Origin of the sequence: Lysinibacillus antri (assembly GCF_003977595.1) — a bacterium.
GTDB lineage: Bacteria > Bacillota > Bacilli > Bacillales_A > Planococcaceae > Ureibacillus > Ureibacillus antri.
Genome location: NZ_RYYR01000001.1, coordinates 115,343 through 173,013, shown reverse-complemented (window position 1 = coordinate 173,013; position 57,671 = coordinate 115,343). Strand labels below are relative to the sequence as shown.

Sequence of the window (57,671 nt, the reverse complement as noted above, 5' to 3'; positions counted from 1 at the left end):
CAATGGAAATGATTAACGAAAAACTCCCAGGTTGCACGATTGAATCGCATAAATTTGAGATTTATGGAAAATGTGCAAACTGCCAATAATTCCTTCAAAATGTAATGAAAAAACTAGGAACCCTAAAATTGATACCATTCTTTTTTGGAGTATGTTACATTTTTATTAAGTGAATAAGCTTGCAGGAAAAAGATGCTCATTGTAGCTTTTGGGGAATTCGGTGTGAGGCCGAAGCTGTATCCGCAACTGTATGTGCTAGTAAAAGGACAATGGACCATTAAATTGTTCGATATTAGCATAAGCCAGGTAACCAGTCTTTTTCTGTTCGTCACAAACCTCTTCGGAAATAAAGAGAATGTACGGCAAAATTGTTGTGAATATATATAGTATGTAAATATTCTTTTGACTACTGCCATCCATTCTAGGGTGGCTTTTTCTTTTGGCAAAAATACACGCGAAAGGAGTTGTGTATGGGAAAGGTTGTTTTTATTACTGGCGGTGTAAGAAGTGGCAAAAGTGCATTTGCAGAGCGGTATGCAATAGAACATATGTCAAGCACACGAAATTCATTAGTATATATTGCATCAGGTGTTGCTTTCGATCAAGAAATGGAACAAAGGATACAACGTCATCAACAAGATCGTTTAAGTTCCCCATATCAATGGAAAACCATTGAAGTTCGTGATGACTTTCATCCACAACTTATGACATTTACAGAAATGGATATTGTCTTATGGGATTGTATTACGACTTGGTTAAACAATGTATTGTTTAAGACGGAAAAATTACACGATGAAGAACGATTAAGTCGGATCAATACGTATATTATGGAGTTAAAAACCTATATAAAAAGATGGAAAGAAAATAAGGTTATTATCATGATCGTATCAAACGAAGTACTAGATGAGCCATCATCAAACTATGTAGAAGTAAATCTCTATCGCAAGTTACTTGGTGAGCTACATCAGTGGATTGTTGCAATGTGTGACGAAGCATATGAAATGGACTATCGTATTTTAAAACGTTGGAAATAGGGGGTGTCACAATGAAAAGTGGGCTAATCGGGTTGTTATTAACGTTCCAATTCTTCACATCCATTCCCGTAAGAAAACAGTTGCCGATGAATCGTCAAACAGTTACGGCAATGTATACGTTAATGCCTGTAATTGGTCTTCTTATGGGATTGACCATTGCATTCATCTTGTTCCTAAATGACCATTATTTCCAATTTTCCACTTTATTTTTAGCGATTATGATTGTAATAGCGAATATTGTGATGACAGGTGGCTTGCATTTAGATGGTTGGATTGATATGGGAGACGCCTATTTTTCCTACCAAGATCAAAAAAGAAGGTTAGAAATACTAGAAGATTCTAGAGTAGGTGCTTTTGGAGCAATTAGTTTAGTTGTTTTGTTGATTCTGAAAATTGCATTTATTTTTGAACTACTTAATAGTGGAAAAAAGGAATTGGTTATATATTTGGTTGTTGTGCCAATTCTTTGTCGCCTAAGTATGTTGCTCTATTTTTTAACGATGGAAAGTGTGAAGCAAAAAGGTTTAGCAGCCTATTTTAAATCTCAAGTAATCCATAAGAAGGTATGGCAAGCGGTTATTATTTATTCGATGATTCTACTAGCTGCACTCCTTTATTTTTCAATGCCGTATCTCTTCATTTTGTTTGGATCGATGGTAGGGATTGTTTTCCTTTATCGTATTTGGACAAAGAACCATTTTGGCGGGATGACAGGCGATTTATTAGGTGCGCTATATGAGGGAATGGAGTTATGTTTATGGGGAATTCTGTTGTTGTTCATTTAATCCGACACGAAAAGACACGAGCAAATTACGAGCGTAAGTATATTGGGTGGACGGATGAATCCATCGTGATGGAGAATAACCAGTTTACGATTCCTTTGCAACCGCAAATCGTTTATGGCAGTGATTTAAAGAGATGCATGGAGACGGCGAAATTATATTTCCCACAGGCAAGTTATCAATCCTATGAACAGCTACGTGAATTAAATTTCGGTGATTTTGAAATGAAAACCTATGATCAATTAAAAAACAACCCCATTTATCGAAAATGGATTGACTTTCCGCAACAAATTACAATTCCGAATGGTGAAAGTTTTCAAGATTTTTCCGATAGAGTATTAGATTGTTTTAAAGTCATCGTAACAAAACCATCTACTTATACATTTGTTGTCCACGGCGGTGTAATTAAAGTGTTATTAGCTACATTTGGTTCTAAAAATCAAGCTTTTCGAGAAACAGTCGCAAATCATCGCATGATCTATACATTAAAATGGTCTGAAGTTTCAAATTTGAAAGGAGGTCTTCCATGCGAATTATTATCGGTGGCGCCTATAATGGTAAAAGAGAATTTGTAAAAAAAATCCTTATCCATATTCCACAAAACCATCTTTACTATTATGAAGGGACACTACCAACGACCCAATTTTCTAAGGATGATTATCTTATTATTGGAAACTTCGAAAATATAATAAAAGCAATGGCACATTTAGATGAAATTGAAATAGCGGAAAGCATTATGGAAAAATTAAAAAGCTTTAATAGCTCAACCAACTTGATTTGCATTTGTACAGATATCGGTCGAGGCATTGTGCCATTAGAAGCAGAGCAAAGAAAAATACGTGATGCTTGTGGGAGGTTATATCAAAGGTTGTTTGAAGAGAGCGAAACGGTGGTACGTATTTGGTACGGAATACCACAATATATAAAGGGGAGTGTTGACAATGACACATTCTAAACTAAAATTAATGACATTAACCGCTTTAATTGCAGCACTTTGTGTAATTGGTAGTTTTATTAAAGTACCAGGGTTTATTACGACTGCTGCACTTGATTCAGCACCTGCATTTTTGAGTGTGGCATTTTTACCACCCATCTTTTCAGGAGTGGCTGGTGCTTTAGGTCATCTTGCCACGGCATTAACATCAGGGTTTCCACTCGGACCATTCCATTTTTTAATTGCTGCAGAAATGTTTATCATTGTATTTTTCTTTAACATTTTACATAAAAATGGTTTCACAATGTTCAAATGGGTATTTTTAGTTGTTGCAAATGGTATTCTTTCGCCATTCCCATTTTATTTTATTATTTCGCCCGCTTTTTATCTTTCCGCATTACCTAGTTTACTCGTCGCAACGATAATTAATGTTATAATAGTGATAGTGGTAATGCCAATGCTAAGTAAGGTATTGAGTAATCGAAAGGTAACACAAATATGAGAAATGCGATAAAAATTGATAAAGATCTTGTTGTCACAATTGATAATTCAGGATGTATCGGAGAAAAGGAACAAGATGTAGTAAAAGTGCCAAATGAATTGGCTGCTTATTACTCTGCTCGTGTGTCGATTTTAGAGCAATGGTGCGCGGGTGCACATCCAACACATTTGTTTTTAGCCAATTTTACGAACCAAGAAGCATGGCAAGACTATGAAAAGGGCTTTCGTAAAGTTTTTGCGGAGCTAGGTGAAAAAATGCCTCCGCTAAATGGTTCAACTGAATCAAACTTTGACTCACTACAATCAGGCCTTAGTTTGACCGTAATTGGAAAAGTTGTTTTTGAAGTAAATGAAGAAAATTGTGATTGGTTTATTGTTGGAAAGCCACTTGTAGGGGAAGAAGTAGTAAATCAACCAGAAGATGTGGCGAAATTAGAGGAATTACTGCTCTTAATAAAAATGAAAGTCATTAAACATGTGTGGCCAGTTGGTTCAAAAGGAATCAAAGCAGAGTGTAAAGAAATTTTTAAAAATAATGAAATTCAATGCAATTTGCCATTGGAAAAATCTGGTGGACCATCAACGTGTGTCATTGTAGCCGTTGATCGGGAACAATTGGATCAATTCCAAGATTCTATTACAGCGCCAATTGAAAAGTTGAAAATTTGCTAATAAAGTGAAACTTCAATGAGTGGGGGTTTTCTTCATCCCCCACCCATTGTTAGTTTAACCAATCGGGCTTTTACGGGCAGTTAATCTCCCACTTATCTTTTTCGCTTCACTAAAATCTTGAAGTGGGAGTCTTACTGCCCGTTAATGCGGGATAAATCTAATTAGGGGAGAGAAAACGATGTACACAGTAACGAATCGAATTAAAATGAAAAAAGGGATGGCACATAAAATGGCGCCAAATTTTACTAAACCAGGGCCATTACAAGAATTTAAAGGGTTTAATAAAGTAGAGGTAAACGTTAGCACGCAATTTGAAGATTATGATGAAATGAGTGTTGTAATGTTTTGGGAGACGTTAGAAGATTTTGCTGTGTGGCGTGAAAGTGATGCTTTTAAGGCAGCTCATAAAAGACCGGCAAATGGCGAACCAAATCCAGATAGCCCAGTAATTAGCAGTCAAATCATTGTAGCAGAAATTGTCTCATCCATATCTAAATAAAATTAGAAGCCATCTCGACTTTGAGATGGCTTCTAATTTTATATGTAGGATTTAAACTTGCTGGTTAACAAAGTTTTCTAAATATAAGAAGTATGCATTTTCACAGCTTTTTTTAATTATCTTAGAAAAAGAATCCGTTTTCAATTCTTGTATCGTCGCTTTAATAAACAATGCTTGATCTTCTAAAAACGACTGAATCTCATCTTCTGTTCGGTATTGAATATTAAAATAGCCCTGTTCTTTATTTTTTTCTGCCATATAGGATATGTTATATGTTTTCATCACATATAAGAACCATTCATTGAGCCCAGTTGCTAAATATAGGGCAGCTAAGAATAATAATTCGGGTGTCGCATCTTTTCGTTGTTTGATGCTTTGAAAATGACTGTCTTGGGTCACAGCTTGATAAATAATAAAGTTTGAACTATAAATAAGACTTTTATCAACCGATTGAATTAAAATATGATTTTTTTCATCCGGTTGCAATAATAACCATGCATTAAAGACAATGGCCCACGCGTCTTCTTTATGTAAAGCAGCTTCCTTCACGATATGATCGTAGCTTTCCATTTGTTCTGCTATTGATAAAAAGGTGTCCAAATGATGTTGTTCTATGTAAAAAAGACTATGATCAACGGAAAGATTTCGATACATCAGTACACACTCCTTTGGTAATAAGTTTATATATTTGTAAGAATTTAGATTCTATTACATAGTTTATCGAAATTAGACGAAGGTTGGCAATCGATATTTACAAAAAGTAGACAAAAGTAATGGTTTAATTATTATTTTTTAGGTTGATAACATTATTTTGATTCTAAAGATTTATAAAAGCCACCACGAGGGCGTGATGGCTTTTAAGAGTCCTTAAGTTCCTTTAAAATAGGATCGTTGTAGATTATTTTCTCCGTAATACGAGAAGTCATAATCCCTGCGATCATGGAACCACTAACGTTAAGTGCTGTGCATCCCATATTAATTAATGGTTCTACGGAAATTAATACTCCTGCAAGAGCGGCTGGTAAATCAACAGGTAAGGGATATCATTATTCCATCTTAAATTATCATGTAAGAATTCTTTTTCTTTCCAACATGTATTTGAAAAATTTTGTTACAATAAGATGACGAATTGTTTTTAGAAAGGAACAAATAATCTATGAAATCACCATATATTTTTAAACATTTACAGCCGGCTATTCAAAATGAAGAAAAAAAGCCAGCCATTTTTTTATTTCACGGATTAGGTAGTAATGAAGAGGACTTACTTCAATTAATTGAACCATTTAGAAGTCAATGTCATATCTTTAGCTTACGTGGGCCAATTACCCATTCACCAGGATATGCCTTTTATACATTTGAAGAAGAGGGAAAACCGACAAGAGAAATATTCGATAAAATGATCGTTCTAACGAAACAATTTATTGAAGAAGCGATCGAGCATTTTCATTTAGATGAAAAGAGACTATTTGTAATTGGCTTTAACCAAGGCGCAGTAGTAGCACAAACACTGGCCGTCGTATTAGCGGAAAAAATTCGTGGTACCGCTGTGTTAAGTGGCTTTTTACCTCAATTTGTGAAGACGGACTATAGAAAAGTGTTGTTAGAATCATCTAGAATCTTTATTTCTCATGGTGAATATGATTATGATTATCCAATTCGCTGGGCAGAAGAGAGTAAAGACTTCTTTATCGAGTTAGGAGCGGAAGTTACGTATAAGACGTATCTGGATGGACATGGCGTAACACCCGAAAACCTTCAAGATTTAATTACCTTTATTACAGAAGATTTAGTTGAGACAATAAACTAAAAAAGCGTTGTCTATAAGTTTTTCTAATGAAAAATGATAAAAATTCGCTTTACTAGTATATACTAATCGAGTTTCGAAAAAGGTTTACCTAGTGAGAGGACTAAGCACACAAGCCGCAAAGCCATGTTGTACATGTCTTTACGACTTGTCTTAGTGCTTTGTGAAAGGTCCTCTCACATATAGTAATGACTACTAAACTCTATGTATTTTTTCGCGGCTTACAGTGGTAGGTCGCGTCTTCCTAATTTAGTTAACTTTACTGGTGTTATTTCCTAATTTAAATTTAGAAACAAAAAATGTACATTTCACTGAAATGTACATTTTTAACTTTTAGGGAAGCTTTTTCTCTTATATAATAATCGAATCTAATAGTTTTTCCGCTTCCTTAATGGGCATAGGTTTGTGGAAATAGTATCCTTGGCCCGTTTTGCAGCCCATTTTTTGTAGCAATAAAAATTGTTCTAACGTTTCAATGCCTTCTGCAACAGCATGCATATTTAAATTTGTGGCAAGCTGGACAATCGTTTGTACGACTGCATGCATACTCGTATCGGATATGCCGTTAATGAAACTACGATCAATCTTAATTTCGGAAAATGGTAGTTGCTGCAAATAGCTTAAACTAGAGAAACCAACGCCGAAGTCATCAATCGAACTTTCATACCCACACTTTTTTAACTCAATTAAAATTTCTTTTGCTTTTTCATAGTCAAATAATTCTACACTTTCGGTTACTTCAATTTTTATATGTTCAGGGTTCACATCAAAAAGATTTACATATGAAATAAAATCGTCCACGAATGATTCCCGGTAAAAGTGGACAGGTGAAATGTTGACTGATATAGGAACTACCTTTAGACCTTTGCTTTTTCGTTCATGTTGAAATTGTAATACTTTTTTTAATACAATATTATCAACAGCACTTATTTTTCCTGTCTGTTCTGCAACGGGGATAAATTCAGCAGGAGAAACAGGTCCTAAAACAGGTGAGTACCATCTAGCGAGTGCTTCAAATCCTTCAATAGTAGCAGTAGATAAATTTACTTTTGGTTGTAAATTTATCGTAAATTCTTCGTTTTGTAATCCGTAGTTTAATTGATTTACGATATCTAACTCACGTTGAATTTGATAATCGGTTTCAACTTCAAAATAAGATAACGAGGTACCTTTTTGATTTCTCGACTTCGTAAGGGCAATATCAGCTCTTCGTACACTTTCATCAATAGAAATCGAGTGATCGAAGTTTGAAATACCAATTTTTAATGAAATAAAGAGCTCTCGATTTGCTATTGCAAAAGGTGTATTTGTAATATTTTGAAGATTTGAAATGAATTTATTTAAATCGTCAGCGGTTAATTGGATCGCAAGAATAAATGTTGAATTTGTAAAACGTCCATAAATCATTTCATTCGTGTCGTAGTTTTTTTCTAAACGATCAATCAGTTGACGGATTAAGTCATCTCCAATTTTCCTTCCGAATAAATCTACAATATTTGAATATTCACTAGGCTGAATTAATAAGATAGAACCCTTAATTTGCTCTTTTTCCCAATCGAATAAATGCGTGTAAAAATAATTGTAGTTTGGGATGCCAGTATTCATATCGTAATAAGCAAGGCGTTTTAACTGTTGCTTTTGTTCGACATATTTAATCGACAAAGCAATAATTGGAGAAAGCTTCTTTAAAAATTCTATATCTGATAAATTTAGTTCGGTTTTATTTTTTATGTATATCGTGAAATAACCAAGTAGACAATTTTCATTATTAAGAATTGGTTTTAGCCAGCAAGACGCTATAGCGTAATCGATTTGCTGATGGTTATTTGAGTCGAGTTCTTTTATATAAACTGCACTTTGATTGTAGCCAGTTGAAGATCCTACATCGATATGATGAATGGATTTTATAAAAGAAAGAGGGAGCGATCCACTCGCAATTGGTTCAAGTTCCCCATTTGCTTGTACAAAATGAATGGCACAATAAATATCTCGAATATAATATTTTTCCACCTGAGTTGTAATCAACTGCAGAATATCATTGATTTCTCCATTTTCAAGTTCCGTATATACTTCATGTTCTAATTTTGATAGCATTTTGTTCAACATTAGATCTGTAACATCTTTACAATGGAGGACTATAAATTGAGCTTGGCCTTTATAATCTTGAATGGGTTCACTGTTAATACTATTCCAAAAGGCTACACGATCTTTTCGATAATGGATTATGTTTAGTTCTACAGGAATATTATTCGATAGATGATAATGAAAATCAGCAAGTGTATCTTCATTTGTTTTCAAACCATTAAGAAGAGAAATCGATTCACCAATGATTTCCTCTCTTTTATATCCAGTTAATTTTGTGAAAGCATGATTAATAAAAACAATAGGATAATGTGTTTGATTTACATCAACAATGGCTACTCCCGCACGATACTGTTCACTAATGCTACAAAGAAAAGAAAATAACTGTTCCTTTGATAGGGGCATAGTTGAAAAATGCATGGTTTTTTCCCCCTGTAAGTTGATAATTTTGTAATTCATTATAACAAAATTAGTAGGTATTTAGCAGTACTATTTGAAAAATTTACTTCTATCTATTAACTCTAAAAGCAGATTTCACAATATTTTCGTTATAGATTGATATAGTAAGAAAAGAGTGAATGAAGGGCTTCTTTTCCCATCTCATCGACCAACAATTCATTATTTAGTGTCACTTGAACAGTAGTACTATCGGCTAAAATTTGCTGATCTACTATTTGAAAATGAATGACGACTTTCCCATTCTTCACAAGTTGATTTTTTACTTCATCAGTAAATTGGTAATGCTCAAACAAATTATCTTTCCAAGTTCCTTTTACAGTAAAATTATGTATGTTCTCTAAATTTTCATAATCCCATTGTACATCGCGTAAAATAGTTTTAAACAAATCATTAATAGTAAATACTTCATTCTCGTAATCTATTTCTATAGAGCGAATTTGATGCACGTCTAAAGAAGTGGCAGTTGCAGCCTTTTGTGCAGCAGAATCAATCCCAGATACCGCTTCTTTTAAGTCACCCAATTGATTATTACAACCAACTAAAAATAGAATACTTACGAATGGAAACAGAAGTGCTCTAAATTTTCGCATAACGATTACCTCCAATTTTGATTCACAATAACGTGTAGGAAGACACTTGTCATAGTTCATCTTATCGAAAATACTTTTTAATAAATAGAAGCTATTAATGATTTATTATGAATTTTTTGTAACAGGACAAGCTGCAACGTTGAAGTGTTATCCTTTTCTACAAGATAAAGGACTATTAGACGAAAGGAAGTAGAGATGAAAATTGATGATGAAGTGTTAGAGAAGCTAGGTGTTTATTTCGTGTATTTTGATATTTATAACATGTATGGGATTCCATTCGAGACATTTGTGGAAAGATATAATAAGGGGATTTTGGAGATATAATGGACAAGGCACCATGTTTACCACATGGTGCCTAATTTTTAGAAATTTTGTTTAATCCAATGATTTGCTTCGATCCAATTATTTACGCGGATCACATTACTTGGTATGGCTTTTCGATTGTATGGTGTATCAAATAATACGACAGGAATCTTTAATTCTTCTGCTAGCATAACCGCGTTGTCGTGTTTGTCTTCAAAAAACACTTCTACGCGATGTTTTTTTGCAGCTTCCAATTTATCGTGACTGCCAATTAACTCGATATGATGAAAGGGTACTTCATGCTCTTCAAACCATTTATGTGTAATGGATAGAACATTGGTATCTCGAGCTGAAATATAATAGAGTTCGTATTCATGTTGCCAACGCTCTAAAATAGATTTTGCATCTTTTGCAAGGTGACTAACTGAATACATATAAGCTTCATTTTCCTTAAACCATTTAAAAAATTCTTGACGATCAACAGGGTGAGGAAAAGCACTTAAAAAATCGTATTCGACCACATCATCTAATTGAATGTTCGTGTTGTATTGTTTATTGATATGTGGAATAAGCGTATCGGGTGTTGTGACTGTACCATCAATATCAATGCCAAACCGTGGCTTTTGCTCTAAGGTCATATAAAAACCTCCTAGTTTAGAGATTTTTCTTCTTTTGCTCGTTTTTCTTCCATTTCTTTTGCTATTTTATCGATTTCTAACTTCAGTTCTTCTACCATTGTTGCTTCAGGAACTTTACGTACTGTTTTCCCCTTCATAAATAACAATCCTTCTCCACGTGCCCCTGCAATGCCAATATCTGCTTCACGTGCTTCTCCTGGTCCATTTACCGCACAACCAAGAACCGCAACTTTAATTGGAACATTCAGTTTTGAAATATATTCTTCTACTTCATTGGCAATCGAGATTAAATCAATTTCAATGCGTCCGCAAGTAGGACAAGAGATTAATGTTGCCATGTTTGAAGCAAGTCCAAATGATTTCAGAAGCTCTCGTGCAACTTTCACTTCTTCTACTGGGTCAGCAGATAAAGAAATTCGTAAAGTATTCCCGATTCCTTTTGAAAGAATCGCACCTAGACCAGCAGCAGATTTTACAGTACCGGCAAATAATGTACCTGATTCTGTAATACCTAAATGAAGTGGATAATCAAATGCTTTGGCTGCTTTTTCATAGGCTTCAATTGCTAGGTTTACATCAGAAGCTTTCATAGAAACGATAATATCATGGAAATCCAAGTCTTCTAATATTTTAATATGATGAAGGGCAGATTCAACCATACCATCTGCAGTTGGATACCCGTACTTTTCTAAAATATGACGTTCTAATGATCCAGCATTTACCCCAATTCGTATTGGAATATTTTTTGCTTTCGCAGCATTTACAACCGCTTCCACTTTTTCACGACGACCGATATTCCCTGGATTAATACGAACTTTATCGATTCCATTTTCAATCGCCTTTAAAGCTAACTTATAGTCAAAATGTATATCCGCAACTAACGGAATATGGATACGTTTTTTAATATCAGCAATTGCATTTGCAGCGCGTTCATCTGGAACAGCTACACGTACAATTTGACAACCTGCTTCTTCTAAACGAAGGATTTCAGCTACCGTTGCTTCAACGTCATGTGTTTTTGTTGTACACATACTTTGGATAAATAGTTCGTTACTACCACCAATCGTTAAATTACCTACACGCACAGGACGTGTTTTTGAACGGTGAATAAGTTCACTCATGAAGATTCTCTCCTTTTATAAAGGTACGTTTTGAAATAATCGTACCATCACTTTAGTTATTTTATCAGTGTAGGTAAATAAGAACAAGGAAGAAACGCTATTTTTTACTTTTTACAATTTTGCACTCTTTTATCATAGATTGGAATTTTAATAAGTTCCCCTGGTACCATGGCTTGTTTTTTTAAATGCGGGTTTAACTCGTAAAATTGAGCCATTCTCTCAGGTAATGAAATATCTACCTCTGATGGATAAGCGGCAAATAAACTTTGAACGGAATCACCGGCTGTAGTAACAACAGAGACAGACGTGATCGTGATTTGTTGATTACATTGCAATTCCTCTTCATTAAATGCGGCTAATGGAACCGTACCTTCTGTTAAATCTATTTTAATAACAGCTGCTAGAAGAAAAAACACAACTGTAAATAGTAGAAATCTCAAAAAAATCCCTCCTTTCTCTCACTATATGAAGAGAAGGGGGATTCATGCCTATTATTTTTTTTGTATTTTAGGATATTTAGTCGTTGCGATAAATAATAGAGAAACAGTAATGACAATCCCTATTAGAGTAGAGAGTGTACCAGGTAGATGAATGAGTGAAAATACAATCGTTAGAAGAGTTGACCACGTAATCGTTAATGCTGCAGTTCGCCACATATGACGATATTCACCACGACGGCTTAGTATCTTTAATAGAAAGATTCCTACTAAAGCATATATACTAATCCGAATAAATAGAAGAAAAGTAGTAGTAACGGTTAGCAATAAGAGAGCAAATGGGTATAAAATCCATTGAATATCCTGAATATATTCTGACAATCCTTCTATATTAAGAGAGGTAGTTGATACACCTGTGAGAAATTGAATAAAAGAATATAGAGTGATAATTGCAATTAATAGAAATACATATTGTATTGTCTTCCCGATCGAAAGTAGACGATAACCCGCTAATTTTTTCGGATGGAATAGACTATCGATAAAAAGTTGTGAATGTTTGATCATAAATTCTCCTTTCGAATGTAGTTTAACACGAAAACATTTAAAGGAGATAGCGAAACTTCAATTAGTGAGGGAGCATTTCAGCGGGGTTTTTTGTTTTCCTCCTACCAATGAAACTTTTTACGATTTTTCCCGTAAATGTAGGTAAGACTTAAACAGGAGTTGTTAACTTTGGAAGTTATAGGTTGGATTATCATTATTGCTAGTTTTATCATTGCTTTTATTGGGCTAATCTATCCGATTATTCCATCCGTGCTTTTTATTTTACTAGGGTTTATTGTGTATGGTTTGTTTTTTTCCTTTACAGAATTAGGCTGGTTATTCTGGTCTATTGAAATATTATTTGTCGTACTGTTGTTTGCTGCCGATACCCTTTCAAACTTAATTGGTGTGAAAAAATTTGGTGGTACAAAAGCAGGTATGTGGGGAAGTACAATCGGTTTATTGATTGGACCATTTCTTATCCCCGTTGTCGGGATCTTAATTGGCCCATTTGTAGGAGCGGTCATAGGGGAATTAGTTGTGACAAAAGCAGAAGTAAAGCAAGCGCTAAAAGCTGGTGTTGGATCACTTGTCGGTTTTTTAACGTCAATCGTAACAAAAGGAACGATTCAAGCGATCATGATCATTATTTTCCTTTTCGCCATTTAACCGGTTTAATTTTAGAAGGAATTGAACAAAGTAGATAGGGGCGAATGTGAAGTCTTAAGCTTTTTCAATGACTACTAAAATATTCCGCCAAAAGACTGAATTGTAAATGTTGGAGTGTAAATTATTGAATGGTTTGACAAAGTTTGATAACCTAGAAATGTAATCAACATTACGCACTTATTTGAGGGAGGAAATTCACTATGGCTTACGAATTACCACAATTAACTTACGCATATGATGCATTAGAACCACACATCGATGCAAAAACTATGGAAATTCATCATTCAAAACATCACAATACGTATGTAACAAACTTAAATGCAGCAGTTGAAGGAACAGAATTTGCTGGTAAAGATTTACTAGAATTAATTTCAAACATCGACGCTCTTCCTGCTGACAAACAAACAGCAGTTCGTAATAACGGTGGTGGACATGCGAACCACACATTATTCTGGGAAATCTTAGCTCCAGGTGGATCAAACACTCCAACTGGTGAATTAGCGTCTGCAATCGATGCAAAATTCGGTAGCTTTGATGCATTCAAAGACGAGTTTGCAAAAGCAGCAACTGGCCGTTTCGGTTCTGGTTGGGCTTGGTTAGTTGTAGATGGTGGCGAAATCGCAATCACTTCAACACCAAACCAAGATTCACCTGTAATGGAAGGTAAAACACCAGTACTAGGTTTAGACGTTTGGGAGCACGCTTACTACTTAAACTATCAAAACCGTCGTCCAGACTACATCGGTGCATTCTGGAATGTAGTAAACTGGGATGTAGTAGAAGCTAAATTCCAAGCTGCAAAATAATCAATTTTATTAGCGCTTCAAAAGACAAAATTCACAATTGTGGATTTTGTCTTTTTTTCGTTTTCACATTTCACGAGCATAACATCAACATTGTCTGTGCAAATTAAGGATGATGGAGGTGAGCTATTGTGAATAAAGAAGAAAACAAAAAGTTCAAAAGTAAAAAATTAGATCGTGAAGAATATGGCCATGGTTTTGATCTCAGTCCAGATGATTTTGATGTAGTTGGTCAAAATCAAAATGCAAAAAGACAAAATCAAAATGAAAACAAAGGAAAACCGGATAACAAACATAATCCTTCCCGTTTAAATCAATAAGCACAAAAGAGTATTTGGTTAGTTTTGACTAGCCAAATACTTTTTATTTATGAAAGTAAAATTTTTGGCGTTTGAACAATGTTTAGTTATAGGCACTCTTTTCGCTTTTTTTGTGTATTTTCGCGTTTTTTTTCAGAAAAGTTCTATTCTTCTCCATTTTTTCTTAAATTGTTACGAGACGAAGAAAAGGGAGAGGAACTATGCAAATTGACGGCGTTTTTTCTGGTGGTGGCATCAAAGGGTTTGCATATGTTGGCGCTTTTCAAGTATTAGAAGAACAAGGGTTTCGCTTCAAAAGAGTGGCAGGAACAAGTGCAGGAGCTATATTCGCTTGTCTCATCGCTGCAGGTTACAATTCACAAGAGATTGAAGAAATGTTAGATGAACTTGATCTAAAATCACTTTTAGATCCTCCAAAACCAGCACGAAATTTGCCAATTATTAAATGGATTAATTTATATTTTCGGTTAGGTTTATATAAAGGGAGAAATTTAGAGAAATGGTTTTATAAAAAACTAGCCAAAAAAGGGATTTATACGTTTAACGATCTTCCAAAAGGTTCATTAAAATTGGTGACGTCGGATTTATCAAATGGCAAAATGATTGTTTTACCAGATGATTTACAAAGTTATGGTATTGACTGGCGGAAATTTTCAGTAGCAAAAGCACTAAGAATGAGTTGTGGGATTCCTTTTTTCTTTGAACCTATCTATTTAAAAGACCGAAAAGGAGATTGTGTATTTGTAGACGGAGGGGTATTAAGTAACTTTCCGTTGTGGATTTTTGATAATGGTCATAAAGAGCGTCCAATACTTGGATTGAAATTAAGTAGTCCTTTGGAAGAAATGGAGCCTCATAAAATTAAAAATGGATTGGATTTGTTTGATGCACTTTTTAAAACGATGAAAAATGCCCACGACCAACGATATATTTCAAGAAAACATGAAAAGAATATCATTTTTATCCCAGTAAAAAAGTATAGTACAACTCAATTCAGTATTAATCAAGAAGGGAAGCAGGAGTTAATTGAAATTGGAAGAGATCGTACGCAAAAGTTTTTAGAGCATTGGGATGGAAAGTAGGGAGCCGAATAAGAATAGGGATAAAATAAATAGTTTTCTCAAATACTTATTGTTAGAACATCATGAAGGAGTCGAAAACAGTGGCGAAAACACCGAAAGAAATTGCTGAAAAAATACTAGAAGATCATATGGTAGGAACAATGGCTACAATTGAAGGAAACAAACCTCATTCTAGATACATGACCTTTTTTAATGATCGCTTCACGCTCTATACGGTTACAAGTGACACGACACATAAAGTGGAGGAGTTATCAAAAAATCCGTATACCCATATTTTAATTGGTTATGATGGGAAAGGGTTTGGCGATTCTTTTTTAGAAATCGAAGGAAAAGTCGAAATATCATCGGATGATACGATGCGGGAAAAAGTTTGGAATAAATTTTTAAAACCTTGGTTTGAAGGACCAGACGATCCAAAGATGGTCATCTTAAAAGTAACACCTTCACAAATTCGATTAATGAATTCCAAAGGCGAGTCCCCTCAAATGGTGGATTTAAATTAAAAAATACCATGGTTCAGCCTTTGAACCATGGTGTTTTATTTTGTTTTCCTCCATAAAAAGAATAAAAAAATAGTTCTATCTTGTCCATTTTTTCTTACACTAGAATATAGGAATAGAATCGAGGTGGAAAGATTTGAAAAAGTGGGGAATTGCTGCAATTGTCATATTTATTATGTATTCGATTGGGATGTATTTTTATCTCTTCCATTGGGCTCAAAGTGGAGTACCCATCGTGTTAAAGGGAACCGTCGCAGATCCAGCTACGTTTATGTCCAAACAGGAATTAGTGTTGAGTGGAGAATATTCAAAAATTAGAAACTTTATGTTCTTTGTGATCACACCTCTAGAATGGCTCGTGTATTTACTTATTTTAGGTACAGGCCTTTCAAAGGTTTTTGAAAAATGGTCAGAAATTGGGTTGAAATGGAAAGTTATAAAAAATAGTGCGTATGTATTTTTCTTATATCTTTTTACGACCGTTCTTTTTTATCCGATTGACTATTATCGATATAGTTTAAGTAAAAAGTATGGAATCAGTACACAAGATTATTCTTCATGGATGAGAGATTATGTCATTGATTTTTGGGTCAATTTTATTACGACCTTAATTATCGTCATTGTACTTTATTGGCTCATCCAAATTAGTAAAAAAAGATGGTGGTTGTATGCTTGGCTACTAACGATACCATTTGCCATCTTTATGATGTATATCCAACCTGTCGTAATTGATCCACTCTATAATGAATTTTATCCGCTAAAAGACAAAGCGTTGGAAGAAAAAATATTATCACTAGCAGAGCAAGCCAATATCCCATCTGAACATGTTTTTGAAGTAAACATGGCTGAAAAAACAAATGCCATGAATGCGTATGTCACAGGAATTGGAGATAATTCAAGAATTGTCTTATGGGATACGACGTTAAATCAATTGACCGAAAGCGAAATTCTTTTCATCATGGCGCATGAGATGGGGCATTATGTACAAAAGCATATTTACATTGGTATGGCAGCTTATATTTTATCGACTTTATTCGGATTGTGGATCATAGCAAAAATAATGCCGTGGTTGATTCATCGATTTGGTGAAGCTTTGAAAATAGAAAAGATGACTGACATCCGTTCGCTGCCATTATTCTTGCTCCTCTTATCGTTAATGTTGTTTATTTCAAATCCGATTTCGAATTTTGTTTCGAGGTATCAAGAGACGAGAGCGGACGAGTATGCGATGGAGTTAACAAATAATCCAGAAGCGGCTGTGAGTAGTTTCCAAAACCTAGCGAAAACAGGATTAAGTGAAGTGAATCCACCTTTCATAGTAAAAATATTTAGATATACACATCCACCAATGCTTGAACGGATTAATACAGTAGCTGAATATACCCAAAAGAAAGAATAACATTGAGGAGCCGGATAGATTCGTCTGGCTCCTTTTAAATGTGAACAATTTTGAAGGCAGACAAGAAAAAAATTCAGAAAAAGCTTTTCTTCAAGGCGAAAAAGAAAAGAAAATGGCGATTATAGCGGGATGAAAACCGAACAAAAAGGGGAGTAGTAGAATATACTATAGTAAAATAGGGATGAGAAAATATACCTAGGGAATAAAGTCTATACATACCAATAGATAGGTGGTGAGCAACATGGATTTCTTCTTAGTAGCATTAACTTTTTGGTCGCTCGTAATCTTGTCACTGCTCCTTTTTATACATGGTTTATGGAAAAAATCGTGGCAATCACTGACTGTTAGTGGATTCGCATTTCTACTCCCAATGCTTTATTTTGCAATGGTCGAAAAGTTTTTTATCGCCTTCGCTCTATTACCTATAGTCCCGTTTTTATTGGCCTACCATATGAAGAAAAAAGAAATATAATCGAATTTAGCTAGCATCTCATTGTAGGGTGCTAGCTTTTCTAATTTAATGAGCATTCAGAAGTTCTCTCAGGATCTTTATTTTGAACAAGTGTTAGAAGAAGTTGAGAAGAAAAAAGAAGATTTACAAGAGTTATATTTACATAATTTAAAATTCGCTTTTAATCCAAACTTCAAATTAGTGAAGGAATCCTATTTATAATCAAGGCGGCGGGGAAACTCGTCGTTTTTTTGTGTTTGAATGGACTTTTTATCCCGCATTAACGGGCAGTAAAGACTCCCACCTCAAGACTTAAGTAAAACAAAAAGGATAGGTGGGAGATCAACTGCGCGTAAAAGCTCGATTGGTTCAACTAACAATCCGTGGGGGTTGGCTAAAGCCTGACCCAAATTAACTCTTTTAGTAGCTTAACTTAAATAGATAAAAATCCTTTTTCAGTACTCTTAACCTCGATGAAGGACAAAACTGCTGGGGAAAGTCGATGGAAGTGGTCTTCATAACTCTAATAAAGCTCAAAATCCTCAGAAAAATCATGTGAAATTTTACATATTGCGTTAACTCCAACGATACACAATCAAGAGTTGTAGCCACATACTTCGTTTCCAAATACATGCTACAAAAAAGACATGACAATCACTCGCCATGTCTTTCGTTATAACAAAATCATACTTAATCCAATCCCAATAATAATTGCACCAGTAGTTGCGACTAACCCTGGAATCATAAAGCTATGGTTTAAAATATATTTGCCGATTCGTGTCGTGCCTGTTTGGTCGAAGTTAATCGCGGCAACTACAGTTGGGTAATTCGGAATAAAGAAATAGCCGTTGACAGCTGGGAACATCGCAATCAAAAGGGCCGGATTTATTCCGAGTGTAATCCCGAGTGGCATTAACGTTCGTACTGTTGCAGCTTGGCTATATAATAAAATGGAGAGTACAAATAGCGCAATGGCAAATAACCATGGTGCGGCTGTGACTAAATTCGATACATTTTCCGTAATGAACTGTGAATTTCCGTTGAAGAACGTATCACCCATCCAAGCAATTCCGAAAATCGCTACGACTGCAGATGCTCCTGCTTTAAACACAGCTCCGGAAACTAATGTCTCAACATTTGTCTTACATAAAAGGATTATTAGTGCTGCTGCGGTAAGCATAATAATTTCAATCGTAACAGGCATCGCCATTCGAGTAAATTCACCCTCAATGACCCAACCAGGACGTAACCGCTCAATGGATCCAAAAAGAACAACGGAGAGGGCTGCTAATAAAAAGATTGCAACGGAAAGTTTTGAATTTTTAGTTATAACAAATTTTTGCTCTTCTTGTTTTAAGGTTGCAAGGCCTTCTTCTAATCGTTTTAAATAAATTGGATCTTCGGATAGCTCTTTTCCCATCTTACTCGATACAAATGCCGCAATCATACAAGCGATAAAAGTTGAAGGTATGCAAATCATTAAAATGTCTAATAATGTAATGTCAAAATCTGCTAATAGTGCGAGAAATGCAACTGTTGCCGCAGAGATTGGACTTGCGGTAATGGCTTGTTGTGATGCAATAACAGCGATGGACATCGGTCTTTCAGGTCGAACGCCAGATTCACGTGATACTTCTGCGATAACAGGTAAAACAGAATAAGCCACATGTCCTGTACCTGCACAAAAAGTAAAAACATACGTAACGATTGGTGCAATATATGTGATGTATTTAGGATTTTTCCTTAAAGCTTTTTCAGCTATATGGACGAGGTAATCCATTCCACCAGCCGCTTGTAGAGCTCCAGCTGCAGTAATTACGGCTAAAATCATTAGCATTACATCTATGGGAGCACTTGTAGGTTGTAATCGAAATACGAAAACAAATATGGCGAGTCCTAAGCCACCCATAACCCCTAAACCTAACCCGCCAATTCGAGCACCAATAACAATGCATGCAAGTAATATTATTAGTTGTATCCAAAACATATTTTTGCCCCTATTTTTTATTGATTTTTTTAGCGTTAGACAGAGTATTGCATATTGTATAAATAAATAACTTTCCCTTTGTATATTAACCAAAGTCTCAACTGTTCAATACAAAACAATCAATGTTTATAGGGGAAAAACGATGAATAAATTACTGTATTCCGGATTGGCGTGGCCTTATCTTAAAATGCCGAAGATTTCACTAATTAAAATTTTACATGATTAATCCAGTGCATAAGTAAACAGCGGTACACCAAATAAAGATAGCCGAACATTTTTGAAAGATGATTAATACTTTACCTGACTCGTCAAATTTTTTAAGGATCACTCCTGCAAAAGTTAATCCAAAAAACCAACACCAAGAAACAGCTATGCAAGTAATCGTAAATAAAACTTGCTCTGTTCCTTCGTATTTTAAAGCACTTGTCCCAATTACCCCTACTGTATCAAGGATGGCATGGGGATTTAAGAGGGAGACAGATAAAGCAAAAAGAATCTGTTTTGAAGTGGATAAGCTTTTAGTTTGATCGACTGTAGTAGGTTTTGATTTCCAAATCGAAAAGCCCATATAAATTAAAAACAACACACCACAAGCGATAAGACCAATTCTTAAACTTTCAAATTGTAAGACAATCAATGATAACCCAAAAATAGAAAGGCTAATAAGTAGGGTGTCGCACAATGAGGCGGTTATTGTCGCTGGCAGTGCTTTGAGAAAAGTTGGTTGTGATGCTCCTTGAGAAAAAACAAAGACGTTTTGTACGCCTAGGGGCAAAATTAATCCAAACGCTAATAAAACTCCATGAAATATTGCTTCCAACAAAAAGCCCTCCTTTTATTCAACAAAGCAATATTATACAATGAAATTAATACTTTATCATAAGTTGGTTGAATAGTTTATAAGTTTAATATAAAGATTAAATTGTAAAGGAATGATAACGAGAATGACCTTAATTTGCTTAGTTCGTCATGGTGAAACAGAGTGGAATGCACTCAAAAAAATTCAAGGTAGAGCAGATATCCCACTTAATAATGTAGGAGCACTCCAAGCCAATGCATGTAGAAGCTATCTAAGTGAATTTAAATGGGACGTGATCGTATCTAGTCCATTGAAACGTGCTAAGCAAACGGCAGAAATTATTAATGATGCTTTGAGTTTGAAATTACATGTCATGGATGATTTTATTGAAAGGAATTACGGGGAAATAGAAGGGTTAACATTAGAAGAGAGAGCCGTTATGTATCCAGATTTCCAATGTCCAAGTCAAGAAACCCTTGAGGAAGTTAAAAAACGTGTTATGAAAGGAATAAATGAACTTCAACGTTTACACCCAAACAAAAAGGTGATTGTTGTGGCACACGGTGGAGTGATTAATATTATTCTTTCTGTACTATCTAATGGAAGGATTGGCACAGGGAAAACGGGTTTATCGAACGGTTGTTTAAGTCATATACACTATCACGATGGTGTTTGGAGTGTGAAAAATTACAACCAAATATCGCATCTAACAACAGCTGTACGTTAAATTATTTTTTATTTATTGAAAGAAAATCATTAATAGATAGTAATATAATTGGATGTTTTTTTGGTGATATTCGACTTTTTCCTACAAAAACTATAAAGAAGTTCATATTTATAGTGCTAAAGTTGGTGTTCACTCTTTAAAATGCTACTTATTAAAAAGTGGCATTTTTTTATTTTAATCTGTAAAATAGAGGGAAGTATTACATGGAAAGGGTGGTTTTGGAAATTGATACACTCGAAAAATGTTGAAAATGATAAGCTCTTTGAGTGGTTATGTTCTATTAGCGTACAATTTAAATTTGCGTTTCTAATCACTGATCCGAATCACCAAATTCTTTACGGAAATAAAGCCTTTACACAATTAACAGGTTATTCTATTAAGGATGCCATCAATAAAAATATTCGCTTCCTAACTGGGAAGGATACAGATATAGAAAAATTTAATCAATTGTTAAATGGATTACAGGAAAATCAATTCGCCAAAGAAGAATTATTAACATACAAAAAAGATGGAACGAAAATTTGGAGCAACTTTTTAATTCAAGGGTTGTATGACGACAATGGAAAGCATCTTTATAATATTGCTACTGTAACAGACATTACTATTTCCGAAGAAGAAAATAGTATTGAAAAGTTTAACATTCAAAAGCTAGCTTATACCGATTATCTTTCAGGTTTAACAAATTATAATTATTTTATCGACAGATTCAATGAAAATATGAAACAACAAAAAAAGGGCTTCCTGTTAATCATTCAACCGGCTGAGTACATCAATTTTGTCGATTCATTTGGAAAACAACAATTAGCCTTATTGCAAAAAAAAATAGGTGATCGAATAGAAAAAACATTAGCACATTTAGAAACCATTGTTTCACGGGCTACAGAAGGATCGCTCATTGTTGCCGGTTTTTGCGAAGAACATTTAATTAAAGACAATGTCGAATTGCTATTAAAAATGACAAAAGAGCCAATGTTCCTAAATGAAATTGAGCTTTTTGTCTCCGTAAAAATTGGAGTTGTTTCAATTAGTTATTACAATGGTGATACCGACGATCTTGTTCGTCTTGCGGATATTGCTTTAAGTCAAACGAAAAAACAAGCAGGCAATTTAATTGTCTATTACAAAGATGAATTTGGTATTGAATTAAAGAAGCGTATGGAAATTCAAAATGAATTAATCCATGCAATACGAAATAAAGACATTACGATGTATCTTCAACCAAAAGTGAATATCGTTACAGGTAAAGTTGAAAGTTTTGAAGCTTTAGCACGGTGGTTTTCAGATAAGCTTGGCTTTGTACCACCTAATGTTTTTATTGAAATCGCAGAATCTATTGGGAAAATCCAAGAAGTTGATTTGTTAGTGGTTGAACAGGTATTAGCTTGGTTACGTTCTCGTAAAGAAAGAAACTTGAAGTTATATCAAATTTCAGTGAATATATCGCCAAGTCATTTCTACTTACCGAACTTTATTAAAGAGTTGCGATCAATTGTAAATGCGTATCAAATTGAACCAAGATATTTAAAAATAGAATTAACGGAAAATATTGGTTTAGTCGATATGCCAAGGGCGGTCGTGTTGTTAGAAGAGTTGAGAGGATACGGTTTCGAATCTTCTGTTGATGATTTTGGCATTGGCTTTTCATCTTTAAGTTATATCCATCAGCTCCCTGTGACGGAATTAAAAATTGATCGTAGTTTTATTAATCAAATACATGAAAAAGGCGGCAGTACCATTGTGCGCACAATTATTCAGTTGGCACATAACATGGGGATGATTGCCGTAGCAGAAGGAATAGAGACAGAAGAACAACTGGATGTAATTCGGAACTTATGTTGTTCCATTGCGCAAGGTTTTTACTTCTATAGACCAATGCCAATAGCTCAAATAGAAGAAATTTTAGAAAATGAATAATCAAATTGGACAGGACATAAAGCATGTTCTGTTTTTTTGTTCATCACTTTGTAAATTGTTTAATTGTATTAAACCCCATATAATGGAGGTAAGGGTACAGTGAGGAGTGTTTTTCATGAAGAGTTTAACACAAAACAAGCAACAATTATGGTTAGGGTTACTGTTATTGGTCCTTGGTAGTAATTTAATGCTTTACAGAACAGATTTTGGAGCTGAAATTTTAGTAAGCGGTGCAAGCAATGTAGCATTAGGTTCTTTGTTGGATTTAGTGATCATTGCCCCTATCTTATTTTTAGCTTGGAAAAAGAAAAAGAGTATTAAACTGTTTCTACTTTTAAGTGCGAGTGGATTAGTCTTATCAAGAGTATTAATTCCAATCGAATATTTAGAACCGTTTGTAGCCATTACGTGGGTTGGAATCGCAGTAGAGGTTGGTATATTAGCCCTTGAACTTTTATTATTGGTTACGCTTTTCCGTTACATGCCAAAAATAATCAAAGAAACAAAAGCTAGTTCATTACCAATTATTTTTTCATTCTCGAATGCTGTCGATCGCTTCGTACAAAAGCATCAACTGATTCACATTATATGTGCGGAAATGTTAATGTTTTATTATGCTGTTGCAAGTTGGAGAAAGAAACCTGTATTACAAGCAAATACAGTGACATTGCATAAAAATTCTAGTTACATCGCGTTTCAAGTTATGCTTATTCACGCGGTTGTAATCGAAACGTTAGGAATACATTGGTTTATCCATGAAAAATCTTTAATTTTATCAATCATTTTATTAATCTTAAATATATATACTGTTTTATTCCTTTTAGCGGATATTCAAGTTGTGCGATTAAATCCTGTTCTTCTGTGCGAGGATAAATTTTACCTTTCAATTGGATTAATGAAACGAATGGAAATCGAGTGGGATGAAATTGAAGAAGTTTATACTGAAGCAGAAATGATTAAACAAAAGCAAACAAAAGATACAATCGATTTTGTTGCAAAAGATTTTGATGAAGTCCATCCAAACGTCATTCTAAAACTAAAAAATCCTAAAGAGGCTACGTTAGCTTTTGGAATGAAAAAAACATATTCAAAGGTAGCGATTAAATTTGATGACCTGCAAAAATTTAACGAAGCATTAAGTAAATATCGACATGAATAATTCAAACAGAGGTAGGGAAGTTGGTCCTGCCTCTTTTTTGCGGGGTTTTACATATACTTATATTATTTCCTGAAATAGGATTATATAATAGAAATATCGATTGATGTGTCTAGGAAAGAGGAGAACTTTTTGAAGGAATTACTTGTACGTTTATTTTGCTTACTCGTATGTATTAGTTTAATTATTTTTCAACTAATCCAAGGTGCTGGTCATGTAACATTGTCTATTTTTCTCCTTACTATTATGTTATTGCTATATTTTCTACTCCCTCTTTTAAAACAAGCCTTGTCTAGTTATCTAATCATTTTATTCATCATCCCCTTGTTAACGCTTGTTTCAGTTAATTTAGTGTACGCATTACCACTATTCGCTTTCTTTCTATTAGAAGGGACGTTTCGATTAAAAGAAAGACAATTTTTTATTTTTCTCTGTACTTCTATAATCATTAGTCTTGCAATTACTATTTTACAATGGATTCCTATCTATAGTTTTCTTTTGTTGATCGCCATTCACGTTTGTTGCTATTTTCTCCATCAACATGTAGAACAACGCGAAATGAAAGATAGTCTATATGATCAATTATTGGCTGAGTTTCGTCAGTTGAAACGATTATCGGTGGAACAAGAGGAATTCGTGCGTGCAGAAGAGCGAACGAAAATAGCAAGAGATATCCATGATTCCGTGGGACATAAGCTAACCACCTTATTAATGCAACTCGAGATGCATTCGATTACAAATGATAGAGTCAATTTAGAAGATGTTAAACAGTTAGCGAGAGAAAGTTTAGAAGAGACCCGTTTTGCAGTTCGGCAATTAAAAACAGCAGAAACGACAGGCATTCAATCGGTACTCCATTTAATCCGTAAACTAGAAATGGAAAGTCGCCTACATATACGTTTTACGTTAGAAAAAGGAGTTTTGTCGTTACCAATATCAAATGAACAAAGCATTGTGTTGTACCGTGTATTACAAGAATGTTTAACGAATGCCATGAAACATAGTCATTCAAAAGAAGTCGACGTAATTATCGGAACTGACTCATTACAACAAATCGAATTTGAGGTAAAAAATAAACTTCTTTCTGATACTCCAATTATCTACGGGTTTGGTTTAACAAATATGGAAGAGCGGTTGCAAGAAATAGGTGGGAACTTGCGCATCATTCGGACTGCTCACGAATTTATCGTTAAAGGAACATTTTCTAAAAAGTTAAGTTAAACGGAGACTCTTTGAATCGATACACTGTTAAAGGAGTGACGTAAATGACAATTCGGATTTTACTTGTAGAAGATCAAGCGATTGTACGAAATGGTTTAAAAATGATTATTGAACAAGACCCACAATTTCAAATTGTAGCACAAGCGAGTAATGGACTTGAAGCGTTAGAAGAGTTAAATAAATATAGAGTCGATTTAGTATTAATGGATGTGCGAATGCCTAAAATGAATGGCATTGAAGCGACAAAGCGAATAAAGATAACTTATCCTGAATTGAAAATCATCATTTTAACAACATTTGATGATGAAGAATATGCGTATCAAACGTTAAAAGATGGAGCTAGTGGCTTTTTACTAAAATCTTCTGAGCCTCAAAAATTAATCGATTCCATACATAGTGTTTTAAATGGTGGACTCGTTTTACAAGAAGATGTAGCAGCGAAGTTAATGCCTAAATTACTTCAGCAAAGAGTGACAGTACAAAATGAAGCTCCGTTAATTCCATTAACAGATCGCGAACTGGATATTGTCAAATTAGTGGGGGAAGGAAAAACAAATAAGGAAATCGCCAATAGTTTGTTTTTATCAGTTGGGACAGTGAAAAATCACATCACTCATATCTTGCAGCAACTTGATTTACGAGATCGTACCCAATTAGCCATCTATGCAGTGAAAAATGGACTTGTATAAGGTGCCTGGCACGCAAACAATTCTGAATGTTCGGAATTGTACGAGTGCCAGGCACCGCTTTTATGACTTCAGTCACTTTATTTCGTGACGTCAGCTACTTCGAACTTTCTATAAAAATTGGTAAAGTATACATAGAAAGGATGGCGAAAAGATGATTGAAGTGGTGAATTTAACGAAGACCTTTAAAAAAGTTAATGCGGTAGATCAGGTGAACTTTTATATAGAACCGGGTGAAATTGTTGGGCTACTCGGACCAAATGGAGCTGGAAAATCGACGACGATTGCCATGCTTTCTACCTTAGTTCCCCCAACGAGTGGCGATGTATTACTGCAACAACAAAGTGTATTAAAAAATCCTGCTAGTCTAAGAAAAGTATTAGGAGTAGTTCCACAAGAAATTGCACTTTATGAAGAACTAACAGCAAGGGAAAACCTACTTTTTTTCGGAAACCTTTATAAAATGCAAAAAGATCAGCTAAAAAACAGAGTCGATACGGTATTACAGCAAATTGGGTTACAACATGAGTCCAAAAAAATTGTAAAACACTATTCTGGCGGGATGAAAAGACGATTAAATATTGGTGTTGCCATGCTACATGAACCCGATTATTTAATTATGGATGAACCAACAGTTGGGATTGATCCACAATCTCGTAATCATATTTTAGAAACAGTAAAAAAATTAAATACAGAGTCAAATAAAGCGATTATTTACACAAGCCACTACATGGAAGAGGTCGAGTATTTATGTAATCGCATTTATATTATGGATAAAGGTCGAATTATTGCTTCAGGAACGAAAGATGAAATTAAAGCTATACTTTCTTCTGAAAATACGATTCTAGTAAAATTAGAAAAACATTCGAATGATTTCCTTAGTGAGCTGATGAGTCAACCATTGCTTTCAAATATCAATGCGAAAGAAGCTGAAATATCTTTTACCGTTGCAAAAGGAATTAACTATTTACCAACCCTCCTCACATTATGCGAAATGCATCATGTCACTTTAAAAAGTTATGAAGTGAAAGAGCCAACCCTTGAAGATATTTTCCTACATTTAACTGGCCGTGCATTAAGGAACTAGGGGGAGTAAATATGTTTTTAGCTTTAATTCAAAAACAAATGAAAATTTTATTGCGAAGTCGTTCTGAATTATTAATGCTATTCGTGATGCCAATTATCCTTATTACAATTTTAAGTTTTGCACTTGGCTCATTAATGGAAGGCAATTCCGAAATGACAAAAGTCGAGTTAGCGATTGTTTTACATGATAACGAAGAAGAACAACTGAACGAGTTTCGTAAAGTAGCCAGTGAAACATTTCCAATCAATGATGAAATGGAAAAACAAATGAAACAGATGCTCCCCATTTCGATGCTTTTGGAGCAATTAACAAAAAGTGAAGAAATGAAAGAATTTATCCATGTAACCGAGCTTAAGCCAAATGAGTTTGAAAATGCCCGTAAAAGCGAAGAATTTTCTGCCATCATTGAGGTGCCAGAACATTTTACGGTGAATTTCTTAACTTCTATTTTTATGGAAGGGGATCAGCCAGCTTTCAATGTTTATGTAAATGAAAGTGAACCCATTACTTCTACAGTGGTGAAAAATATACTCGATTTTTATCAGCAACAATATACATTTTTCACGGCTTTAGCCAAGAACGGCTTTCTTTCAGATGAGATGACAGTACCAACGCCCGAAATAAAGTCAGAGATCCAAACAGTTGATACCGAAACAAAAATCAATTCGAGTATCTATTACACATTTAGTATGAGTGTTATGTTTATTTTATTTATTGCGGGCACCATTGCGGGTCAATCGTTTTTAGAAAAGAATATGCACATTTTTGATCGCATCCTTTTAGCTCGTATTCATCCACTTACGTACTTAGCTAGTATGATTGTTTCGACGGTCGTCATTGCATTTATCCAAGTAGCGATTTTGTTTGCATTTGCTTATTTTGCCTTTGGAATTTCCTTGAATCAATGGGGGTTAACGATTCTATTAACCTTACTTTTAGCAATTGTCGTTGGAGGAATTACGGCACTTCTTTCATCTATTAATTATCGCAGTAACTCGGCGAATGCTTCGAATATTTTTTCAAATGCACTTGTGTCAATTTTAGCTTTATTAGGTGGAAGCTTCTTTAATATTAGTGGCTTATCACCAGTCTTAGGGAAAATCGGTATGTGGACTCCGAACGGTGCAGCTTTAGATGGTTATTTGAAATTGGCTCAAAATGGCAGTTTATCGGATATTCAACATAATCTAATGAACCTAGCTGTGATGGCGATTGTTTTAATTGTTTGTGCGGTACTATTGTTCCCGAAACGAGGTGGAATTGCATGATAAATATTTTAAAAACAAAATTTGTATTACTCGCTCGAAATCCTGCAAGTTTCATTATTATCACCGTGATCATTTGCTTATTTGCCTATATTTTAGGTCTTGGGCAACAAGCAAAATTTCCAATTGCAGTTTTTACAGATTTGGAAGATCAACAAACGCAATTTTTTATGAAAGAATTAGGGAAAATGCCAAACAAAAGTTTTGAGCTATTTGAAGAGCGAGAGGCAATTGAAAAGGTTCGAAACGGAGATCGGGAAGTAGCCATTCACTTGAAAGAAGATGGTTTTGATTTAGTAATCGCACCAGATTATATGGATGCACCGCTTTTACAACATGAGGTATCCACCATTTATAGTAAAGTATCTCAAAAGCAAGCGATTATTCAAGCCTATCCAGTTGACAAGCAAAATGAAATTTCTGCCGTAATAGACGAAGCAGTTGCGAACCCTAGCTTTCATATTAACTATTCAAACTTTTCCAATGATGGGGCATTTATTTGGGATGCAAAATTGCATAGCTTATTTGGATTTACACTTTTTATGGTAATTTATACGGTGGCAAATGGAGTCAACCATATTGTGATGGAGAGAAGAAGTCATATATGGGATCGATTAATTGTGTCCTCCATACGAAAAAGTGAAATCTATATAGCAAACTTAGTTTATAGCTTTATTCTGGGGTATATACAAATTGCCATTGTGTTAGCAATCTTTTATTTCGGATTAGGTGTTGATTTTTATGGAGGGTTCTATCAATCATTAGTCATCGTCATTCCATATGTACTATGTATTGTTGCTTTATCAATCTTTATAGCATCAATTGCCACAACACCTGGGAAGTTTAATGCGTTTATCGTTGTCTTAGCGGTTCCATTTGCGATGTTGGGGGGCGCTTACTGGCCGTTAGAAATCGTCACAAGTGAAACGATTTTAGCATTATCTTATATTTCCCCAATTACTTATGGGATGGATCTCCTTTATGGCGTTACATTAAATGGTAGTTCCCTCACAGATTTAATCCGACCACTGGGCATGTTGCTTTTTATGACCGTTGTATTTATGGGTATTGGAATCAATGTAATGGAGAAAAAAGAAGTTCGGTAAGGGTGCGTCCGAAAAGTGATTTTCGAACGCACCCTTGCGACGAGGATAGTGGCAATTTATTGTTACTACCGCAGGAGCATAGATTTTTAGCGAAATTATATCATTATAAGTATAGCTGTCCAAAGTACAATACTTTCTGGACAGCTCCTTTTTTTGCGAAGTTTATTTAAATTAAACTTTTTTGAAACTGGAATGGATTGTCAACCGTCAAATGGTTAGATAAAAAGTTAGGGGTGCATAAATGTGTTTGTAACGGACTTGTTGTCACAAGACGACAAAGTTTCAGACCTGTTTGAAGAACTTGTAGAGGCACATGCTGAATCACTTATACAAGTTGCTTATTCGTATGTGAAAAATAAACAGATGGCTGAAGATATAGTGCAAGATGTGCTCATTAAAGCGTTTGAAAAGCAATCGCAATTTCGAGGGGATTCTTCATATAAAACGTATTTATACAAAATGACCATTAATCGAAGTTATGATTATTTAAGAAGCTGGTCATATCGCAATCATTTATTAACGAATAAATTTTCAAATCTTTTTGGTGTCCAAAAATCAGTGGATGATTTTGTCGTATTAGAAGATGAGCGAGCTGTCATTGGAAATGAAGTATTAAAGCTTGCGCCAAAATATCGCGAAGTCATTATCTTATTTTATTTTAAGGAGTTAAAAGTAGAAGAAATTGCAAATATCCTTGATTGCTCAATGAATACGGTTAAAACAAGGCTTAGTCGTGCAAGAAATATGTTAAAAGAACGATTAGGAGGGAAGCTAGATGAGTAAAGATCCAATTAAAGATAGTCTGCAATTTATTTTTACAGAAAACAACGTATATGATCACAGAACGAATCAACGGATTTTATATACAATGGCGAAACCTCACAAAAGAAAAAAGTTTCTTTTTATGCCGTTAGCGACTTCATTTTGTTTGCTATTAGGGTTAGGCATTTGGATTGCGACGATGTTACCAAGCACAAATCAAAATGCCAATACAGATACGGAACAATCAAGTATTCAACAACAAGATGATTTGGAAATGGGGACGGATGCACAAAAAATAGCAGATTTAGAGTTTCAAATTGGTGCCTTTGAAGATGAAAGAGCGTATTATCATGAAGTCATTGATCAACTTTTACCGAATCTATCCGATGAGGAAATGCTGGAGTTCGCAAAAAGTCATTTTTCTTATGAGTTTACGGTGAACCATGAACCGCTTCCAGCCACTGGACAAATGGAAGTGGCTGCAGGAGAAGTAACGGTCATGCTAAATTTTAAGATGGTACCACATTATAATGTATTATCTGAAGAATGGTATCAAAAAGGAATGATAAGTGGCGACTACTTTGCCCATATTGAAAAAGTAGAACCAGCGAATGGGGAAATGACCTATGCAGATGGAGCGAATGTGACTGCACAAGGTTATCGATTTGCCAATGCAGAAAGTGGCTCCAAAATTACACTTACGATTTCTGAAGAGTTGAAAGAAAGATTAGCTTTGAAGACATCCAAAATTGAAATCTTAGTTAAATAATGGGTTACCCGGGGATTCCAAAATGGAGTCCTCTTTTTAATGAGAAAAGAAATTCCAGGAACCATTTGTATATATATACCGTCAAAAAAATGATTGTTGTTCCAATTAACCTCTTTTTTTATATAGTACTCAAATGTTATACTAGAATGTATGGTTTTTATTAAAGAGAAGTAACATAACATGAACATTCAATGAATTTTTTAGACTTTAAAAAGGAGGATGCAGATGCGAAATAAGCCAAAAGTAAACCGTGCTTCTAGTGTAAAAGCGAAATATCGGGCAAGTCTCTCCTTCCGTATGAACGTATTATTCTTTTCGATTTTCCTTTTATTTTCACTTCTTATATTCCGTCTTGGATATTTACAAATCGTAAAAGGTGAAGATTATGTACGAGCAATTGAACGGACAGAAGAAATTGCGGTTAATACGAGTGTTCCTCGTGGTCGGATATTTGATCGATACGGCAGAATATTAGTCGACAATGAACCTGAAAATGCGATTACATATACAAAGATGCAAACAACCACTACGACCGAAATGCTTGAAATTGCAGAACAACTTGCAATGTTAATTGAGCAACCGATTGATCGGATCACACTTCGAGATAAACTAGATTTTTGGATACTAAAAAATAAAGAAACTGCCTATGCAAAAGTATCTAAGGATGATGAAACGAAAATAAGAGCAAATGAAGAATTAGAAGAAAAACAAGTACAGCAAGAAATTGACCGACTTGTTCGTGAACGAATTACTGACGAAGAGTTAAATCAATTAACGCCTTTCGAATTAGAAGTTCTAGCAATTTATCGAGAAATGGCATCAGGCTATAATTTATCTCCACAAATTATTAAAAGCGAAAATGTTACAGATATTGAATTTGCGCGGGTTTCAGAAAGATTATCCGATTTACCAGGAATTAATACAACAACCGATTGGAAACGAGTAAAACTCTCTTCTCTTGCTATATTAGGTAGAACGACTGTCCCGAGTAAAGGGATTCCGAAAACGAAATTAGATTTTTATTTAGCAAGGGACTACTCACGAAATGATCGTGTAGGTGAAAGTTATTTTGAAGCACAATATGAAGAACTACTGCAAGGACAAAAATCTGTTGTAAAAAATATTACGAATAAAAAAGGTGAAGTCATCGATACGCTCACGACTTATGCAGGAGAGCCTGGAAAAGACTTAGTGACAACGATTGATATTGAATTACAAGCTGAAGCGGATCGTATCGTTGAGGAAAAATTACTAAAGTTAAAAGCGAGAGGGCAAGCAAGTCTATTGGATCGCGCCTTTTTCGTGATGATGAATCCAAAAACGGGTGAAATCCTTTCGATGGTTGGGAAAAAAATCGAAAAGGATAAAGAAACAGGGAAACCGTATGTAGTGGATTATTCTTATGGTACCTTTACAACGGCATACGAAGCGGGTTCTACTGTTAAAGCTGCAACAGTTCTTATGGGGTACTCTGAAGACGTAATTAGCCCGGGTACTACACTCATTGACCAGCCGATTCGATTATATAGAACGGAACCAAAAAGTTCGATCTTTAACCGTAGTGGTGCAATTCGCATGAACGACTTAAAAGCATTAGAGCGTTCATCAAACTCCTATATGTTCCAAATTGCGATGAAAGTTGCGGGAACAAATTATACACCGAATATGGTATTTCGTATTCAAGACGATACACTACAAACGATGCGTAATCGATATGCACAGTTTGGTCTTGGTGTAAATACGGGTCTTGATTTGCCAAACGAATTTTCAGGTTTCCAAGGTGAGCTAACGGATACAGGGAAAATTTTAAACTTAGCGATCGGGCAGTTTGATACGTATACACCGATGCAGCTGGCACAATATATTTCAACGGTGGCAAATGGTGGGTATCGCATTCAACCACGTATGTTAAAAGAAATTCGTGATCCAAGTGAAGATGGTGAAACATTAGGACCGGTGATTGAAGAAGTAACACCAAGAATTTTAAACCGTATTGCGAATACGGATGATGAAATTGATCATGTGAAAAAAGGGTTACGTCAAGTATATGTAGGTCCTCAAGGTTCTGCCCGAGCATCCTTTGCGAATACACCGTATACTGCAGCTGGTAAAACCGGGACAGCCGAAGTGGTTTACTATGGCCCAATCCGTGAAGAGTTCGGAACATTCACCGTCAACTTAGCACATGTTGGATTTGCACCATACGACAATCCGGAAGTTGCCTATGCTGTGTTAATTCCTTGGGCAACAACAAACTTTAATATCCATTTAAACGAAGGAAATGAAATCGCCCGTGAAGTACTGGATGTGTATTTTAATTTAAAAGGAAAATATTCAACAGAAGGTCTATCATCGAGCTCGATTAAACAACAAATTTTACCACCTACAACAGGTGAGAAAATTGATGAAGACACAGAAGAACAAAAAGTAAATGAATAACTATAAGCAATACTCTGTAGCTAGATTCTACAGAGTATTTTTTTGTGAATAAAATTATAAATTTCCTTTTAAAGTTTTACTTTGTAAGCGACTATACATCAATTAACTAGAAAACTATGAACATTGTCTTGTAAATAACTATAGTCAACTCTATGAACATTACATCGCACATATTTACAATTTTAGACAACGCTTTACAATCTCTTTACATACCATTTATATGAAATCAACAAACTACCATTATAGTTTAACTTGTAAGACAAACTTACTATGAATTGATGGAGGAAATAAGAGATGAAAAAGTGGAAGTACTTAACGATGACAGCCGTTCTTGGCTCAGCACTACTATTAGGAGCTTGTGGATCTGAAACTGAATCAGAAGAAGCAACAAATGGTAGCCAAACAACTGAAACAGCAGCTGCAGGGGATGCACAATTAACTGGTTCAGTTTCAGGAGACGGTTCGTCGACAGTAGCACCAATTACAGAAGGTCTTGTTGAAGAATATGCAGGTACTCAACCAGATGTAAAAGTATCTGTTGGTGTTTCTGGTACAGGCGGTGGTTTTGAGAAATTTATCGCTGGTGAAACAGACTTCTCGAATGCATCACGTCCGATTAAAGATGAAGAAAAAGCGAAATTAGATGAAGCTGGAATTGAATATACAGAGTTTCAAGTTGCCTATGACGGTTTAACAGTTGTAGTTAATCCTGAGAATGACTGGGCTACAGAATTAACAGTCGATCAATTGAAAAAACTTTGGATTGAAGATGGTACAACAAAGAAATGGTCAGATATCGATCCATCTTGGCCAGCTGAAGAAATCGTATTTTATTCACCGGGTACTGACTCAGGCACTTACGATTACTTTGATGAAGTTATTTTAGATGGTTCGGATCTAGTAAAATCTGCAACATTATCAGAGGATGATAACGTATTAGTACAAGGTGTTGCGGCTGATAAAAATGCAATTGGATTCTTTGGATTTGCATATTACTTAGAAAACCAAAATAAATTAACGGCTGTAAAAGTTGATGGTGTAGAACCAACAAACGAAACAATCGAATCCGGAGAATATACGCCGCTTTCACGTCCACTATTCGTTTATGCGAAAAACAGTGCATTAAAAGATAACGAAGCATTCTATGATTTCATGAAGTTCACATTAGAAAATGCAGGTGAAATGGCTGAAACAGTTGGTTATGTAAAATTACCAGATGCGAAATATACAGAAGGCTTAACAGCATTAGAAGGCTTAAAATAATATTAATAGTTTAATAATGTGTGGGAATAACGCTCACTATAAGTGTATCCCACGCATTTTCTCACGTATATGAAGGGAGTTTACATTATGGCTTCTCAAGGTCTAGGGAAAGAGCAATCCATCCAAGACATGATTGCACAATCTCGAAACAAAAAGGGTAAAAAATTTATAGAAAAGCTAATGCCTATTCTTTTAATTATTACAGCATTAATTTCTGTCTTAACAACATTAGGTATTGTATTTACACTCATTTTTGAAACCTTTGAATTTTTTCAGAGAGTATCAATTACCGACTACTTATTCGGTACGGAATGGTTACCTTTCTCAGGAAGTGAACCACTTTATGGTGTTTTACCTTTAATATTAGGTACTTTAAAAGTATCTGTGATCGCTGCCTGTGTAGCAGTTCCATTAGGGATTGCGGCTGCTATTTATTTAAGTGAATATGCTTCCGATAAAACACGCCGAGTAATTAAACCGATTTTAGAAGTTTTAGCTGGTGTACCGACAATTGTATATGGTTTCTTTGCTTTAACATTTATTACACCACTACTTCAACAATTGATACCATCGCTGAAAATATTCAATGCATTAAGCCCCGGTATTGTAGTAGGTATTATGATTTTACCAATGATTGCGTCCTTATCAGAAGATGCAATGAGTTCTGTACCGAATTCAATCCGTGAAGGCGCTCTAGCATTAGGGTCTACTAAGCTAGAAGTTTCATTGAAAGTAGTGTTACCGGCAGCATTATCCGGGATTGTGTCTTCTGTTGTATTAGCCGTTTCACGTGCGATTGGGGAAACGATGATTGTATCTCTTGCTGGTGGAGCTACGCCAACATTTGATTTTGATGTCACGGGATCGATTCAAACAATGACTGCCTATATCGTTCAAGTATCATCTGGTGATGCTGGATATGGTACAACAATTTACTACTCGATTTATGCAGTTGGCTTTACACTATTTGTTTTCACATTACTAATGAATCTATTAGCACAATACATTTCGAAACGCTTCAGAGAGGAGTATTAAGATGAAATATATGAATGATACTGTTGTGATGAAGCGCATGAAGTCACGATTACAAGTAAATAAAGTTTGGAAAACGATTTTTATTATCGCAACATCAGTAGCTTTACTAGCCTTAATTGTTCTCCTTGTTCGGATTGTGACACAAGGCACAGGTTATTTAAACTGGGATTTCTTTAATAATTTTGGGTCACGCTTTGCTGAAAAAGCAGGGATAAAAGCAGCGTTAGTAGGTTCCATCTACCTTATGTTAGTAATCGCACCAGTTTCGATGATTCTAGGGGTAGGGACAGCGATTTATTTAGAAGAATATGCAAAGAAAAATAAATTTACAGATTTTATTCAAATGAACATTTCTAATTTAGCAGGTGTTCCTTCCATTGTTTTCGGTTTACTTGGATTAACAATTTTTGCTCGTATGCTGTTCTTAGGAAAAAGTATTTTAGCAGCTGGACTAACAATGAGTCTATTAATCTTGCCAGTCATTATTGTAGCTGCTCAAGAAGCCATTCGTGCAGTGCCAAAAGAGCAACGTGAAGCTTCTTATGGAATGGGGGCAACGAAATGGCAAACGATCACACGCGTTGTGTTACCAGCTGCCATTCCTGGTATTTTAACGGGAAGTATTCTTGCTTTATCCCGTGCAGTAGGGGAAACAGCTCCCCTTGTCGTACTAGGGATTCCTGTCATTCTACAATTTTTACCTGATGGATTATTAAGTGAGTTTACAACATTACCGCTACAAATTTATGACTGGGCAAAACGTCCTCAAGAAGAATTCCAGTTTGTTGCGGCTGCAGGGATTATTGTTCTGATGGTACTTCTTGTGATTATGAACTCTATTGCGATCTTTATCCGCAATAAATTCCAAAAACGATATTAAGGATGTGTCAAAGTGGTCGAGCTTATGATTAAAAACGAGGAAAATAAAACAGTTAAAACTTCTGCTCCATTTATCGGTGAAGGTCAAAAAGTTTTTGAGAAAAATACAGTGTTTCAATCGAAAAATTTCAATCTTTGGTATGGGGATCACCATGCATTAAAGGACATCAATTTAGATATTAAAGAAAACGAAGTAACGGCAATTATCGGTCCATCCGGTTGCGGGAAATCCACCTATATTAAAGCGCTCAATCGTATGGTCGAACTTGTGCCAATCGTAAAAACAAACGGCGAAGTCAATTACCGTGGACGTAATATTTTTGGTTCTGACTATGAAGTAGAGGAATTACGTACTCGTGTCGGGATGGTATTCCAAAAACCGAATCCATTCCCGAAATCAATTTACGATAATATCGCTTATGGTCCACGTATTCATGGGATTAAAAATAAAAAAATCCTAGATGAAATTGTTGAAAAATCATTACGTGGTGCAGCGATTTGGGATGAAGTGAAGGACCGTCTAAATCAAAATGCGTACGGCTTGTCTGGTGGTCAACAGCAACGTATTTGTATTGCACGATGCCTTGCAATTGAACCAGATGTCATTTTAATGGATGAACCTACTTCTGCTCTTGACCCAATTTCAACATTAAAAGTAGAAGAGCTTGTACAAGAATTAAAAGACAACTACTCCATCATTATCGTGACACATAACATGCAACAAGCTGCTCGTATTTCAGATAAAACGGCATTTTTCTTAAATGGTGAAGTAGTCGAATTTGATCATACCGATAAAATATTCTCAACTCCTCGTGACCAGCGTACAGAAGATTATATTTCAGGCAGATTCGGTTAAGAAGGAGATGTAAGAATGAGCGTTCGCGAACGTTATGAAAATGAGATTAATGCAGTGCAACAAAAGCTACTGCAACTTTGTAATCGAAGCATCGAAACGTTAGAAGCTTCCTTTACAGCGTTAATTAATAAAGATCTTGAAAAAGCTCAAGAAATTATTGACCGTGATGTGGAAATAAATAAACTCGAAGAAGCTATTAACGACCAAGTAATTAAGTTATTAACGAGACAACAACCCGTTGCAACAGATTTACGTCGTTTAATCGTCTTATTAAAAGCTGCGTCTGATATGGAACGAGTTGGGGATTATGCAGTTAATATTGCGAAAGAATGTCTTCATATCGGGAAGGAACGATTTATTACATCCATTGAATTGCTCGAAGATATGTGTTTTAAAACGACGATGATGCTACGCCAAATTGTCGAAGCATTTATCGAAGAAAATACAACAAAAGCAAAAGAAGTTGCAGAACTGGATGATCAAATCGATGAAATGTACGGCAGCATGATCAAACATTTAATGCGATTAAGTGCTGTTGCGCCAGAAAGTGTAGCGCAAATTACGAATTTATCCTTTATTTGTCGCTACGTGGAACGTTGTGCAGACCACGCGACAAACATTGCGGAGTATTTGCTCTATTTGAAAAAAGGTCAACGTTTTGAATTAAATAACTAGAAAACTTAGTCAATTCTAATTCACAGAAAATGTACATTTTAAGAAAGCGCGGCCTACCACTGTAAGCCGCGGAAAAATTACATAAAGTTTAGTAGCCATTACTACATGTGAGAGGACCTTTCACAAAAGCACAAAGACAAGTCGTAGAGCCAACTAGTTGGCTCTGCGGCTTGTGTGCTTAGTCCTCTCACTAAACAACATTTATCCAATTCTCCGTTAGTATATAGTAACATCAAAGATTTTGGACAATATTTAGCTTTTACACCGCACTTTTTCTTTTTATATTGAATAGTTGAAAAATTTATAATAAAATGATTTTATATTAATAGTAAAGCGATGATGAAAAAGAGTAGTATTATGGAATGCCATAGAGAGCTAGCGGTTGGTGAAAGCTAGTGCAGGCTATAATATGAATGGGCTTTCTAGCTCTAGTATTGAAATTTTGAGTAGATACTAGCGTTTGTTTACGTTACAACAGTTGAGTGGACTTATTGTGTTCTTTTTGCGTTAATCGCAAACACATTAAGTCAATGAAGGTGGCACCACGGCTTTTCCGTCCTTTTGTGATGGAAAGGCCTTTTTTTATTTTCATGTAGTCGATTATAAAACTCAACTACATGTGAGTGCATAGATGAGTCGAGTAGAGAAGGAGCGAGTTGAGATGGTTGTAAAAGTGAAACAATATGTTATTCATGAGGTACAAGGGGATATGATGACCCCAATTTCAATTTTTAGTAGTTTAAAAGGTAACAATAAAGTATTATTTGAGTCGTCCGCAAAACATGAAGAAAGTGGTAGATATTCCTTCATTGCGGTAAACCCAGTAGCTCAACTACAGGGAGATCAATCGAGCTACACGTATCAATTCAAGAAAGAGCATCCTCAAAATGGATCAGGATCGGTTCTACAAAAACTCCGAGAAATGATGCCGATTCAACATGTGCATTATCCATTTTCCTTTTTTGGTGGAGCGATTGGTCATTTTGGATATGATACCGCCTTTTATAATGAAAAAATCGGTGTCCCATTACAAGATGATTTAAATATGCCAGATGTGCATGTATTTTTCTATGATACATTTATTGTATTTGATCACTTACTACAAAAAATTGCCATTGTCGCAATTGATCTATTTGATACAGGACGAACAAAAGATGACATGTACAATCAAGTGAAGCAATTAGAAAATGAAATTACACAGGGGATTCCTTTTACTCTAGAAACAACAAAAACAGTTCAATTCCAACCAACAATTGAAAAAGAAGAGTTCATTCAAATGGTAGAAAAGGCCAAAGAACATATAGAGAAAGGGGATATTTTCCAAGTTGTACTTTCTCAACGTTTTGAAGCAAATTTCAAGGATGGGGACCCATTTAGCTTATACCGAAAACTTCGAACATCCAATCCATCTCCCTACATGTTTTATGTAGAATTTGATGATTATACGATTCTGGGCACTTCTCCTGAAAGTTTAGTAAAAGTAAATGATCGAATCGTGACAACGAATCCAATCGCAGGTACAAAACCTCGAGGTAAAACAAAAGAAGAGGACGAAAGACTAGAAAAAATACTAATAAACGACGAAAAAGAAATTGCTGAACATCGTATGTTAGTAGATTTAGGTCGTAATGATATCGGGCGAGTAAGTAAAGTTGGCACTGTTCAAGTTAGCAAATATATGACCGTGGAACGTTATAAACATGTGATGCATATTGTTTCTGAAGTGACGGGTGAACTACAGGATGATGTCCATGTGCTAGATGTTTTAACGTCTTGCTTACCTGCAGGAACAGTTTCGGGAGCACCGAAAATACGTGCCATGCAAATAATTAATCATCTTGAAAAAACAAAGCGCGGAGTATATGCTGGAGCGATCGGTTATATTTCAGTGAATGGCAATATGGACTTAGCCCTTGCCATTCGGACAATGATTGTTAAAGATGGTAAAGCCTATGTGCAGGCGGGTGCAGGCATTGTCTATGATTCCGTTGCTGAATCAGAATATGAAGAAACACTGAACAAAGCAAAAGCTCTTTTGGAGGTGCAACGATGATTTTATTAATTGATAACTATGATTCTTTCACACACAACCTATATCAGCAAATTGCAGGCCTTGGAAAAGATGTGCAAGTTGTGAGAAATGATGCGATGACAATTGATGAAATTCGTGCCCTAAACCCCGAAGCGATTGTACTATCACCAGGACCTGGTACCCCAATAGAGGCAGGGATTACAGTACAAGTTGTAAAAGAATTATATAAGGATTTTCCTATTTTAGGAATTTGCCTTGGTCATCAATCGATAGGGGAAGCATTTGGAGGCGAGATTGTTCGTGCAGAAAATATTATGCATGGAAAACTTTCCTCTTTAAAGTACGTGCAAAAAGGAATTTTTGAAGGCATGGATGGGGAACTAGAGGTGATGCGTTACCATTCACTAATTATTAAGCCATCTACTGTTCCTGAAGATTTTGAAGTACTCGCTTTATCTAGTGATGATGGGGAGATTATGGCAATCCAGCATAAGGAGTATCCTGTTTATGGTTTGCAGTTCCATCCAGAATCAATCGGTACAGAAGGCGGAACAAAACTAGTCGAAGCCTTTTTAGAAAGAGTATAAATAAAAGAAGGGTGCAATAAGAAAATGCATCCTTCTTTTTCTTGTTTGGCGAAGTGGATATAGGTCTTAATTGAAATTACATGCAAAATCAATCACCATTGCATGTAATACTAAATAAGTCGTATCTTTATTTCGGTAGGCCAATTTTCTTCGCTTTTACGAGAATCTATAAATATTTTTTTATTTCATTTTCAAATTTTAACGGTTTATCTGTTGGGGCGAAGCGTTTTACGACATTCCCTTGGCGATCGATTAAAAATTTTGTAAAGTTCCATTTTACGTTTTTCCCAAGGATTCCTTTTGTTTGCTCTGTTAAATATTTAAATAATGGGTGTGCATCTTCGCCATTTACTTTAACAATTTCATGCATCGGGAAAGTTACACCGTAAGATAGACGACACGCCTCTGCAGCATCTTCTGCTGAACTAAGCTCTTGTTTAAATTGATTTGATGGGAATCCAAGAATCTCAAGTCCTTGTTCGTTATACTTTTTATAGAGCTCTTCTAATTCATCAAATTGCCCGACTAAACCGCACTTTGTTGCCGTATTAACGACTAAAAGGACTTTTCCTTTATACTGTTCTAACGAATAAGGTTTTCCATTTTCATGCTTCACTTCAATGTCATAAATATTCATAGTAATCCCTCTTTTAACTTAGTATTGAAGATGATTTTCAAAAGCTGCTTTTCGATTTAGCATCATTAGTGTAACAGTTAGAGAGATTGTTGTAATTAAAAAAGCACTAATAAATCCAATGACACCACTCCACCCAAAATTGTTCCAGAAAATTCCTCCTGTTGTACCACCAATGCTTGAGCCGAAATAATAGGCGAATAAATAGAGGGAAGATGCTTGAGCTTTGTCTTTCGTTGCGCGGAAACTTACCCAACCACTTGCGATCGAATGGGATCCGAAAAAGCCAAACGTAAAAATAATAATGCCGACAATTTTGATGATTAAGCTTTCAGGTAATGTTAGGAGCGCACCTGTAAACATAATAAAAATTCCGGAAAACAATACTTTTTGACGCCCGAATTTATCCGAAAGACTACCAAACCATGCTGAACTAAATGTACCGACTAAATAAACGATAAAGATAGAGCCAACAATTCCGGCACTTAAATTATAAGGAGGACCTACTAATTTATAGCCAATATAATTATACAGTGTGACAAATGCCCCCATTAAAGTAAAGGCGATTCCGAATAAACAAACTAACCCCGGATCTTTTAAATGCGAAATTAAAGATTGCGTTAGAGACTTAATTTTAAGGGGGCGCGGATGGAAATGTTTCGACTCAGGCAATGCCCATACAAAATAAGCACTAACAACCAAACTTAATAATCCTAAAACAATCATCCCAATTTGCCAGCTAAATAGGTCGGTCATTGTTCCCATAATAATACGTCCTGCAAGCCCACCTACAGAATTTCCACTTATATACAATCCCATGGCAACACCTAAACTAGAAGGGTCAACTTCTTCTCCTAAATAGGCCATCGCAATTGCAGGGACGCCTGCAAAGACAAATCCTTGTGCCATTCGTAGTAATAACAGCATTTCAAAGGATGGTGAGAATGCAAGGGCAATTGTTAAAATTGATGCAGCAAAAATGGAAATCGTCATCAACCGTTTACGTCCCCACGCTTCCGATAAGGAACCAAAGAAGATTAAACTAACGGACAAAACGATTGTCGATAATGATAAAGATAAACTAGCGATTGCTGGTGAAACATGAAACTCCTCTGAAAACTGAGGTAACAATGGCTGTGTAATATATAAATTAGCAAAAATGATAAATCCTGCAGCAAACAATGCTAAATTTGCTAATTTAAATTCTTTTGTTCCTTTTTGTAAATAGGTCATTGTACAATCGCCTCTTTTTAAATTTGACATTTTTTTGAACATTATCAGTAAGTTTATTATAATAAGTAGTGTTATATAATGATAATTCATTGTTTTTATCTGCCATATAAAAATAAGTTATAAGGAGTTTCGATTATGGATTTTAATTCTTTCTATTATTTTGCAAAAGTGGCAAAGTACGAAAATATGTCACGTGCTGCAGAAGAGTTACATATCACTCAACCTGCTTTAAGCAAATCGATTTCTTCCTTAGAAGAAAATGTAGGGGCCATTTTGTTCGATCGGAATGGCCGTTCGTTAAAACTTAATCGTTACGGTAAGTTTTTTCTTGAACGAGTAGAGTATATTTTAAAGGAATACGAACGGGCAAAAGAGGACTTAGCCAATTTAGTTTCACCAGGACAGGGAGAAGTTTCAATTGGATTTATGCATACCCTTGGATTAGAAGTAATCCCATCCTTAATGACAAAGGTTAAGACCATTTATCCGAATATGAGATTTCAGCTAACACAAAGTAATTCAAGTGTGATTTTAAAAAAACTAGAAGTAGGAGAGCTAGACTTATGTCTCATATCTTCATTAGATACTAATCATCATGTGATATGGGAGAAATTGTGGGATGAAGAAATTTTTCTAATTGTCCCAAAAGATCATCCATTAAGTGAAAAAAAAGTTGTTTTTATTGAAGACTTTGCCCATGATCCATTTATTTCAATAAAAAAAGGAAACTCTTTACGTAGAACGGTAGATGAACTGTTTAAACAAGAAGGGTTGCAGCTAAATGTGGCTTTTGAAGGAGAAGAAATACATACTGTGGCTGGTTTAGTGGAAAGTGGGCTCGGTGTTTCTTTAATTCCTTACATAAAAGGATTAGAACAATATAAATTACATGTTTTAAAAGTGGGCTTACCAAACTGCAAGCGGGAGATCGGCTTAGCTTATTTGAAAGACCGATTTAAAAGTGCAGCAACCGAACAATTTGCAAATTTTATTCGTAACTATTTTTTAGAATCGTTGGCTAACGACAATAAGCTTTAATTGCATTTAGGTAAATTTAGAAGGGGTATCCTTTGTATCTGCACAAAAAAAGGAACCTTTCTTCTAAGGTCCCAGTTTTTCATTCTTTTTTCCCAGTCACAATATTGGCAATTTCCTCAATACTCATCGAGGAATTTAATTCGAATTGTCCAATTTGTATAGATTTCGCATATTCAGGTTGTGCTAAAAATAATTCCATCTCAACACTATTATTAATAACACCTAATTCTTTTATTTTTTGTGCTACATCAGCTGTAGTTAGCCCTGAATAAATATAGAGTGTGCCCGTGACAATTTCTTCTTTTTTAGTCTCTTTGGGTTTTTCTACCTGTTCTGAAGCTACCTCTTTTTGTGGGGCTTCATTTTGAGGTGGTTCTGGTGTTGACTTAGCTTGATCGAATTGTGCTAGTTGTTTATTTGCTTTTTCTAATTGTTGCTCTAATTCAAGTACTTTTTCTTTATATTGCCCATCCTTGTTTTCAGATGATGAGACAAAAGGAAGATTAAATTGATTGCCGATTGCCAACAAAGCACCAATTAAAAAACAGGCAATCCCGAAAGCTCGTACAGATGACTTTTTCATCGGTTGCCTCCATTTTGTAGTATGTCTAAAATTTGATCTTTCGTTAGAGTAGACATTTTACTTATTTCATCAATTGGATAGCCTTGTTTATTTAATTGAATAACTTGTGCCACTAAAATTTCATTAATTTGTTTATTTTGCACAGGCTTACTATTTGTTTTGGCTAGAGCAGCTTGTTTGTATGCTTCCTGTGATTTCTTTGTCGAGATAGGGGATTTTACTGTGAAATTTGGTTCGAGTAAAAGTTCTTCTTCAACAATTTTTAGACGTTTTTTTATGGAATTCGTTTCTTGATATATACTAATTGTAAATTCTTCAAAGTCTTGTTCCATTTTTTTGGATGTATCTTTCAGGAAAAAAGAAAGGATCATACATATAATACCGATAAAAATTAGAATAGTTGATAGCTCCAATGTTGTTCCTCCATAAAAGCATTTTATAATATTTTATCATAATGAAAGTTAATAATAAATGATGCTAGATTTTTTTTCGATATATGTTATAATGATTTAGTCGTATAAATCATGCTCAAAGATTAATTATCGATATAGAGTGGGAGGGTTAATAATGCGCGTAAACATTACTTTAGCTTGCACAGATTGTGGCGAACGTAACTACATTTCTAAAAAGAACAAACGTAACAATCCAGAGCGTCTTGAACTTAAAAAATATTGCTCTCGCGAGAAGAAAATCACTCTTCACCGTGAAACTAAGTAATAAGCATTTTGCCAAAACCACTTGTGGTTTTGGCTTTTTACTTATTTGATAAGGAATGGTGAATATGGATAAAAAAGAACTCCGTAACGGCATAAGATTAGCCTTAAGTCGTATGTCTGATGAACTGTATAAACAATCCTCATTATTAATTAAAAAACGATTATTAAATGAGCCTATTATAATAGAAGGAAATTCGATTGCTATTACGATTTCAACTGAAAGAGAAGTTGATACTATTGGGATTATTGAGTCACTTTGGGCCTTAGGTAAAAATGTATTAGTACCAAAGTGTATAGCTAAGACAAGGGCGATGGAATTTTATAAAATAGATAATTTTGACCAGTTGGAAACCGTTTATATGAACTTGCGTGAACCTGTTCTAGAATTGACTGAACAATTCTCTGCTGAACAAATAGACTGTATAATCGTGCCAGGAATCGTGTTTGATTATAGTGGATACAGAATTGGATATGGCGGCGGGTATTATGACCGCTATTTGGAACACTTTCAAGGGAATCTTGTTTCATTAGCTTTTGACATACAAATAGTGAATTCAGTGCCATATGAAGCACATGATCAACCAGTTAACTATATTATTACTGAAACGAACAGAATCGATTGTACTACAAAGCGAAAGGGGTAACTAAAAATGAAAACAATGAAGGATATATATGATTTATTAAAGCAATACGGTACATATATTTATACAAGAGATCGTATAGGTGATCTAATTTTAATGGAAGAAGAGATTCGTGAATTATATAAAGCTCGTGCCATTGAACCGAGAGAATTTCAGTCTGCCATGTTAATTATTCGACATGAAGCATCGAGATTAGAGAGAGAAGAAAAAAATGGTTAATTTACGTTAAAATGGGTAATGATTAGTTGAGAATAACGTCGAATTTTGTATATGTAAATAAATTGAATTATTGATCTAGAACGTTTAAAATTTTTAGGGTAGTTAAAATTTAAAGTGCCGATTGTACAGTGGAGAATTAATCCACTGTTTTCATTTGGGAACCTTTTTGTAAATGATACGTAAATAGTATGGAGTGTTTCTAAATAAATCACTTTTACTTTTAATTTTCTGCCTATTGATGTTATGTACAATTTTTATTGATTCTTAATCTAAAAAGGATTAAGATAATCTTTGTTTCTTATAAATATGGATTTATGATGGTAGAAATATTAAAAAAATACTTTAATTAGTATATTAAATTCAAGAAAGGATGTTAGGGATGAAGTCATTGAAGTGGCCTAAACATTCGATTTTAGCTATAGCAATTATAGCAACATGGATCAAAACCGTTATTGTATACTATACAAGTTTTGACATGGAAATTGAAAATGCAATGCAAAATTTTATCTTGATCATTAACCCACTTAGCTTTTTACTATTTATTTATGGCTTATCGTTATTCTTTAAATCAACGAAAGCACGAAATCGCTTTGTTATAACGATGAGTATTATTTTATCGTTCGTTCTATATGTGAATGTAGGATTCTATCGTTTCTATAACGATTTTATAACATTACCTGTATTGTTCCAAACTAGTAATTTCGGTGACTTAGGCACATCTGTAGGAGCAATTATCAATTGGCTTGATATTCTTTATTTTGTCGATATTATCATTTTGATTATTGCGGTAAAAATGATGCCAAAATTACAAGGTCAATTATCGATTCGTAAAGAATTCCGACGTGCTTATTTTGTGTTAGCAATGGCAATGTTATTCTTAAATTTAGGATTAGCTGAAACAGAACGCCCACAATTATTAACACGTGCATTTGACCGCGAATTACTTATTAAAAATATTGGAACATATAATTATCATTTATATGATATCTATGTACAATCAAAATCAAGTGCTCAACGTGCCCTAGCAGATGGTAGTGAACTTGTAGAAGTAGATAACTATGTTCAAGCAAATCAAGCTGCAACGAATGAAGAAATGTTCGGTAAGTATAATGGGCGCAATCTAATTGTTGTTTCTTTAGAGTCATTACAAAGCTTTGTTATTAATAATGAAATGAATGGGGAAGTCGTAACACCATTTTTAAACTCATTAACGAATGATCAAGATACGTATTATTTAAATGACTTTTATCACCAAACAGGGCTGGGAAAAACAAGTGACTCCGAATTTATCGTAGAAAATTCACTATTTGGATTAGGTCGTGGTGCAGTATTCTTTACACATGGTGGCAATACGTATAATTCAATGGCTGAAAAACTTGGTGAAAATGGCTACTTTACAAACGTAATGCATTCAAATAATGCATCTTTCTGGAATCGTGACATGATTTACAAATCGTTAAATATTGATAAATTTTACGATATTAATTCTTATGAAGTAACAGATGAAAACTCAGTTAACTGGGGTTTGAAAGATATACCATTCTTTGAACAATCTGCTGAATTAATGACACAGATGGAACAACCATTTTATTCTCGTATGATTACGTTAACAAATCATTTTCCATTTACATTGGATGAAGAAGATATTATGATCCCTGAATACAATTCGAATTCAGGTACGTTAAATCGTTATTTCCAAACAGTGCGTTATTTAGATGAATCGATTAAGATCTTCTTTGAAGAGTTAAAAGAAAAAGGTCTTTATGACAATTCAATTATTGTGATGTACGGTGACCATTATGGTATTTCAGAAAACCATAATAAAGCCATGGCCATGTACCTTAATAAAGAAGAGATTACGGCATATGATAGTGCTTTACTGCAATCAGTTCCGTTATTTATCCATGTACCAGGTTCTGGTGATGGTCAAGTAATTGACAAAACAGCTGGTCAAATTGATTTGCGTCCGACAATCTTACACCTTCTAGGGATTGATACATCGAATGACATGCAATTAGGAGAGGACATATTCTCAGAGGAGCATGAAAACTTTGTAATATTCCGTGATGGTCGATTTGTAACGGATGAATTAGTTTACGCTGGGGAAGTATGTTATGATCGTGCAACTGGTGTGGAGATAGGTATTGAGGTGTGTCAGCCATTTATTGATCGTGCTTCGACTGAACTTCAATATTCAGATGAAATTATAAATGGTGATTTACTTCGATTTTATGATGCGAAAACAGGGAATTTAAAACAAGGTGTATTAGAATAGATCAATATGAAAACGGTGGAGCGAAAATACTTCACCGTTTTTTCGCGTTGTTTATTAAAGTGAAAAGCAGAAAAAACGAGGTATCATAAAGATACCTCGTTTTCCTTTTTTGATTAGTGTAATTTTGGTGGATAACCTTGATGTAAGATTGTCATGATTACAAACCAACCAAGTACTGCTGCAGTAGCTAAACTAAATACTAAAGCAAGAATATTCTTTTCTTTAATTGCTTGGAATATATTTACTACTGCAAAAATTGCGATTAAAGCGAAAATAACCATTAATAAGTTCATTAATAAGACACTCCTTTCGACATTAGAAAATGAATGTCGATAAACAATATTCCTTCTTTATTGTAAAACACAGTTGTCCTTTTGTCGAGCAGAAATAAAAATAATATGTGAACAAAGAATGTAATTTTATTCTAGCCCATGTATAATATTGAAGAGGTGATTCCAAATGTTAAATGTAAAAACTTTTTGCCTAGGACCTGTCCAAACCAATTGCTATATAGTCAATAATAAAGAAAAAGATTGCTTAATTTTTGATCCAGGGGACGAAGCAAATAAACTTATTAAAGCAATCCGAACGAATCAATTAAAGCCAAAAGCAATATTTCTAACCCATACGCATTTTGATCATATTGGGGCCGTAGATCGCTTAAGAGAAGAATTTAATATTCCTTTATATGTTCATCAAAAAGAAGTAGAGTGGCTATCGGATCCGATGAAAAACGGCTCTGGAAAGTATAGAGAGCTGCCTGATTATATCATTGCAAAACCAAAGGAAGAGCATATTATCAAAAGTGAACAAACTTTTACTATAGAAGGATTTACTTTTAATGCCGTTTTTACACCAGGCCATTCCCCAGGTAGTATTTCTTATATTTTTGAACATGATGGATTTGCAATTGTGGGGGATACGTTATTTGAACAAAGTATAGGAAGAACAGATTTACTAGGTGGTTCTCTTGAAGTACTACTTAAATCCATCCACAATAAATTACTTGTGTTACCTGAGGATTTTATTATTTACCCAGGCCACGGTTCCTATACTACACCAGCAGCAGAAATGGATATGAATCCGTTTCTAAATGGGTTTTAACGAAATAGGAGAGTTGAACTTAGGCGTTCCTTTTTAATGGAACGTCTATTTTATTATTTAATGAAAGTTATTGAAGTGCTAATAAAGTGTACTGTGATTGACTCCTTACTATTGCAAAATAAAAAACATCGACTGGAAACTTCAGTCGATGTCATTTATTAATGGCCTGCACCAGGTACGTGGATAAATGTAGTATAATACGTGAATCCAGCGAAGAAAATTGTTAAATAAGCTCCGAAAATGTACATGTACATGCGTTCTGTTAGGTTTAAGAAGCCTAATAATAAAAATAATATTGTATTACCAACGAATAATAGCGAAACCTCGTACATATCACCTAAGTAGAACATAACAGCAAATATACCTGTCCAGAAAGCCATAACTTTATACATATTACTCATGAAGAATCCCTCCTTTTGCCATACGACACAATTATCTCAAATCTTATTATAAATGATTGTTAGCAATAATGTAAACTGCTACTTCAATTTTGTTTGTGACAAACAGGTGGAGATTATAATTTTGCAGTATCCGGTACGTTAATAGAGTACTGACAAAATTCACAATCATGAGCCATATTTTCAAATTGTGTAAATTCATTTTGTGAAAATAATGCATCCACTTGTCCTTTTAAATAGGATTCATGTAAGGCACAGACAGTTTCATTATTTGCAGATAATTGATTTTTAAACGGACAGTTATAAATAGTAAAGATAATTTTTCTACCGGTATCTGTCTGTTCAATTTTTGGAATATATCCTATCAAAGCTGCTGACTTCGACAAAATGTTTGTTTTTTCATCAAAATCAATGGAATGTTTCACTTTTTTTTCAGATTGAAGTAATTCATTAATTTGCTGAAAGCCATCTTCATAGCTAATTTTTTTTGCTGTTTCTAGTGCACTCGCTCCAAGTTGATCTATTAGTTGAATAGCCCACTTAATGAGATGGCTTTCCTCGCGTTTAGGGAAACTAAGTTCGATTCCTTGTTCATTTGCTTTATATACGCGTCCAGGTCGACCACCTTTACCAGATTTCACAAAATCTGCTGTAATGACTTTTATTTCAGATAACTTTGTTAAGTGCAATCTTGCTACGTTCGGGTGGATATTAAATTCATCGGCAATATCCTGAACTGTATACGTTTTCTTTTGCTGTAGCATGTATTCATAAATTAGAAAACGAGTTTCATCTGCTAATGTACTTGTAATTTTTAGTGGATGGATTGTCAATAAAATCACCTCTCAATTATTTTTAGCAACTTATACTAATTTTATCTTTTCTATAGTGGAAATGATAGTGGTATAAAAAACATTTTTCAATACAGGAAAAATTTTCAAAGTTAAAACATTAAATGAAAAAGAAGGAAAATCAAATATATTCATTACAATTGTAAATTTTGGCTTGCTTTTTATGAGCCAAAATTTTTTGTTTAAGTATTAGGTGCCAAACTTCAATTTACCATTATATACTTTCGTTAATCAGTTTGCGGTCAATAAAATACTACATGAAAGAGGTGTTTTCATTGGACATTGAATCGGTAGTAGAAAATAAAAGTATGCAATTATTATTAAAAGCAATTCATTTTGGTGCTTCGGATATTCATGTGTTACCAACAAACGAAAGTTACACAATCTATTTTCGTAAATATGGGAAGCTCTTTCCTGCTGGGAAAAGTCCCTTTGAATTAGGGGATCGGATGATTTCGTATTTTAAGTTTTTATCTGCTCTCGATATTAGTGAGAAACGTAAACCTCAAAGTGGATCATTTCAAAAAAACTTTCAAGAGAAAATGTTTGCATTTCGTATATCCACATTACCTTCTGTTTTTAAAAAAGAAAGCCTTGTGATTCGTTTAATGTTACAAAATTCACGTCATCCAATTGCTTCACTTTGTTATAACCAAACTTCAGCAGAGAAATTAATCCAACTCGTATCAAATCGGCAAGGACTACTGTTATTTTGCGGGGCAACTGGCTCAGGCAAAACGACGTCACTTTATTCCTTAGTCAATTATTGTAGTGATTCCCTTGCAAGACAGGTCATTTCCCTAGAAGATCCAGTCGAAAGTAACCAGTCCAAGCTATTGCAAATTCAAGTTAATGAAAGAGCTGGCGTAACGTATGCGACAGGGTTAAAAGCGATATTGAGACATTCGCCGGATGTAATTATGATTGGAGAAATACGAGATAAAGAAACTGCAAAAATTGCCATTGAAGCAGCACTTACGGGACATTTAGTATTATCGACGATTCACTCAAAAGATACTGTCAATTGTTTATATCGCTTAATGGATTTAGGAATTTCGATAGAGGAGATGAGACAAGCGCTTATTGGAATTGTTGCGCAATGCTTAATTCAGATAGAGCAAGAAGATGATAGAAAAGCTTTATTTGAAATTTTAAGCGACTTTAATTTAGTAGAAGCCATTTACTCTACTATGCGTGGCGACGAATATAGGCTACCGATTAAAGAAACATTGACATTTCAACTTTCTTCACTAGAGGTGAAAGAACCGAGTGTTACAACTATTTCATAAAATTAAACGTAAAATTGAATTGTCGAAATTAAGGGGCAAAGTAAAAGATATGTCTACCTTTTTAGGTAGAATTAGTATTTTACTCAAGGAAGGGTATACCTTTTCGGATTCCATTTCAATGTTACTACCTTATCACGTGGATCAAGTTCATTACTGGCACAATACCATTCAGGAAAAGTTAAGAAATGGGGAAGATGTAGTAGATATTTTAAAAGTATTCCCTATACCAAGTCATTATTTAATTGCGGTGAAGATAGCAGAAGAAAATGGGGAAATGGCAAGTGCGTTAGAACACGTTGCGAGACAAATAAATTTTAACGAGAAGATGCGTAAGAAGTTACTAAAACTATTAAGCTATCCTTTATTATTAATGGTAGTTTTAACAACTGTGTTTATTGCATTTCGAACATATTTTTTACCGAGTATACATTACATTGTTTCCTCCAGGCAAAATGAGGAATCATCTAACCTTCACTTATCAAGTTTTTTTCTTCACCTTCCTGATTATCTTTTTGCAACACTATGTCTAGTGGTACTCATTCTCTTCGTTTTTCTAATTTATTTCAAAAAATTAACAGTGGCACAACGATTAGATTTATTAACTAGAATACCAGTTATAAATTATTTTTATCGATTAATTATGACAAGGCAGCTATCCAATACATTGGGCAATTTATTAGTGAGTGGTCTGTCATTACAACAAGCTTTAAATATATTACAACGACAACAATTCAATCAATACTTAGCGCATGTCTCCTCAATACTTGAAAAACAGGTCATCTATGGAGACTCACTCTCTCAGGCAATTTCGAATATGTCCTACTTTTTTCAAAAATTTGAGGATTTTATCAAGCATGGTGAAAAAAGCGGTTACTTAGGAAGGGAGCTACTGATTTATTGTGAGTTATTAGATGAAAGGCTCCAATCCATAATCAAGACAAGTCTATCCATCATCCAACCTGCTCTATTTGTCATTATTGCAGTTTGCATAATAGCTGCCTATTTAAGTGTCTTACTTCCAATGTATGAATTAATTGAAATACTCTAACCGAGGTGAATGATCATTGAATAATTCAAAGGGGTTTACGTTAATTGAGATGTTAATTGTTTTACTCATCATTTCTGTTCTCATATTAATTACGATTCCGAATGTAACAAAGCATTTTGCCACAATTGATGAAAAGGGATGTGAAGCGTACGTTAACATGGTGCAGGGACAAGTTGAAGCTTATCGAATTGATCAAAAAAAATTCCCGACCTCTATAAATGAATTGGTCGAAGCTAGCTATTTAAAAGAGAATGAAACGACTTGTCCAAATGGAGACTTGGTAATCATTCAGGAAGATGGAAGTGTGGTAGTGGATGGAGATGGTGCAAAAGTTAGTGAAAATGTCAGTGGTCAATCATGAATCAATTAATACGAAATAATCACGGTTTTACATTACTTGAGATGTTACTTGTTCTTTCGATTTTAATCATCACAAGTTCCATTGTCTATCAATTTGCTATGAAAATTTCTGAAAAGCAGAGTGTGAATCAGTTTATTCAACAAGTTCAACTAGACATCCAACGAGTTCAAGCGCTTTCTTTAAGTGAGCCCCGACTAATCTACTTTTCTTTCAGTGATAGAAGTTATCAAGCTTATTATGAAAATACTCGCGAAAAAATAGTAGAAGGAAGCTATCCACCGGAAGTTCAATTAATAAAATTTAGTAATTTAAGAAAAATTACGGTTTTTTCAGGAGAGTTTTGGGAATTTGGAACAATACGATTTCATACCCCATTAGGTGAAAGACAAATTATTGTGAATATACAAAAAGGACGGATGAAAATTGTTGAACTATAAGGGAATAACCCTTGTTGAAACCTTACTGACATTAGTTATTCTATTCACAATTGCGTCTACCCTGATTCCTCTTTCCTACCGTATGTATAGTACTTTATATAATAAACAATTAGAGCTCTATGCTTCAGAAACTGCATACGAGGCAGCAAAAGTAATACTTCATGAAAATCATTTTAGCGGTGTAAATACAATCGATCATAATCAGTTTAATTGGGACTATGATGGCGAAAAAATTTGTGTTGAATTCAAAAATTTAAATGGGGAAAGGAAGAAATGTATCAGTCAAATTGGAGAAATCGAATAAATTCAAAAGGATACACATTCATTGAAGCGCTATTTCATTTTATCGTCTTTGCATTATTTCTTCACTTACTAATCTATACGTATAGCTGGATTAACCAAATGAATAATTCACTTTTAAATAACGAGCAAGTTTCGTGGGAATTGTTTGTTCAAGATATTCAACAGTATTTTGTGGATGTGAAAAGTCTCCATCTATATAAAAAAAAAGATGAAAAAATCGAAATTAAATATGTCGATTCAAATAAAATAAAGCAAATACAACGGTATGGTGATATTATTCGACTCCGAACAAACGATCAAGGATATGTACCTTTATTGATAGGAATCCAATCCACTGATTTCTCGTTAAATGGAAACTTGCTAACTATAACTGTTAAATTTACGAGTGGATTAGAAAGGGAGAGGACCTTTTATGTACCAGTATTTAATGAGTAACGAGGGTGGGAGCTATCTTGTGGCAATCATTTTGCTATTTGTAACGACCTTTTTTGTTTCTTATTATATTTTTTCGTTCGAAACGCAAATAAATGTATATAATTCGTTGGAATTCGCCAATGTTCGTGCTACGATAAACCTACTAGAGGAAATTGGAAGTAAGTAGGTTGATTTTTGGTAGTAAAGAAGGTGAAAGTGATGCGGAAGATATATTTAGTGGGCTTTATGGGATGTGGTAAAAGTGTGATCGGTAGAAGATTAAGCTACTTTTTAAAAATGCCCTATTATGATATGGATCATGAAATTGTACGTCAGCAAGGAATGTCTATTCCAGAAATATTCGAACGGTATGGTGAGGCGCATTTTAGAAATTTAGAAACGGAGTTTTTGCAAAATTTCCGTAATGAGGCATGCATTATTGCAACGGGTGGCGGTGTTGCGATGAAAGAAGAAAATCGAAGAATAATGCGTCGAACAGGGTTAGTATTTTTTTTAGATGCAACATTTGAAGATATATATGCCCGTATAAAAAATGATAAAAATCGACCGATTGTTCAACGTTCTACAAAAGAAGATCTTGAACAACTATTTTATACGAGAAGAAAATTTTACCGTGAATCTGGGCATATTCGAGTACTAACAGGTGGACGGACATTGAGACAAATCGTAGAATATATCGGATTTCAAGTGAAACGGTTGAAATGCGAATGATTTTAATTTATACATGTAAAACGTTCGGATTTTGCACTGTTTTAAAAAAAGATTGCCAACCCATTACAATTAATGTTAGGATATAGGCAAAAGAACAATAAAGATTTCAATTCAAATATCGTGCGGATGATTGTGCGGGGAGAGAACGTGAAGAGCGTCGCCGAAGGAGCAAGTAGTGATGAACTATGAATCTCTCAGGCAAAAAGACTCGTACAGGACGCATCTCTGGAGAGCGCTATTTATCTGGATTTTTTTATCTCTTGCATTCAGCGAATACGAGCGTGTTTGTATAACATGTGAAAAATCGTTTTTATTGCAGGAGGGATAATGATAGCCACCAAAGGGGAAAGCCAAGGAATTAGACGAAGAGTCTGTTATTTTGGTGTAACTTTCAGGTGCAAGGACAGGGATTCCTCAAACATGTAGAGGGATTCTTCTGTCCTTTTTTTGTTGTAAAGGAACCAAAATAATATATTCTGATGCGTTGTTCCTTAACCTTCTTATATTTTTAATGATTTGAATATTTGAAATTGCACGCTTTTAGTTAAATTTAAAGGGGGATATAAAATGACAAACCAATTAAAAAGAACACCACTTTTTGAAGAATATGCAAAGTATGGTGGAAAAACAATTGATTTTGGAGGCTGGGAATTACCAGTCCAATTTTCTTCAATCAAAGAAGAACATGATGCAGTGCGTAATCGTGCTGGACTTTTTGATGTATCCCATATGGGTGAAATCTTTGTAGAAGGTGCAGATGCCCTCAATTATCTACAAAACTTACTATCCAATGATATTTCAAAAATAGCCATTGGCGGCGCACAATATAACGCAATGTGTTATGAAAACGGTGGCGTTGTTGATGATCTTCTTGTTTACTATTTAAAAGAAAATAGCTATTTACTATGTGTGAATGCAGCGAATATTGAAAAAGACTTCGAGTGGATGAAGAAGCATGTTCAAGGTGACGTAACCGTTACGAACAAGTCAAATGAATATGCACAAATTGCACTACAAGGTCCACTTTCCGAAGAAATTCTACAAACATTAACAGATACGAATCTATCAGAAATAAAAACTTTTAAATTCATTGAAAATGTAAATGTAGGTGGACACGATGTATTGGTGTCTCGTACGGGTTATACAGGTGAAGATGGATTTGAATTATACGGTGCACCGGTAGCAATTATCGATCTTTGGAATAATATTCTAGATGCTGGTAAAGAAAAGGGTGTCGTTCCTGCTGGGTTAGGTGCACGTGATACATTACGCTTTGAAGCATGTCTACCTCTTTACGGTCAAGAATTATCACAAGATATTACGCCGCTTGAAGCAGGTATTGGCTTTGCCGTGAAGTTACAAAAGGAAAGCGACTTTATTGGTAAGGATGCATTGAAAGCACAAAAAGAAAATGGCTTACCTCGTAAAATTGTTGGCGTTGAAATGATTGATAAAGGAATCCCACGTCACGGATACAAAGTATTTAAAGACGGTGCAGAAATCGGGGAAATCACAACAGGCACACAATCACCTTTAACAAAACGTAATATTGGTTTAGCTTTAATTGATTCGAAGCTTACTGAGTTAGGGACAGAAGTAGAAATCGAAATCCGTAATAAAAAAGTAAAAGCAATCATAGTGGCAACACCTTTTTATAAACGCTCAAAATAAAAGAAAAGAGGGTATTTAAACATGAAACATCGATATCTTCCAATGACGGAAACTGATCAAAAAGAAATGTTAGAGACAATTGGTGTACAAAGTGTTGATGAATTATTTTCAGACATCCCTGAAAAAGTTCGTTTCCAAGGTTTATATAATATTCCAGCGGCGAAGTCAGAATCAGCATTATTAAAAGAATTAAAACAATTAGCGGCTAAAAATAAAGATACAGACACGAACGTATCTTTTTTAGGAGCTGGTATTTACAATCACTATAAACCAATTATTGTAGATCATGTCATTTCGCGTTCTGAGTTTTATACAGCTTATACACCATATCAACCAGAAATCTCTCAAGGGGAATTACAAGCAATTTTTGAATTCCAAACGATGATTGCTGAGCTTACAGGTATGGATTTAGCAAACTCGTCGATGTATGATGGCGGAACATCTCTAGCTGAAGCTGGTATGTTAGCAGCAGGTCATACGCGTCGTAGTAAAATTTTAGTTTCTGATGCTATTCATCCAGAATATCGTGATGTAGTTGCAACTTATGCATATGGTCAATCGATTGAAGTAGTAACAATTCCAACTAAAGACGGTGTGACGGACGTTGAATCTTTAAAAGAATTACTAGATGACAACACGGCTGCAGTAATGGTTCAATATCCAAACTTCTTTGGTCAAGTAGAAGACATTAAAACAATTGGTGAATTAGCACATGATGCAAAAAGCTTATTTGTTGTTTCTTCAAACCCACTTGCACTGGGCGTATTAACACCTCCAGGAAAACTTGGAGCAGACATCGTTGTAGGGGATGCACAACCATTTGGTATTCCTGAAAGCTTCGGTGGACCATACTGTG

At 34.8% G+C, this 57,671-nt stretch carries 67 protein-coding genes, 1 pseudogene, 2 riboswitches and 1 other annotated feature (2 of these 71 running past the window's edge); of the genes and pseudogenes, 51 read left to right on the top strand and 17 right to left on the bottom strand.

Annotated features, from left to right (window positions below):
* The 8 genes from EK386_RS00930 to EK386_RS00895 form a co-directional block, all read left to right on the top strand.
* Nucleotides 1-89 carry the 3' portion of a Fur family transcriptional regulator gene (locus tag EK386_RS00930; RefSeq protein ID WP_126657129.1) on the top strand. Its footprint begins 322 nt before the window's first position, so 89 of the gene's 411 nt are visible here — the last part of the coding sequence; its start codon lies off the left edge, out of view; its stop codon occupies nt 87-89.
* An 84-nt stretch (nt 90-173) separates the two neighbouring features.
* Nucleotides 174-333: riboswitch (cobalamin riboswitch) on the top strand.
* A gap of 137 nt (nt 334-470) precedes the next feature.
* Nucleotides 471-1,034 (top strand): bifunctional adenosylcobinamide kinase/adenosylcobinamide-phosphate guanylyltransferase, encoded by a 564-nt coding sequence (locus tag EK386_RS00925; protein WP_126657128.1) that lies wholly within the window; start codon nt 471-473, stop codon nt 1,032-1,034.
* 11 nt (nt 1,035-1,045) lie between these two features.
* A complete protein-coding gene (gene cobS / locus EK386_RS00920; RefSeq protein ID WP_126657127.1) occupies nt 1,046-1,819 on the top strand; it encodes an adenosylcobinamide-GDP ribazoletransferase in 774 nt (257 codons plus the stop codon).
* Nucleotides 1,792-2,391, top strand: a complete 600-nt coding sequence (locus EK386_RS00915; protein WP_126657126.1) for a histidine phosphatase family protein — start codon at nt 1,792-1,794, stop codon at nt 2,389-2,391. Before cobS ends, EK386_RS00915 begins: the two co-directional genes overlap by 28 nt.
* Complete coding sequence (locus EK386_RS00910) at nt 2,343-2,771, top strand: bifunctional adenosylcobinamide kinase/adenosylcobinamide-phosphate guanylyltransferase (protein WP_126657125.1); 429 nt, start codon at nt 2,343-2,345, stop codon at nt 2,769-2,771. The genes EK386_RS00915 and EK386_RS00910 overlap by 49 nt, the downstream gene beginning before the upstream one ends.
* Complete coding sequence (locus EK386_RS00905) at nt 2,758-3,252, top strand: ECF transporter S component (protein WP_126657124.1); 495 nt, start codon at nt 2,758-2,760, stop codon at nt 3,250-3,252. The genes EK386_RS00910 and EK386_RS00905 overlap by 14 nt, the downstream gene beginning before the upstream one ends.
* Complete coding sequence (locus EK386_RS00900) at nt 3,249-3,923, top strand: hypothetical protein (RefSeq protein WP_126657123.1); 675 nt, start codon at nt 3,249-3,251, stop codon at nt 3,921-3,923. The genes EK386_RS00905 and EK386_RS00900 overlap by 4 nt, the downstream gene beginning before the upstream one ends.
* Nucleotides 3,924-4,101: 178 nt before the next feature.
* On the top strand, nt 4,102-4,422 hold the full coding sequence (locus tag EK386_RS00895) for a heme oxygenase (RefSeq protein ID WP_126657122.1): 321 nt from the start codon (nt 4,102-4,104) through the stop codon (nt 4,420-4,422).
* Between the two features lie 51 nt (nt 4,423-4,473).
* On the opposite strand, the gene EK386_RS00890 is transcribed toward EK386_RS00895, so the two are convergent.
* Together EK386_RS00890 and EK386_RS20405 are read right to left on the bottom strand one after the other, a co-directional pair.
* Entirely contained in the window at nt 4,474-5,076 is a 603-nt protein-coding gene (locus EK386_RS00890; RefSeq protein ID WP_126657121.1) for a hypothetical protein, read from the bottom strand.
* A 203-nt stretch (nt 5,077-5,279) separates the two neighbouring features.
* Nucleotides 5,280-5,453 (bottom strand): annotated as a pseudogene (locus EK386_RS20405) (L-cystine transporter); the annotation flags it as partial.
* 125 nt (nt 5,454-5,578) lie between these two features.
* On the opposite strand from EK386_RS20405, the gene EK386_RS00880 reads away from it, so the two are divergent.
* Nucleotides 5,579-6,229, top strand: coding sequence for an alpha/beta hydrolase (locus EK386_RS00880; RefSeq protein ID WP_126657120.1), 651 nt, complete (start codon nt 5,579-5,581; stop codon nt 6,227-6,229).
* Between the two features lie 348 nt (nt 6,230-6,577).
* Here EK386_RS00880 and EK386_RS00875 read toward each other — a convergent pair whose 3' ends face one another.
* Nucleotides 6,578-8,728, bottom strand: coding sequence for an EAL domain-containing protein (locus tag EK386_RS00875; RefSeq protein WP_158674354.1), 2,151 nt, complete (start codon nt 8,726-8,728; stop codon nt 6,578-6,580).
* Nucleotides 8,729-8,856: 128 nt separating this feature from the next.
* Nucleotides 8,857-9,357, bottom strand: coding sequence for a hypothetical protein (locus tag EK386_RS00870; protein ID WP_126657118.1), 501 nt, complete (start codon nt 9,355-9,357; stop codon nt 8,857-8,859).
* A gap of 195 nt (nt 9,358-9,552) precedes the next feature.
* Here EK386_RS00870 and EK386_RS20560 point away from each other — a divergent pair, with 195 nt between their 5' ends.
* Nucleotides 9,553-9,681, top strand: a complete 129-nt coding sequence (locus EK386_RS20560) for a hypothetical protein (RefSeq protein ID WP_255508030.1) — start codon at nt 9,553-9,555, stop codon at nt 9,679-9,681.
* Nucleotides 9,682-9,719: 38 nt separating this feature from the next.
* On the opposite strand, the gene EK386_RS00865 is transcribed toward EK386_RS20560, so the two are convergent.
* The 4 genes from EK386_RS00865 to EK386_RS00850 form a co-directional block, all read right to left on the bottom strand.
* Complete coding sequence (locus EK386_RS00865) at nt 9,720-10,298, bottom strand: hypothetical protein (protein WP_126657117.1); 579 nt, start codon at nt 10,296-10,298, stop codon at nt 9,720-9,722.
* An 11-nt stretch (nt 10,299-10,309) separates the two neighbouring features.
* The gene (gene ispG, locus EK386_RS00860; protein WP_126657116.1) at nt 10,310-11,419 is read right to left on the bottom strand and encodes a flavodoxin-dependent (E)-4-hydroxy-3-methylbut-2-enyl-diphosphate synthase; all 1,110 of its coding nucleotides are present in this window, start codon (nt 11,417-11,419) and stop codon (nt 10,310-10,312) included.
* Between the two features lie 104 nt (nt 11,420-11,523).
* A complete protein-coding gene (gene yqfZ, locus EK386_RS00855) occupies nt 11,524-11,859 on the bottom strand; it encodes a protein YqfZ (protein ID WP_126657115.1) in 336 nt (111 codons plus the stop codon).
* Nucleotides 11,860-11,910: 51 nt separating this feature from the next.
* Entirely contained in the window at nt 11,911-12,420 is a 510-nt protein-coding gene (locus tag EK386_RS00850; RefSeq protein WP_246027549.1) for a DUF1189 family protein, read from the bottom strand.
* 168 nt (nt 12,421-12,588) lie between these two features.
* On the opposite strand from EK386_RS00850, the gene EK386_RS00845 reads away from it, so the two are divergent.
* From EK386_RS00845 to EK386_RS20130, 8 genes are all read left to right on the top strand, one after another.
* Complete coding sequence (locus tag EK386_RS00845; protein ID WP_126657114.1) at nt 12,589-13,068, top strand: DUF456 domain-containing protein; 480 nt, start codon at nt 12,589-12,591, stop codon at nt 13,066-13,068.
* Between the two features lie 200 nt (nt 13,069-13,268).
* A complete protein-coding gene (locus tag EK386_RS00840) occupies nt 13,269-13,874 on the top strand; it encodes a superoxide dismutase (protein ID WP_126657113.1) in 606 nt (201 codons plus the stop codon).
* 128 nt (nt 13,875-14,002) lie between these two features.
* Nucleotides 14,003-14,191, top strand: a complete 189-nt coding sequence (locus EK386_RS00835; RefSeq protein WP_342774230.1) for a hypothetical protein — start codon at nt 14,003-14,005, stop codon at nt 14,189-14,191.
* 200 nt (nt 14,192-14,391) lie between these two features.
* Complete coding sequence (locus tag EK386_RS00830) at nt 14,392-15,273, top strand: patatin-like phospholipase family protein (protein ID WP_126657111.1); 882 nt, start codon at nt 14,392-14,394, stop codon at nt 15,271-15,273.
* A gap of 62 nt (nt 15,274-15,335) precedes the next feature.
* Nucleotides 15,336-15,776 (top strand): pyridoxamine 5'-phosphate oxidase family protein, encoded by a 441-nt coding sequence (locus EK386_RS00825; RefSeq protein ID WP_126657110.1) that lies wholly within the window; start codon nt 15,336-15,338, stop codon nt 15,774-15,776.
* A 172-nt stretch (nt 15,777-15,948) separates the two neighbouring features.
* Nucleotides 15,949-17,172: a M48 family metallopeptidase gene (locus EK386_RS00820; RefSeq protein ID WP_281274234.1), complete on the top strand. Its 1,224-nt coding sequence runs from the start codon at nt 15,949-15,951 to the stop codon at nt 17,170-17,172.
* A 241-nt stretch (nt 17,173-17,413) separates the two neighbouring features.
* On the top strand, nt 17,414-17,644 hold the full coding sequence (locus tag EK386_RS00815; protein WP_126657109.1) for a hypothetical protein: 231 nt from the start codon (nt 17,414-17,416) through the stop codon (nt 17,642-17,644).
* A gap of 48 nt (nt 17,645-17,692) precedes the next feature.
* Nucleotides 17,693-17,845: a hypothetical protein gene (locus tag EK386_RS20130; RefSeq protein WP_158674353.1), complete on the top strand. Its 153-nt coding sequence runs from the start codon at nt 17,693-17,695 to the stop codon at nt 17,843-17,845.
* A gap of 451 nt (nt 17,846-18,296) precedes the next feature.
* On the opposite strand, the gene EK386_RS00810 is transcribed toward EK386_RS20130, so the two are convergent.
* Both EK386_RS00810 and EK386_RS00805 read right to left on the bottom strand, forming a co-directional pair.
* On the bottom strand, nt 18,297-19,610 hold the full coding sequence (locus tag EK386_RS00810) for an anaerobic C4-dicarboxylate transporter family protein (protein ID WP_126657108.1): 1,314 nt from the start codon (nt 19,608-19,610) through the stop codon (nt 18,297-18,299).
* 214 nt (nt 19,611-19,824) lie between these two features.
* Entirely contained in the window at nt 19,825-20,430 is a 606-nt protein-coding gene (locus EK386_RS00805; RefSeq protein WP_126657107.1) for a LysE/ArgO family amino acid transporter, read from the bottom strand.
* 124 nt (nt 20,431-20,554) lie between these two features.
* On the opposite strand from EK386_RS00805, the gene EK386_RS00800 reads away from it, so the two are divergent.
* From EK386_RS00800 to EK386_RS00715, 18 genes are all read left to right on the top strand, one after another.
* Complete coding sequence (locus tag EK386_RS00800) at nt 20,555-21,136, top strand: histidine phosphatase family protein (RefSeq protein WP_126657106.1); 582 nt, start codon at nt 20,555-20,557, stop codon at nt 21,134-21,136.
* Between the two features lie 225 nt (nt 21,137-21,361).
* A complete protein-coding gene (locus EK386_RS00795) occupies nt 21,362-23,050 on the top strand; it encodes an EAL domain-containing protein (RefSeq protein ID WP_158674352.1) in 1,689 nt (562 codons plus the stop codon).
* 115 nt (nt 23,051-23,165) lie between these two features.
* The gene (locus EK386_RS00790; RefSeq protein WP_126657104.1) at nt 23,166-24,209 is read left to right on the top strand and encodes a beta-carotene 15,15'-monooxygenase; all 1,044 of its coding nucleotides are present in this window, start codon (nt 23,166-23,168) and stop codon (nt 24,207-24,209) included.
* A 129-nt stretch (nt 24,210-24,338) separates the two neighbouring features.
* Nucleotides 24,339-25,427: a sensor histidine kinase gene (locus EK386_RS00785; RefSeq protein WP_126657103.1), complete on the top strand. Its 1,089-nt coding sequence runs from the start codon at nt 24,339-24,341 to the stop codon at nt 25,425-25,427.
* 44 nt (nt 25,428-25,471) lie between these two features.
* A complete protein-coding gene (locus tag EK386_RS00780; RefSeq protein WP_126657102.1) occupies nt 25,472-26,116 on the top strand; it encodes a response regulator transcription factor in 645 nt (214 codons plus the stop codon).
* Nucleotides 26,117-26,267: 151 nt separating this feature from the next.
* Nucleotides 26,268-27,200: an ABC transporter ATP-binding protein gene (locus tag EK386_RS00775; protein ID WP_126657101.1), complete on the top strand. Its 933-nt coding sequence runs from the start codon at nt 26,268-26,270 to the stop codon at nt 27,198-27,200.
* A gap of 11 nt (nt 27,201-27,211) precedes the next feature.
* Nucleotides 27,212-28,468, top strand: a complete 1,257-nt coding sequence (locus tag EK386_RS00770) for an ABC transporter permease (RefSeq protein ID WP_126657100.1) — start codon at nt 27,212-27,214, stop codon at nt 28,466-28,468.
* Nucleotides 28,465-29,571 (top strand): ABC transporter permease, encoded by a 1,107-nt coding sequence (locus EK386_RS00765; protein ID WP_126657099.1) that lies wholly within the window; start codon nt 28,465-28,467, stop codon nt 29,569-29,571. Before EK386_RS00770 ends, EK386_RS00765 begins: the two co-directional genes overlap by 4 nt.
* Before the next feature lie 243 nt (nt 29,572-29,814).
* Nucleotides 29,815-30,354: an RNA polymerase sigma factor gene (locus tag EK386_RS00760; RefSeq protein WP_246027548.1), complete on the top strand. Its 540-nt coding sequence runs from the start codon at nt 29,815-29,817 to the stop codon at nt 30,352-30,354.
* Entirely contained in the window at nt 30,347-31,102 is a 756-nt protein-coding gene (locus EK386_RS00755; protein WP_126657098.1) for a hypothetical protein, read from the top strand. The genes EK386_RS00760 and EK386_RS00755 overlap by 8 nt, the downstream gene beginning before the upstream one ends.
* 225 nt (nt 31,103-31,327) lie before the next feature.
* Nucleotides 31,328-33,541: a penicillin-binding transpeptidase domain-containing protein gene (locus EK386_RS00750; protein ID WP_246027547.1), complete on the top strand. Its 2,214-nt coding sequence runs from the start codon at nt 31,328-31,330 to the stop codon at nt 33,539-33,541.
* A gap of 294 nt (nt 33,542-33,835) precedes the next feature.
* The gene (locus EK386_RS00745) at nt 33,836-34,804 is read left to right on the top strand and encodes a PstS family phosphate ABC transporter substrate-binding protein (RefSeq protein ID WP_126657096.1); all 969 of its coding nucleotides are present in this window, start codon (nt 33,836-33,838) and stop codon (nt 34,802-34,804) included.
* Between the two features lie 87 nt (nt 34,805-34,891).
* On the top strand, nt 34,892-35,839 hold the full coding sequence (pstC, locus tag EK386_RS00740; RefSeq protein ID WP_126657095.1) for a phosphate ABC transporter permease subunit PstC: 948 nt from the start codon (nt 34,892-34,894) through the stop codon (nt 35,837-35,839).
* Nucleotide 35,840: 1 nt separating this feature from the next.
* A complete protein-coding gene (gene pstA / locus EK386_RS00735) occupies nt 35,841-36,719 on the top strand; it encodes a phosphate ABC transporter permease PstA (RefSeq protein WP_126657094.1) in 879 nt (292 codons plus the stop codon).
* Between the two features lie 24 nt (nt 36,720-36,743).
* Entirely contained in the window at nt 36,744-37,574 is an 831-nt protein-coding gene (pstB, locus tag EK386_RS00730) for a phosphate ABC transporter ATP-binding protein PstB (protein WP_126657093.1), read from the top strand.
* Nucleotides 37,575-37,589: 15 nt separating this feature from the next.
* A complete protein-coding gene (phoU, locus tag EK386_RS00725; RefSeq protein WP_126657092.1) occupies nt 37,590-38,249 on the top strand; it encodes a phosphate signaling complex protein PhoU in 660 nt (219 codons plus the stop codon).
* Between the two features lie 327 nt (nt 38,250-38,576).
* Nucleotides 38,577-38,813: a binding site (T-box leader), on the top strand.
* Between the two features lie 97 nt (nt 38,814-38,910).
* On the top strand, nt 38,911-40,302 hold the full coding sequence (trpE, locus tag EK386_RS00720; protein WP_126657268.1) for an anthranilate synthase component I: 1,392 nt from the start codon (nt 38,911-38,913) through the stop codon (nt 40,300-40,302).
* Nucleotides 40,299-40,868, top strand: a complete 570-nt coding sequence (locus EK386_RS00715; protein ID WP_126657091.1) for an anthranilate synthase component II — start codon at nt 40,299-40,301, stop codon at nt 40,866-40,868. Before trpE ends, EK386_RS00715 begins: the two co-directional genes overlap by 4 nt.
* A gap of 166 nt (nt 40,869-41,034) precedes the next feature.
* Here EK386_RS00715 and EK386_RS00710 read toward each other — a convergent pair whose 3' ends face one another.
* The gene (locus tag EK386_RS00710) at nt 41,035-41,505 is read right to left on the bottom strand and encodes a glutathione peroxidase (protein WP_126657090.1); all 471 of its coding nucleotides are present in this window, start codon (nt 41,503-41,505) and stop codon (nt 41,035-41,037) included.
* A gap of 18 nt (nt 41,506-41,523) precedes the next feature.
* Nucleotides 41,524-42,735 carry an MFS transporter gene (locus tag EK386_RS00705; protein WP_126657089.1) on the bottom strand — a complete coding sequence of 404 codons (1,212 nt, stop codon included), beginning with the start codon at nt 42,733-42,735 and terminating at the stop codon, nt 41,524-41,526.
* Between the two features lie 135 nt (nt 42,736-42,870).
* On the opposite strand from EK386_RS00705, the gene EK386_RS00700 reads away from it, so the two are divergent.
* Nucleotides 42,871-43,773 (top strand): LysR family transcriptional regulator, encoded by a 903-nt coding sequence (locus EK386_RS00700; RefSeq protein ID WP_126657088.1) that lies wholly within the window; start codon nt 42,871-42,873, stop codon nt 43,771-43,773.
* Nucleotides 43,774-43,852: 79 nt separating this feature from the next.
* On the opposite strand, the gene EK386_RS00695 is transcribed toward EK386_RS00700, so the two are convergent.
* Nucleotides 43,853-44,356 carry a hypothetical protein gene (locus tag EK386_RS00695; protein ID WP_126657087.1) on the bottom strand — a complete coding sequence of 168 codons (504 nt, stop codon included), beginning with the start codon at nt 44,354-44,356 and terminating at the stop codon, nt 43,853-43,855.
* Nucleotides 44,353-44,769 (bottom strand): hypothetical protein, encoded by a 417-nt coding sequence (locus tag EK386_RS00690; protein ID WP_126657086.1) that lies wholly within the window; start codon nt 44,767-44,769, stop codon nt 44,353-44,355. The genes EK386_RS00695 and EK386_RS00690 overlap by 4 nt, the downstream gene beginning before the upstream one ends.
* A 154-nt stretch (nt 44,770-44,923) precedes the next feature.
* On the opposite strand from EK386_RS00690, the gene rpmG reads away from it, so the two are divergent.
* The 4 genes from rpmG to EK386_RS00670 all read left to right on the top strand — a co-directional run bounded on the left by rpmG (nt 44,924) and on the right by EK386_RS00670 (nt 48,207).
* Nucleotides 44,924-45,073, top strand: a complete 150-nt coding sequence (gene rpmG / locus EK386_RS00685; protein WP_126657085.1) for a 50S ribosomal protein L33 — start codon at nt 44,924-44,926, stop codon at nt 45,071-45,073.
* Between the two features lie 58 nt (nt 45,074-45,131).
* The gene (locus tag EK386_RS00680) at nt 45,132-45,716 is read left to right on the top strand and encodes a 5-formyltetrahydrofolate cyclo-ligase (RefSeq protein ID WP_439331221.1); all 585 of its coding nucleotides are present in this window, start codon (nt 45,132-45,134) and stop codon (nt 45,714-45,716) included.
* A 6-nt stretch (nt 45,717-45,722) separates the two neighbouring features.
* Complete coding sequence (locus EK386_RS00675) at nt 45,723-45,932, top strand: YqgQ family protein (protein WP_126657083.1); 210 nt, start codon at nt 45,723-45,725, stop codon at nt 45,930-45,932.
* Between the two features lie 379 nt (nt 45,933-46,311).
* Entirely contained in the window at nt 46,312-48,207 is a 1,896-nt protein-coding gene (locus EK386_RS00670) for an LTA synthase family protein (protein WP_126657082.1), read from the top strand.
* 113 nt (nt 48,208-48,320) lie between these two features.
* Here the strand turns inward: EK386_RS00670 and EK386_RS00665 are convergent, their stop codons facing one another.
* The gene (locus tag EK386_RS00665; protein ID WP_126657081.1) at nt 48,321-48,500 is read right to left on the bottom strand and encodes a DUF2759 domain-containing protein; all 180 of its coding nucleotides are present in this window, start codon (nt 48,498-48,500) and stop codon (nt 48,321-48,323) included.
* A 166-nt stretch (nt 48,501-48,666) separates the two neighbouring features.
* Here EK386_RS00665 and EK386_RS00660 point away from each other — a divergent pair, with 166 nt between their 5' ends.
* The gene (locus EK386_RS00660; protein ID WP_126657080.1) at nt 48,667-49,311 is read left to right on the top strand and encodes an MBL fold metallo-hydrolase; all 645 of its coding nucleotides are present in this window, start codon (nt 48,667-48,669) and stop codon (nt 49,309-49,311) included.
* Between the two features lie 158 nt (nt 49,312-49,469).
* Here EK386_RS00660 and EK386_RS00655 read toward each other — a convergent pair whose 3' ends face one another.
* Nucleotides 49,470-49,712, bottom strand: coding sequence for a DUF2626 family protein (locus EK386_RS00655; protein WP_126657079.1), 243 nt, complete (start codon nt 49,710-49,712; stop codon nt 49,470-49,472).
* Between the two features lie 113 nt (nt 49,713-49,825).
* Nucleotides 49,826-50,542: a helix-turn-helix transcriptional regulator gene (locus tag EK386_RS00650; RefSeq protein WP_246027546.1), complete on the bottom strand. Its 717-nt coding sequence runs from the start codon at nt 50,540-50,542 to the stop codon at nt 49,826-49,828.
* A gap of 275 nt (nt 50,543-50,817) precedes the next feature.
* On the opposite strand from EK386_RS00650, the gene comGA reads away from it, so the two are divergent.
* The 9 genes from comGA to gcvPA all read left to right on the top strand — a co-directional run.
* Nucleotides 50,818-51,849 (top strand): competence type IV pilus ATPase ComGA, encoded by a 1,032-nt coding sequence (gene comGA, locus EK386_RS00645; RefSeq protein WP_126657078.1) that lies wholly within the window; start codon nt 50,818-50,820, stop codon nt 51,847-51,849.
* A complete protein-coding gene (gene comGB / locus EK386_RS00640; protein WP_126657077.1) occupies nt 51,830-52,897 on the top strand; it encodes a competence type IV pilus assembly protein ComGB in 1,068 nt (355 codons plus the stop codon). The genes comGA and comGB overlap by 20 nt, the downstream gene beginning before the upstream one ends.
* A 49-nt stretch (nt 52,898-52,946) precedes the next feature.
* Entirely contained in the window at nt 52,947-53,258 is a 312-nt protein-coding gene (gene comGC, locus EK386_RS00635) for a competence type IV pilus major pilin ComGC (protein WP_246027552.1), read from the top strand.
* Nucleotides 53,255-53,695, top strand: a complete 441-nt coding sequence (locus EK386_RS00630; protein ID WP_126657075.1) for a pilus assembly FimT family protein — start codon at nt 53,255-53,257, stop codon at nt 53,693-53,695. The genes comGC and EK386_RS00630 overlap by 4 nt, the downstream gene beginning before the upstream one ends.
* Nucleotides 53,682-53,999 carry a hypothetical protein gene (locus tag EK386_RS00625; RefSeq protein ID WP_126657074.1) on the top strand — a complete coding sequence of 106 codons (318 nt, stop codon included), beginning with the start codon at nt 53,682-53,684 and terminating at the stop codon, nt 53,997-53,999. Before EK386_RS00630 ends, EK386_RS00625 begins: the two co-directional genes overlap by 14 nt.
* Nucleotides 53,969-54,433 carry a competence type IV pilus minor pilin ComGF gene (gene comGF / locus EK386_RS00620; RefSeq protein WP_126657073.1) on the top strand — a complete coding sequence of 155 codons (465 nt, stop codon included), beginning with the start codon at nt 53,969-53,971 and terminating at the stop codon, nt 54,431-54,433. Before EK386_RS00625 ends, comGF begins: the two co-directional genes overlap by 31 nt.
* Nucleotides 54,434-54,631: 198 nt before the next feature.
* Nucleotides 54,632-55,144: a shikimate kinase gene (locus tag EK386_RS00610; protein WP_126657071.1), complete on the top strand. Its 513-nt coding sequence runs from the start codon at nt 54,632-54,634 to the stop codon at nt 55,142-55,144.
* 126 nt (nt 55,145-55,270) lie between these two features.
* A riboswitch (glycine riboswitch) is annotated at nt 55,271-55,364 on the top strand.
* A gap of 347 nt (nt 55,365-55,711) precedes the next feature.
* Nucleotides 55,712-56,815 (top strand): glycine cleavage system aminomethyltransferase GcvT, encoded by a 1,104-nt coding sequence (gene gcvT, locus EK386_RS00605; protein ID WP_126657070.1) that lies wholly within the window; start codon nt 55,712-55,714, stop codon nt 56,813-56,815.
* A gap of 21 nt (nt 56,816-56,836) precedes the next feature.
* Nucleotides 56,837-57,671, top strand: partial view of an aminomethyl-transferring glycine dehydrogenase subunit GcvPA gene (gcvPA, locus tag EK386_RS00600; protein WP_126657069.1) — the 5' portion only. The gene runs 512 nt beyond the window's last position; the window shows 835 of its 1,347 coding nt (coding positions 1-835); its start codon is at nt 56,837-56,839; its stop codon lies off the right edge, out of view.

Coding starts and splice junctions, on each gene's coding strand:
- EK386_RS00925 (WP_126657128.1), top strand. CDS start 471: ATGGGAAAGGTTGTTTTTATTACTGGCGGTGTAAGAAGTGGCAAAAGT.
- cobS (WP_126657127.1), top strand. CDS start 1,046: ATGAAAAGTGGGCTAATCGGGTTGTTATTAACGTTCCAATTCTTCACA.
- EK386_RS00915 (WP_126657126.1), top strand. CDS start 1,792: ATGGGGAATTCTGTTGTTGTTCATTTAATCCGACACGAAAAGACACGA.
- EK386_RS00910 (WP_126657125.1), top strand. CDS start 2,343: ATGCGAATTATTATCGGTGGCGCCTATAATGGTAAAAGAGAATTTGTA.
- EK386_RS00905 (WP_126657124.1), top strand. CDS start 2,758: ATGACACATTCTAAACTAAAATTAATGACATTAACCGCTTTAATTGCA.
- EK386_RS00900 (WP_126657123.1), top strand. CDS start 3,249: ATGAGAAATGCGATAAAAATTGATAAAGATCTTGTTGTCACAATTGAT.
- EK386_RS00895 (WP_126657122.1), top strand. CDS start 4,102: ATGTACACAGTAACGAATCGAATTAAAATGAAAAAAGGGATGGCACAT.
- EK386_RS00890 (WP_126657121.1), bottom strand. CDS start 5,076: ATGTATCGAAATCTTTCCGTTGATCATAGTCTTTTTTACATAGAACAA.
- EK386_RS00880 (WP_126657120.1), top strand. CDS start 5,579: ATGAAATCACCATATATTTTTAAACATTTACAGCCGGCTATTCAAAAT.
- EK386_RS00875 (WP_158674354.1), bottom strand. CDS start 8,728: ATGCATTTTTCAACTATGCCCCTATCAAAGGAACAGTTATTTTCTTTT.
- EK386_RS00870 (WP_126657118.1), bottom strand. CDS start 9,357: ATGCGAAAATTTAGAGCACTTCTGTTTCCATTCGTAAGTATTCTATTT.
- EK386_RS20560 (WP_255508030.1), top strand. CDS start 9,553: ATGAAAATTGATGATGAAGTGTTAGAGAAGCTAGGTGTTTATTTCGTG.
- EK386_RS00865 (WP_126657117.1), bottom strand. CDS start 10,298: ATGACCTTAGAGCAAAAGCCACGGTTTGGCATTGATATTGATGGTACA.
- ispG (WP_126657116.1), bottom strand. CDS start 11,419: ATGAGTGAACTTATTCACCGTTCAAAAACACGTCCTGTGCGTGTAGGT.
- EK386_RS00850 (WP_246027549.1), bottom strand. CDS start 12,420: ATGATCAAACATTCACAACTTTTTATCGATAGTCTATTCCATCCGAAA.
- EK386_RS00840 (WP_126657113.1), top strand. CDS start 13,269: ATGGCTTACGAATTACCACAATTAACTTACGCATATGATGCATTAGAA.
- EK386_RS00830 (WP_126657111.1), top strand. CDS start 14,392: ATGCAAATTGACGGCGTTTTTTCTGGTGGTGGCATCAAAGGGTTTGCA.
- EK386_RS00825 (WP_126657110.1), top strand. CDS start 15,336: ATGAAGGAGTCGAAAACAGTGGCGAAAACACCGAAAGAAATTGCTGAA.
- EK386_RS00820 (WP_281274234.1), top strand. CDS start 15,949: ATGTATTCGATTGGGATGTATTTTTATCTCTTCCATTGGGCTCAAAGT.
- EK386_RS00815 (WP_126657109.1), top strand. CDS start 17,414: ATGGATTTCTTCTTAGTAGCATTAACTTTTTGGTCGCTCGTAATCTTG.
- EK386_RS20130 (WP_158674353.1), top strand. CDS start 17,693: ATGAGCATTCAGAAGTTCTCTCAGGATCTTTATTTTGAACAAGTGTTA.
- EK386_RS00810 (WP_126657108.1), bottom strand. CDS start 19,610: ATGTTTTGGATACAACTAATAATATTACTTGCATGCATTGTTATTGGT.
- EK386_RS00800 (WP_126657106.1), top strand. CDS start 20,555: ATGACCTTAATTTGCTTAGTTCGTCATGGTGAAACAGAGTGGAATGCA.
- EK386_RS00790 (WP_126657104.1), top strand. CDS start 23,166: ATGAAGAGTTTAACACAAAACAAGCAACAATTATGGTTAGGGTTACTG.
- EK386_RS00780 (WP_126657102.1), top strand. CDS start 25,472: ATGACAATTCGGATTTTACTTGTAGAAGATCAAGCGATTGTACGAAAT.
- EK386_RS00775 (WP_126657101.1), top strand. CDS start 26,268: ATGATTGAAGTGGTGAATTTAACGAAGACCTTTAAAAAAGTTAATGCG.
- EK386_RS00770 (WP_126657100.1), top strand. CDS start 27,212: ATGTTTTTAGCTTTAATTCAAAAACAAATGAAAATTTTATTGCGAAGT.
- EK386_RS00765 (WP_126657099.1), top strand. CDS start 28,465: ATGATAAATATTTTAAAAACAAAATTTGTATTACTCGCTCGAAATCCT.
- EK386_RS00755 (WP_126657098.1), top strand. CDS start 30,347: ATGAGTAAAGATCCAATTAAAGATAGTCTGCAATTTATTTTTACAGAA.
- EK386_RS00750 (WP_246027547.1), top strand. CDS start 31,328: ATGCGAAATAAGCCAAAAGTAAACCGTGCTTCTAGTGTAAAAGCGAAA.
- EK386_RS00745 (WP_126657096.1), top strand. CDS start 33,836: ATGAAAAAGTGGAAGTACTTAACGATGACAGCCGTTCTTGGCTCAGCA.
- pstC (WP_126657095.1), top strand. CDS start 34,892: ATGGCTTCTCAAGGTCTAGGGAAAGAGCAATCCATCCAAGACATGATT.
- pstA (WP_126657094.1), top strand. CDS start 35,841: ATGAAATATATGAATGATACTGTTGTGATGAAGCGCATGAAGTCACGA.
- pstB (WP_126657093.1), top strand. CDS start 36,744: ATGATTAAAAACGAGGAAAATAAAACAGTTAAAACTTCTGCTCCATTT.
- phoU (WP_126657092.1), top strand. CDS start 37,590: ATGAGCGTTCGCGAACGTTATGAAAATGAGATTAATGCAGTGCAACAA.
- trpE (WP_126657268.1), top strand. CDS start 38,911: ATGGTTGTAAAAGTGAAACAATATGTTATTCATGAGGTACAAGGGGAT.
- EK386_RS00715 (WP_126657091.1), top strand. CDS start 40,299: ATGATTTTATTAATTGATAACTATGATTCTTTCACACACAACCTATAT.
- EK386_RS00710 (WP_126657090.1), bottom strand. CDS start 41,505: ATGAATATTTATGACATTGAAGTGAAGCATGAAAATGGAAAACCTTAT.
- EK386_RS00705 (WP_126657089.1), bottom strand. CDS start 42,735: ATGACCTATTTACAAAAAGGAACAAAAGAATTTAAATTAGCAAATTTA.
- EK386_RS00700 (WP_126657088.1), top strand. CDS start 42,871: ATGGATTTTAATTCTTTCTATTATTTTGCAAAAGTGGCAAAGTACGAA.
- EK386_RS00695 (WP_126657087.1), bottom strand. CDS start 44,356: ATGAAAAAGTCATCTGTACGAGCTTTCGGGATTGCCTGTTTTTTAATT.
- rpmG (WP_126657085.1), top strand. CDS start 44,924: ATGCGCGTAAACATTACTTTAGCTTGCACAGATTGTGGCGAACGTAAC.
- EK386_RS00675 (WP_126657083.1), top strand. CDS start 45,723: ATGAAAACAATGAAGGATATATATGATTTATTAAAGCAATACGGTACA.
- EK386_RS00670 (WP_126657082.1), top strand. CDS start 46,312: ATGAAGTCATTGAAGTGGCCTAAACATTCGATTTTAGCTATAGCAATT.
- EK386_RS00665 (WP_126657081.1), bottom strand. CDS start 48,500: ATGAACTTATTAATGGTTATTTTCGCTTTAATCGCAATTTTTGCAGTA.
- EK386_RS00660 (WP_126657080.1), top strand. CDS start 48,667: ATGTTAAATGTAAAAACTTTTTGCCTAGGACCTGTCCAAACCAATTGC.
- EK386_RS00655 (WP_126657079.1), bottom strand. CDS start 49,712: ATGAGTAATATGTATAAAGTTATGGCTTTCTGGACAGGTATATTTGCT.
- comGA (WP_126657078.1), top strand. CDS start 50,818: ATGAAAGAGGTGTTTTCATTGGACATTGAATCGGTAGTAGAAAATAAA.
- comGC (WP_246027552.1), top strand. CDS start 52,947: ATGTTAATTGTTTTACTCATCATTTCTGTTCTCATATTAATTACGATT.
- EK386_RS00630 (WP_126657075.1), top strand. CDS start 53,255: ATGAATCAATTAATACGAAATAATCACGGTTTTACATTACTTGAGATG.
- comGF (WP_126657073.1), top strand. CDS start 53,969: ATGTATCAGTCAAATTGGAGAAATCGAATAAATTCAAAAGGATACACA.
- EK386_RS00610 (WP_126657071.1), top strand. CDS start 54,632: ATGCGGAAGATATATTTAGTGGGCTTTATGGGATGTGGTAAAAGTGTG.
- gcvT (WP_126657070.1), top strand. CDS start 55,712: ATGACAAACCAATTAAAAAGAACACCACTTTTTGAAGAATATGCAAAG.